The sequence below is a fragment of the Afifella aestuarii genome, assembly GCF_004023665.1.
Taxonomy (GTDB): domain Bacteria; phylum Pseudomonadota; class Alphaproteobacteria; order Rhizobiales; family Afifellaceae; genus Afifella; species Afifella aestuarii.
The window spans coordinates 452,779-510,449 of the sequence record NZ_SAUF01000002.1 but is presented as its reverse complement, the minus strand read 5'-3'; the positions used below and the strand labels follow the sequence as shown (position 1 = coordinate 510,449).

Sequence of the window (57,671 nt, the reverse complement as noted above, 5' to 3'; positions counted from 1 at the left end):
CGTCGCCAATCCAGCGATGACGAGAATCCGGCATGTCCTGTCTGGCCCGATCCAGATCCGGAAGGACGGGAACGGCGCGAACGGCGATGGTCCCGTCGTTCGAAAGCTGCCAGAGAACGGCGGCATCTTCCCGATCTCGCCGAGCTCATTCTCTACATGTCGTTCTTCGGCAACGACCTTGCGGCGGATGTCCAGACATGGGCGGAGCGCGTCTACCCGCTCATCCCGGAGGATGATCGTGAGGACCACACGGCTCTGCGCCACCATCTGACAATCCTCACGGTTTCGGCGAGCCTGGACGATCTCAGAGACACTGCCGAAGCCTTCCGTCGGGCGGGGAAGCTGAAGCGTATCAACAAGGCGGTAGCGGCGCTGCGGCTCGATTACTATTCTGCGTGTCTCGGGGACCGGCATGCGCCGTGGCGCATTGCGGGTGAGGCGATCTCGCGTGCCCATGATCTCCAGACGCCACAGGATCAGGCGCTCGACTATGCGACCGCCGCCGTCGGCTGGCTCATCCATGCGGGTCGCTACGAACCGCTTTCCGCCGACCGGCTCGCCGGCCAACGCTCCCGGCCGCGAATGGATTTCCGCGGCGATACGTCCGACTTCGGCCTCGACGTTCTGGCGCGGATGCTCGACGAGCGGGAACGGCGCATCTATCGGCGTGTCGAGACCTATTTCAAGACACGCACCGAGCCGAACCGGGACGGAGCCTCACCGACCGGGGACGCTGAGGAGGCCGGAGGAGACAAGCTCAGGCCGGAGGATCCGGGCGCCGTCGTGTTCCGCTCGGTCGGCAATGTCGAGACATCGCAGCGCGTGGCGCGGGAGTTCGCGGAACTTCTCAACACGCGCCTGCGGCTCGCTCACAAGCCCGATCTTGCGGTCCTTCAAAAAACTCTCACGGATGAGTTTCCGCAGGCAGCCGAGATCGTCTCGGCGATCCTCTCCGAACTCGTCCCACTCGACATCGTCCGGCTCCGGCCGATCCTGCTGGTCGGCGAGCCCGGCGCGGGAAAGACAAGATTTGCGGAGCGGCTCTGCGACGCACTCGCTCTGCCGCACGAGACGTATTCTTGCGGCGGCGTCTCCGATGCTGCGCTTGGCGGAACGGCAAGGCGGTGGATGTCGGCGGAGCCGTCGCTTCCGGTGAGCCTCATTCGGCAGTTCCGTCATGCCTCGCCCGGGATCATTCTCGATGAGATCGAGAAGGTTGGGACGAGCCGCCACAATGGCAACCCGCTGGACGCCCTGTTGCCGATGTTGGAGCCGCTGTCGGCGACGCACTGGCACGACCCCTATCTCCAGGCGCACGTCGACCTCTCGCATGTCGTCTGGATCGCCACCGCAAACGAGCTCCGAAGTCTCCCGGGGCCGCTGAGAGATCGCTTCCGCGTGTTCCATTTCCCGGAGCCCGGGCCGGAACATCTCCTTCCGCTTGCGGGGCGCCTCATGCAGGACATCGTCACCGAGCGCGGTCTCGATCCCCGTTGGGCGATCCCGCTCGACGGCGAAGAATTGGCGGCCCTGCAGGCGGCATGGCCGGGCGGCTCCGTCCGCATCCTGAGGCGGCTGGTGGAGCGGCTCCTGCTGGCGCGCGACAGGTGGAAGGCGGAGGAGGAGGTGCAGTGACCGGACGCCATGCTGTGGCATCGATGCCGTATCAGCTCGACAGCGTGTTGCGTCGGCTTTTTTCCGGCGGGCGTTTTTGCGCTGTTCGGAAAGCTCGAACTCACCCTCCCGCTGCTCTGCCGATGGCCGGAAGCGGCCCGCTCCGGCCATCGATAACGTGCCTGCACATCATGATGACTTGCGGATTTTTGTGACACGACCCCGAGACAAACGATTCAGATCTCCGCGCATTGGTTTCGAAACCCCGAGACATGCGTTCCGGGTCTTGGCGCGGACGATTCGAGAGGCTGTGCATGTGTTTCGAAAGCCGGAGAGTTTTGTTTCACGATGTGCGCGCAAGGCAGGATAATGTACGGGTACGTTGCCAGCACGTTGCGGAGCGAGGGCAGCCTCCTCGCGGGTAAGGCGCCAGCACCGGCGAATGCCAGGGAACGATATCGGGAAGAGGATGATGCGGGGGGCCACGGCGCGGCATCGTCTCGCGTCACACCCGGCGGCTGGTGCTCGTAAGCTGAGGTCATGAGAAAGCCCAAGCCACGCCGTCCGGAACAGCGAGACAAGCAGCGGGCTTATCGCGCCCGGCAGAAGGCGGAACGGATCCCGTCGCGCGATGACATCGCCCGCATCGTCCTGCATTGGGCCATCACCGGCGCCCTCGCTCCCGGCGAGGAGAAGCAGCTGACCGGCTTACGCAACATGGTCATCGAACGCCTGGTGGAGCAGGAGTTCTCCGAAGAAGGTGCAAGGCGCCGTTTCGACGAAATCGTGGAGCGCTACCAAAACGGCTGGGACTTCCGCGCCAAACCCCATCTGCTGCGGGTCAAAGAAGCCATCCCCGACGACGAAGCGCCCTGATTCCCCCCATTACTCCCCGAAACGGCGTTCCCAAGATTTTTGATTCAGGAGGAACGGGTTGCGCCCATATGAGGGAAGATTGAGCGGCTCTTCCATGCCCATGGGGGCGCAGCTCGCTCCCAACGTCAGCCGTGACAATTTCTGCGGAAATGCTGGTAGTCAACGTCCGTCGAGCGCACCGCTTGCCCGTCGAAAACTGATGTCGCACAGTCCTTCAGATTCGCATCCTTGACGCAGCGCCTTGTAGGCTGCGGATTGGGGAAGCCATTTACACGGCGCGTGCGATCGAGAGGGGGGAACGTGACGAAGCCTTTCTATGAACGGCCGATTCTGAACTCGCCCTACGCTCCTCCAACGCGCCACCATGCCCTTAGCGAAGATGGCCAACCTCTTGAACATGAGCCGCTCCTCGGCCGCCGTCGCTCGCAGTACGTCACCCCCGTACCGAAAGCGCGGCGAAGACGGCCGACATCCTCTGGGCAGGACGAGCTGCGCTTCGGCGCGGATCAGGACCAGGAATACAATCCTTCCCCGATCATCAACGAGATACGCGGGCACCTTGAGAGCTGGCGCAGGCTGTCAAATCCTGCGGATTGGGGCGTGACCGCTGCCACGCAACGGCTCCTTCAGCACTGGCGGCATCATGAGTTTTCGGGCGCACGCCCCTTTTTCTGTCAGGTCGAAGCCGTCGAAACCGCGATCTGGCTGGCAGAGGTGGCGAATCCCCGCGGCCAGCACGCCCATATCTTTCGACACTTGAAAGAATCGAACGCAGAAGCGAATCCGGAGCTCACCCGCATCGCCCTGAAGCTCGCGACCGGGGCGGGCAAGACGACCGTCATGGCGATGTTGATCGCATGGCAGGCAGTAAACGCCGCGCGGCAACCGAACTCCTCGCGCTTCTCACGCGGCTTCCTGATCGTCGCACCCGGAATCACCATCCGGGATCGGTTGCGGGTCCTTCTGCCGTCAGATCCCGACAGCTACTACCAGACAAGGGAGCTCGTTCCGCCGGAGATGATGACGGAGCTCCGCAAGGCGAAGATCGTCATTACAAACTATCATGCCTTTCAGCAGCGAGAGCACCTGGCGACGAACAAGGTCGGCCGCAGCCTCCTCAGCGGGTGGCGCGAGGAGCCGTTGATTACGCGGGAGACGGAGGGCGAGATGCTCGCCCGCGCTTGCGGCGATCTCCTGTCCTTAAAAAATGTCGTCGTCATCAACGACGAGGCCCACCATTGCTACCGCGAGCGGCCGGAAACCGACTCCGAGGCGGAGCTGAAAGGGGAGGAAAAGCAAGAGGCGAAGGAGAACAACGAAGCCGCACGGCTCTGGATTTCGGGACTGGAAGCGCTGAAGCGAAAGGTCGGCGTGCGCAATGTCTACGACCTGTCGGCCACCCCCTTCTTTCTGCGCGGCTCCGGCTACGAGGAAGGAACCTTGTTTCCCTGGGTCGTCTCCGACTTCTCACTCGTCGACGCGATTGAGTGTGGCATCGTCAAATTGCCGCGCGTGCCAGTCTCCGACAATGCGGTGAACGCCGACATGCCCGTCTACCGCAACCTGTGGGAACACATCGGCAAGAAGATGCCGAAGAAGGGCGCGGCGAAATCCGGAGATCTCGACCCGCAGAAGATCCCGCCACAGCTAGAGACGGCGCTCTACGCCCTCTACGGCCACTACGAGAAGGAATTCGAGACATGGAAGCGGGCTGGCATTGGTGTGCCGCCCGTCTTCATCGTCGTGTGCAACAACACTTCCTCCTCCAAGCTCGTCTACGAGTGGATTTCCGGCTGGGACCGGGAGGTCGAAGGCGAGAGCCAAAACATCCATCAAGGGCATCTGGCGCTCCTCCGCAACTATGATGAAAACGGCAACCGCCTGGAGCGGATGAACACGCTCCTCATCGATTCCAACCAGCTTGAATCGGGTGAGGCACTCGATGCGAATTTCCGCAGCGCCGCAGCCGCGGAGATCGAGCAGTTCCGCAAGGAGAAGCTCCAGCGAGAAGGTGCCGCCAGCGGCGACATCTCCGACAGCGAGCTCCTGCGCGAGGTCATGAACACGGTGGGCAAGCCGGGTCGGCTCGGTGAGCAGATCCGCTGCGTCGTTTCCGTCTCCATGCTGACCGAAGGCTGGGATGCGAACACGGTCACCCACATCCTCGGCGTGCGCGCCTTCGGCACGCAGCTTCTGTGTGAGCAGGTGATCGGCCGCGGCCTGCGTCGGCAATCCTATGAGCTTGGCGAGGAGACGGATCTCCTCGGCAACCGCCTGTTCGAGACGGAATATGCCGACATCCTCGGCATCCCCTTCGACTTCGCCACCGAGCCCCAGCCGGTGGTGAAGAACCCACCCAAGCCCATGACGCGCATCCATGCCGTGAAGGGCCGCGAGCGCCTTGCCATCCGCTTCCCGCGCGTCGCAGGCTACCGGACGGAAATCCCGGCCGAGCGGATCGCCGCGCGGTTCACTTCCGATCATCGGCTGGAGCTCACGCCGGAACTCGTCGGCCCCTGCGAGACGCGCATGGAAGGCCTCGTCGGCGAAGGTCACGACCTCACCGCAGAAGCGCTCGACGAGATGCGCCCGAATACGGTCGCCATGCACCTCACCAAGCGGCTCATCCAGACGATGGCCAACGAGGACGGCCAGTCGCCCTTCCACCTCTACAACCAGTTGCAGCCGATCGCGCGCCGCTGGATCCGCGAATGCCTGGTGCTCAAGGGCGGCACAAAGGCCGGGATGCTCACCTATGCGATGATCGCCGACATGGCGGTGAACCTGATCCACAGCGCCATTCTGCGCGAAAGCGGCGCAGCGGGGCAGGAAGTAGTGAAGGCGATGCTCGACCCCTTCAACCCCGCGGGATCGACGGAGCATCTCAGTTTCATCACCACCAAGACCAATCTCTGGACGACCGCCCCGGACAGGAGCCACATCAACTACGTCGTCTGCGACAGCGACTGGGAGGCGGAGTTCGCCCGCGTCGTCGAAGCCCACCCCGCCACCCTCGCCTATGTGAAGAACCAGGCCCTCGGCTTCGAAGTGCCGTATCTGAAGGGCGCGCAGACCCACCGCTACGTACCGGACTTCATCGTGCGACTTGATGACGGACGCGGGGCCGACGATCCGCTTCACCTAATCGTCGAGGTCAAGGGCTTTCGGGGCCTCGATGCGCAAATCAAGGCGAACACGATGCGCGATCTGTGGGTGCCCGGCGTCAACCGGCTCCAGAGTTTCGGACGGTGGGCCTTCCTGGAGCTCACCGACGCTTTTGCGGTTCAGGAGGAATACGCCAAGGCGGTCACCGCACTCACTTCCCGAGAAACGGAAACCGCCTGATGGTATGCAGCGCGGCGAGGCTCAGGCTGCGGATGACCGCCCCGCGGCGACAGGCAGGATCCCCAGCGTTCTGTGAGGATACGCCTAAGGAAGAGCCGAAATGAACTCTGTGCGGCGCCACGCTCCGACGAGCGTCATCAGGTTGCGTCGGGAAGCACGTGAAAGCTTCGAACAGTTCATCCGTTGGACGCACAATAAGTCGCCGCATCGATGGGTCTTCCGGGGCCATGCCAATCATTGGAGTCTGAAGCCGTCGGTCGGCCGTTCCAAGCGTTATCGAATCGAATATGAGCAACAGCTTTTGACAGACTTCAGGCGGGGCGCACGGCCCTTCCTTAAAGAACGGCCAGAAAGCAATTGGGATTGGCTGGCGGTCGCTCAACATCACGGATTGCCGACACGCCTCATTGATTGGACCACAAATCCGCTTGTCGCCTGCTATTTCGCGACCGCACTGGTCGGACGGAGCAAGCAGGCGGGAGAGATCGTTGCTGTCGAAGTCCGGAAGATAGGTTTCTATCATCCGGAGGACCCTGGCGAGGATGATCCATTCGACATTACCGAACCTCGCTTCATTCGTCCGCCGACGATTGCAGCGCGGATCGGCAGTCAGCGTGGCATGTTCTCGATTCATCCGGAGCCAGACAAAGCTTGGTATATCGGAGGCAAATCGGAGAGGTTTGAGATCTCGCACGACCACAAGGACGAGTTTCGCCGCCTGCTTCATGCTATGGGTGTCGACGACGCGTCACTGATGGCTGACCTGGATGGGCTTGCCAAGATGCTGAGATGGCGTTTCGAAAATGGGCTGCTGAGCGAATGAGTGTCCCTGTCCGCATTCAAAACCCCGACCGGAAGATTTGGTTCAAAGAGCTTCCCGACAGGCTTTCGCAGGCAGCGGAAGAATTCGACGTCACGTCCGACTCCAGCTGGAGCGACCTCGGCGCCCTTTCAACGCATACCGAGTTCGAGGGGCTGGAGGTGTTTGCCGAGGCCGGAGCGATCACGGGCGATGAATTGACCGCTCCGGGCGTTGTTCATGTAAAGCTCAATTACGGTAGCGGATCCGATGATGGATTCTCGATGAGCGACAGTTTTCCGGTTATCGTCCATTTCACAGCCGATCCGCAGAAGAAGACGGTCGAGATCACCACTCTGGAAATAGATACGTCCTCCTTCTTTGGCCCCGACGACGGCCCCGACGACGACCCGGACGCGGACGATACTGAATCTGAGTAGAAGACAATCGTTGTTCTAATTCATGCGCCGACGCCCGCCCTCGACCAAGCTAACCACCGCCTCTACTGCTAAAGACAAACATGGCAGGACCGTCGGCGCCGCCGCTCGGCGGGAGACGGAGACCGCCTGATGGCATCAACCGGGCGAGCAGCGGCGCTTGAGCCGGAACGAGCGGATTCCGTCGCACACTTCCTGATAAGTCTGCGCGAGGCACGAGCCGCAGGCAGAAATGGCTCGGCCCTAGAGCAGCGGCTGCGTACCTTGTTCTCGGCGGTCCGAGGCTATCGCCTGGAGCACGCTCCTCAACCTGTCCCGAAACGACGCGAAATCGACCCTGAGGCCACGGCGTCCTTCCTCCAGGCGCTGCGACCGGCCGTCGCCGCTGATCGCAGTCAGGGGCGCCTTATGAATGTCTGGGGCGTCGCTGGCCTCAAGCGAGACGAGGTGCGCACCTCCGCCGTGCTGGAATGGATCCTCGACTGCTCCGGCTCGCACGGTTTCGGCTCCGCGGTGCTGGAAGAGGTCCTGGCTCTCCTCGGCCCTGCGAACCCGGAGCTTTCGGAACTCGACCTGAGACAGGGCTACGTCACGCGACGCGAGCACTGCGTCTTCGCCGACCAGACGAACCGCGTCGATATCACTGCGGTTCTGCCCACGACGATCCTCTTCATAGAGGTCAAAATCGGAGCGCCCGAGGGAAGAAAGCAGCTCACGCGCTACCGGGAACTGGCGCAGAAAATGGCAGCAGCGCTCGGCAAGGAGCGATCTTTCGTCCTCTATCTCACCACAGGGCGCGTCAGCGATGAACAAGACATCATTTCGTTCACATGGCGGGACGTGGCGAAGGCGATCCGCCGCGCAGTCGAAAAGCGCGAAAAGAGAGGGGCGATCGCAGGAGAGGTCTTGCTGCAGTTCGCCGGGCACATCGAGCAATTGAGGTAGCACCATGGAACAGGCATCGCTCGATAGGATGATCGTCGAAAGCCTGGGCGACGTCGACGCTGCAGCAAAGCGGCTGCAGGAGATCGAGAAGCGCGTCTCAGATGCGATCGAGGACGTCTGTGCCCAATGGGCAGACCACAATAACTGGCTCTATAAAAACAACTGGCTTGAGAACGACGACTGCTTTGTCATGCCGAAAGACTGGAGAACAGAGAGCACGGAATGGCCCGCATGGTTTGAGCTCTGGTACGGGGCGGGAGACAATGGGGACCAGGGCGGAGCGCACGACTTCTTCTGGCTCACGCGCTTCTGTCGAGAAGGTTCAGGCCAGATCGGCTTTCGTTTCCAGCAGGATGTCCTTGGAAAGACCCCCTGGAAGAAACTTGTGCGAGAGAACGCACGATGCGTGGAGCACACATCGTTCATCGTCGATGATGAACCAAGCTTCTTCCTGCCCTTCCGCATCGACAAGACGGAGCTCGCAAAAGCGATCGAAGATGGCCGGGAAGAGGCATTCTCCGAAGCTCTTCGGCCGATGACAGAAGCCCTCGACCATATCAAGGCGAGTGTCGATGTCTTCGACACCCTCCTCAACGAGATGCGCAGCCGAGAAGGTGCTTGATGGCTCGCCGCACGACACCGTCCGAAAAATCCGTCACCTCCCTCACCCATGATGCGGCGAAGCGGATCAACAATCCGACCGCCGAGATGGCCTCGCTCTACGAGCAGCAGATGGAGATCCTGGGCGAGGAGCGGGAAGAGCTGAGCCTTGCCCGCGACCGGCCGCTTGAAAAGGGCGAGCACCGCCCGCGCGACCCTGACCGCGACCCGCAGATCGTCTGGAACGGCGCGAAGATCACGCTGACGCCGGAGCAGGTCGAAGAGCTTGCCGCCACCGGCACGGTGGAGATCGGCGATGCGCAGCTCGTCTGGCGCGGCAAGGACCAGCAGGACTGGTCCGACCTCGTCGTCAATGCCCCTCCCCTCTACATCCAGGAGAAGGTGCATCCCAAAGCGCTGATCGACGATCTGAAGCGCCGCTCCGATGCCGCGCGCGAGACCGCCTCGGAGGCGCCCGATCTCTTCGCCGATTTCAACGGCCTTGCCGATCCGGAGGCGCGGGCGGAGTTTTACCAGCATCCGCTCCACTGGCAGAACCGCATGATCCTCGGCGACAGCCTGCAGGTGATGGCGAGCCTTGCCGAGCGCGAGGGGCTGCGCGGCAAGGTGCAGGCGATCTATTTCGACCCGCCCTACGGCATCAAGTTCAATTCCAACTGGCAGGTCTCCACCCTGTCGCGCGACGTCAAGGATGGCAAGCAGGCCGATGTCAGCCGCGAGCCGGAACAGGTGAAGGCTTTTCGGGACACCTGGAAGGACGGCATCCACTCCTACCTCACCTATCTGCGCGACCGGCTCAGCGTGGCGCGGGAGCTCTTGACGGATTCCGGCTCCGTCTTCGTGCAGATAGGTAGTGAAAACGTGCATCGCATCCGGGCAGTGATGGATGAGGTCTTTGGAGAGGAGAACTTTTGCTGCCTGATCCAATTCCAGAAAACAGGGAGCCTGTCAGCAGGGGTCCTCCCAAACACGGTCGACTTCATCTGTTGGTACGCTCGGAAAAGATCTGTTGTTAAGTTCCGGCCTCTCTATGAACAAAGGCGAGCGGGGGACCCTTCATCAGATCGATATGACGTAGTAGATCATGGATTCTTCGACAAGCGTGCATCTGTGGAAGAACGCGCATCCACTGATCCTGCCCTTTTACTCCAACATACCAGTCTTTTGAGTTCTGGCGCAGGCTCGTCAGATCAGGGCTTCGGCTATCGCGGAGCTTCTTATCGTCCCGCTGCTGGCAGTCACTGGAAAGCGACACTCGCAGGCATGCGTCGCCTTGGTAGAGCTGGAAGAGTGCATACCGCGGGTAAAACCCTCAGGTACCGGAGGTACCTAAACGACTTTCCGGTTATCCCAATCAATGACCGATGGGAATCGGTGCAGATCGGCGTCGGTCTCAATTACGTCGTCGAAACGTCTCCGAAGGTGATCGAACGCTGCCTCCTCATGACCACCGATCCCGGCGACCTCGTGCTCGACCCGACCTGCGGCTCCGGCACGACGGCGACCGTCGCCGAGCAATGGGGGCGGCGCTGGATCACCATCGATACCTCGCGCGTGGCGCTGGCGCTTGCCCGCACCCGGCTGATGAGCGCGCGCTACCCCTACTATCTTCTCGCCGACAGCCCGGAAGGCCGCGCCAGAGAACAGGAGGTTTCGGGAAAAATCCAGCCGGACGGGGCGACGGGCGGGGATATCCGCCTCGGCTTCGTCTATGAGCGCGCCCCGCACATCACCCTGAAATCGATCGCCAACAATGCCGAGATCGACATCATCTGGGAAAGATTCCAGGAACGGCTGGAGCCGCTGCGCGAGAGGCTGAACACCGCCCTCGGCAAGGCCTGGGAGGAATGGGAGATCCCGCGCGAGGCGGAAGAGAGCTGGCCGAAGGAAGCGCTTGAGGCGCATGCCGCCTGGTGGGAGGCGCGCATCGCCCGCCAGGGCGAGATCGACGCCTCCATCGCCAAGGCCGCCGATGTGGAGATGCTCTACGACCGGCCCTACGAGGACAGATCGCGCGTGCGCGTCGCCGGGCCTTTCACCGTCGAGAGCCTTTCGCCGCACCGCATCGTCACGGCGCGCGACGACACGCTGAAGGACGAGCTCGACGCCTATGAGGGCGACATGCAGCCCGGCCCGCGCAACATGCCGGAGGCGGATTTCGGCGCCATGGTGCTCGACCATCTGCGCAGCGCCGGCGTGCATGCGCAGGCGAAGGCGGACACCATCCATTTCGCATCGCTCACGCCCTGGCCCGGCCATTTCGTCGCCGCCGAGGGGCGCTTCACCGACGAGGCGGGGGCGGAAAAGCGTGCCGCGATCCTCATCGGCCCGGAATTCGGCACGCTGTCGCGCTCCGCCACCACGGCCGCGGCGCGCGAGGCATCGGATGCCCGCTTCGACATCCTGATCGCCTGCGCCTTCAACTACGAGGCCCAGGCGGCGGGGCTCGACCGGCTCGGGCCGATGCCGATCCTGAAGGCGCGCATGAACCCCGACCTCCACATGGCGGAAGATCTGAAGAACACCGGCAAGGGCAACCTCTTCGTCGTCTTCGGCGAGCCGGACATCGACCTGATCGAGACGGATGAGGGCGAGATCCAGGTGAAGGTGAACGGCATCGACATCTTCGATCCGGCAACCGGCGAGATCCGCTCCGACGACGTTTCCGGCATCGCCTGCTGGTTCATCGACACCGATTATGACGAAGAGAGCTTCTTCGTGCGCCACGCCTATTTTCTCGGCGGCGCGAAGAGCGGCGGAAGCGATCCCTACAAGAGCCTGAAGACGGCGCTGAAGGCGGAGATCGACCGCGACGCCTGGGAGACGCTCTATTCCGACACCTCACGCCCCTTCCCGCGCCCGAAGACGGGCCGGATCGCCGTGAAGGTGATCAATCATTTCGGGGACGAGGTGCTGAAGGTTTTTGGGGTGTAGACTTTTCCGCCAGGACATCACACGCTTCCTTGGGAGAGAAAGGACAGTGCGATGAATGCCGACAATCAACACAACCGCTGGCGCTCCTTTATGACTTACATCAGAGACGCCGCCGAGCTAGCAAAGCTGCTTGCCCTCATTCTTGTAGCTGTCGGGGCATTAGGATTTTACCTTCCAACGGGCAGAAAGAATGGGAAGAGGCAGTTACCAAGGTGGTTCTACTATCATGGGGAGCTCTGTGGGTTATATCCGAGAGCCTGCCCGGAAACTGAATGCAGCTGAGCGTCGCGAGATGGAAAGACGTGCGCGGTCAAAGAGGAAGCGCGAGAAGGCGAAGAAAGAGAAGCTACGCGAGATAGCCAAGGCAAAGGATTTTCGGAAGAAGAAGTGATCTGATCGATGCCCACCATCCTCGCCGACAGTTTCACCGCCGCGCTCGGCAAGCTCCGGAATGACGAGCAGAAGCAGGCGAAGCTGACCGCGTTCGACCTGCAAACCGACCCGGATCGGCCGGGCCTCAATTTCCACCGGATCGACAGCTCGAAAGATCCGAACTTCTGGTCGGTGCGGGTCAATCGCGATCTCAGGATCATCGTCCACAAGAGCGGCGACAGCCTGATGCTCGTCCATGTCGGCCATCACGACGAGGCCTATAGATGGGCGGAGCGGCGGCGGATCGAGACCCATCCGAAGACGGGCGCGATCCAGATCGTGGAAGTGCGCGAGCGCGTCGAAGAGATCGCGCCCCCGCCGGTCCAGGGTGATTTGGGCCTCGATAGGCCGGAGCCACCACGCACGCCAGCGCCGAAAGCCACGCGCCGGCTTTTTGCGAAGCTTGCCGCCGACGAGCTTCTTTCCATCGGCGTGCCGGAAGACTGGCTGGCGGATGTCGCGGCGGCGAGCGAGGACGACTTCTTCGCCCTCGCCCCGCACCTGCCCGCCGAGGCGGCCGAAGCCCTCCTGGAATATGCCGCGACGGGCATCCTGCATCCGGCGGTCGCGCAGATGGCCGATCCGCTGGCGCATCCCGACACGCTGCGCCGCTTCCGCGTGCTGGATGGCGTGGAGGAAATGAAGGCGGCGCTCGACTGGCCCTTCGAGAAATGGGCCGTCTTCCTGCACCCGGCGCAGCGCGGCGTCGTCGATCGTGCCTGGTCCGGTCCGGCCCGCGTCATCGGCTCGGCCGGAACCGGCAAGACCGTCGTCGCGCTCCACCGCGTTGCTCGCCTTCTTCACCAGGAGCCGCAGGCGCGCATCCTCCTGACCACCTTTTCCGATCCTTTGGCCCGCGCCCTTGAAGAGAAGCTCGGCATCCTCCTCGGAGAGCGTGCGGACCTTTTACGGCGCGTCACCATCGCTTCGTTCGAGCGGATCGGCGCAGAGCTCTACTCCCTCCTCACGGGCCGCGAGCCCGCGCTCGCCAAGCCGGAGCAGATCCGCCTCAGCCTGATGAAGGCGGCCGAAGAGGCGGGTGAGACCGGCTTTTCCCAGCAGTTCCTCCTTTCCGAATGGGCACATGTCATCGACGCCTGGCAGATCGACCGCGCCGAAGCCTATGCCGAGGTGCCGCGCATGGGCCGCAAGAACCGGCTCGGGGCCCGGCAGCGCGAGCGGCTGTGGGAGGTTTTTTCGCGCCTGCGGGCCACGCTCGCCCGCCGCGCGCTGATGACGCCCGCTTCGATGTTCGCCGCCGTCGCGGCGGCCTACGAAACGCGCGCGGAAAAACCCTTCGACCATATCGTCGTCGACGAGGCGCAGGATCTCGGCGTGCCGGAGCTGCGCTTCCTGGCGGCGATCGCCCCCGACGCGCCGGACGCCCTCTTCTTTGCTGGTGATATCGGCCAGCGCATCTTCCAGCAGCCTTTTTCCTGGAAGGGGCTCGGCATCGACGTGCGCGGCCGCTCAGCGACGCTGAAGGTGAACTACCGCACCTCCCACCAGATCCGGCGTGCGGCCGACCGGCTTCTGCCGCCGAATGTGCGCGACGTCGACGGGCTGGAGGATGAGCGCGCCGGCACGGTTTCCGTCTTCGAAGGGCCGGAGCCCGTGGTCGTCCTTGCCGCGGACGAGGCCACCGAACGGGCGGCGGTGGCGGCCTTCCTGCAGCGCGCTGTGGCGGACGGGATCTCACCGGCTGAGATCGGCCTCTTCGTGCGTTCCGCGAACGAGCTTCCCCGCGCCCGCGCCGCTGCGGAAGAAGCCGGACTTGCCATCCGCACGCTGTCGGAGTGGCGAAGCGACGACGGCGAGGAGCGGCTGCTGGTCGGCACGATGCATCTTGCCAAGGGGCTGGAGTTCCGGGCTGTCGCCATCGTGGCCTGCGACGAGGGTGTGCTGCCGCTGGCGGAGCGCATCGCCGATGTCGCCGACGAGTTCGAGCTCGACGAGGTGGTGACGACGGAGCGCCAGCTCCTCTACGTCGCCCTGACGCGCGCCCGCGACCGGGCTCTCGTTTCGGGTTTGGAGCCCGGCTCGGAGTTCCTGGAAGACCTGATGGTTGCCTGAGCCTCCGCAGACGGGAACGGAGGCGAGCCCTTAAGCGCCGCCCTTCTCGATCCGCCACCTGATCGTAAAAATCTCCTGCACGGCCGCCTCGGCCTGCAGGTCAGGGGTCTCTTCGGTCTCCGGCAGCCTCAATCCGCGTCCATGCGGACAAGTGGCTGCCACTCACCCTCTGCAAATCCTTGCAGCCACTCGCATTTTAGCCCGGTTTTTCAAGGGCGAAATCATTTTCCCTTTCCGGCCGCCGCCATCGTCGGCTTTTACCCGCCACCTCCGCCTTATTCTCCTTTAAAATCAGCATATTATACATTTTCCAAGGGCGAATTCAGCCCTTCGAACGATCTCAACCAGAAGATATGCACCCGAAAGACCGCCCGGGTGGCGAGAATGCAGGCCTCAATGGGCCTTGTCGAGCGGGAAGTCGGAGACAGATCGCCGCCTTCTGCCCGGGGCGGGCGCGCGCGCTCGCATCCCCACGAACAATCATGCCGCCGGGTTGCGCCATAGGGCGCAGTTGCGCGGCACGAAAATCCCGACAAGGTTGTGCAGGTCATGCAAGAGCGCCCCGCCGACACGCCCCTCACTTCCCTTCGCGCCTATCTTGAGGCGGCGCGGCAGCGGCCGCTCGTGCCCGTCGATCTCCTCGCGACATGGCGCATGGCGCGCATCGAGCTCTTCTGTCCTGGGGCTGCGGCGCTTGCGAAAAATCCGAATGCACCGGCGAGAATGCGCGGCGCCTGGGGCCGCGCTCTGGCCGAGGGTGCCTCCGCGGAGGCGCTTGCGGGCGGCCCCTGCCCCTGGCCCGCCCCTTGCGCCTACGATCTCTTCTTCAACGTCCAGGGCAGGATGACGGCGCGGCTCGAGATCCCAAAGCCTTTCGCCATCGCGCTCGATACGGACGGAAACGACCTCATCGTCTCGCTGACGCTCTTCGGCATTGCGGTCGATTGGGCGGGCGAAGCGGCCGACGCCATGGTCCGGGCTCTGCGAAACGGCCTCGACACCCACGACAGACGCCGCCCGCTGAAAGTGACAGATCGCCGGGTCGGCCTCGCAAGCGGCCTGCCCGCCGCCGAGGCGGGCGCGGGCCTTCTCCTCTCCTTCGTGACGCCGGTGGCGCTGCGCTCCGGCGCGCAGATGCATGTGCGCCCGGAAAGCCTCTTGACCGGCGTCGCCAATCGCGTCGGCGGGCTTGCGCTTTGGCAGGGGCATGCGCTTGCCATCGACCCGGCGGCGTTGAAGGCGGAAGCGGACGCGCTCGGACGCCGGGCCGAATGGCAGGTGGAGACCGCGCCCGGCTGGCGGAATGGGTCAAAGGCCCAAAGGCGTGAAAGAGCGATGGGCGGCGTCCTCGGCACGCTGATGCTGCCGCAGCCCACGCCCGATCTCGCAGCGCTCCTGCGCATCGGCGCGGAAACCCATGTCGGCTCCCACGCCGCACTCGGCATGGGCCGCTACGACCTCCTCACCCTGGCAAGCTAAGGCGCCCCGCTCGTCCGCGTCCATGCGGACATCAAGCTGCAGCATGGGGCAAAATATCGCCGGAGAGTTCGACGGGGTCTCAATCCGCGTCCATGCGGACATCACGCTGCAGCAGAGCGGAAAAAACGCGCGCGAGGCTGAACGCTTGGTCTCAATCCGCGTCCATGCGGACATCACGCTGCAGCCGATCACGGCCACCACCGCGCCCCTTTTCGAGCTTCTCGTCTCAATCCGCGTCCATGCGGACATCACGCTGCAGCTTACCCGCCAGAACTCTTTGACGTCAAACAACAAAAAAGCCCAGTTTCCAAGGGCGAGCATTTTTTGCACGAATCCTGCGGCACAACCCTCCCGAAATCCTCCTAACAGGAAAATTTTTCTTTTTCGAACAGATATTTATCACTTTTCCAAGGGCGATTTCCGGTTTTTGCGCGTTTCGGCTAGCTTTCGTGAGCGCGAAAGCTGTCTCCGCAAAGCTTAGGGCCATGCGTTTCCAGCGCCAGGCAGAGGCAAGACCCCGCATGCTGCCGACCTTGGGGGAGAGAATACGCCGATGGCGCTACGGGACGGGCCGATGCGGCCTGAAGATCTCTTCTTGCGGGTCACCGAACCCGCCACGCTCGATCAGGCCTGGGCGCGGGTGCGCGCCAATGGCGGCTGCGCCGGGGGCGACGGCGAGACGCTTGCCGCCTTTTCGCGCGCGGCCGCAAGGCGCATCCTCTCCCTGTCGAAACAGCTGCGCGAGGGCAGCTATCGCCCGCGCGCCCTGCGCATCGTGGAAATTGCGAAGAAGCGCGGCGGCACCCGGCCCCTCGCCATCCCCTCCATCGTCGACCGCGTCGCGCAGACGGCCTGCGCACAGGAGCTCACGCCCCTGCTCGATCCGATGTTCGAGGACGACAGCTTCGCCTATCGTCCGGGGCGTTCCGTCGCCATGGCCGTCCGTCGCATCGGCTCGTTGCGCCGGAAGGGCTTCGTGCATGTCGTCGAAGCCGACATCGTGCGCTGTTTTGAGCGGATCCCGCAAGCGCCGCTGCTCCAGAGGCTCGAAGAGGCTCTCGCCGGACGCAGCGGTGCGGAGCGCGTGAGCGATCTCGTCGCCCATTGGCTCGAACATGCGGGCGCGTCCCTCTCGACGCCCGGCACAGGGTTGCCGCAGGGTTCGCCACTGTCGCCGCTTCTCGCCAATCTCTATCTCGATTCCGTCGACGAGGAGCTGGCGACGGGCGGAGCGCGGCTCATCCGCTTTGCCGATGATTTCGTCATCCTGTGCCGCCGCCGCGGCTCGGCGCGCATTGGGGCGCGCGCAGGAGGTGCTCGATCGCCACGGCCTGGAAATGCATGGCGAAGGCAGCCGCGTCGTCGATTTCGATCGGGGCTTTGAGTTCCTCGGCCATCTGTTCGTCCGCTCCATGACGCTGAAGCGCGTCGCCGACCCGGAGGAAGAGGCGCTGGAAGCGATGCGCGGCCTCGCGGCGCGCGACGCGGCCAAGGCGGAAGAGGTCCGCGCCGCCGAAGTCCTTGAGGAGGACGAGCTCGCGCGCGGCTATGACCGCGGCCAGCGCATTTTGCATGTGGTCGGTGCCGGGCGCCGCCTCGCCTTGCGCAACCTCAGCTTCACCGTCACGGGCGAAGACAGCCGCGAGCTTCTTGCCATCGCCCACACCCGGGTCGACCGCATCGAGCTCGGTCCGGGCGCCGAGGTCGAGACGGAAGCGATCCGCCATGCCCTGGCGAGCGATACCGACTTCGCCTTCGTCAATGGCGAGGGCGAGACCCTCGGCTGGCTATCGCCGCCCTCTTTCAGACGTGCAGGCCTGCATCTGGCGCAAGCGAAAGTGGCGCTCGACTCGGCACTTGCCGCCGATCTTGCGAGACGCATCGTGGAAGGACGGCTGCGCAACGAGCGCGCCCAGCTGCACCGCTTGAACCGCCGTGTCAGCGATCCGGAAGTGATCGTCGCCACGAAGACGCTCGGCCGGATGATCCGCAAGCTGCCGGAAGCGCGCGACGTGGACGCCTTGCGCGGCGCCGAGGGCGCGGCGGGCGCGATCTATTGGCCGGCGCTCGGCCGCCTTGCCGCGGTGGCGCCGCAACCCTTTCGCCGCCTGCGTCCGGCGGGCGATCCGCTCAACGCCACGATCAATTATCTGACGGCGCTTTTGGCACGCGATATCCGCGCCGCCCTTCTGAGCCGCGGCCTGCATCCGGGCATCGGCGCGCTGCATGCGGCCTCCGATCGGGGCGAGGCCTGCGTCTGGGATCTGATGGAAGGTTTCCGCGCGCCCCTGACGGAAGGGCTCGCCGTCTCGCTCTTCAACCAGGGGCGGCTCGATGCCGACATGTTTTCGGGTCGGGAGGACGGCACGATGTGGATCGGGCCAGAGGCGCGGCGCGCGATCATCGAGGGCTACGAGACGGCCGCGGCGCGGCGGCTGAAAAGCCCCCATTCGGGGCGCAAGCGTAGCTGGCGCGTCCTCATGGAGGAAGAGGCAGGTGCCTATGGCGCACATTGCCGTGCCCCGAAGAGCCAGCCCTTCCAGCCCCAAGTGATCGACCATTAGCAGAGCCGCGAGCGGGCCGGCCCTCAGCCCCCTGCCGGTCGCTCGCCGGAATGGGCACGCCGCCGGGCTTCAGATCCCCAGCAAACCCCGATCTGCGCCCATGCGGACAAGTGGCTGCCACGCAACGAAAAGCGGATTTCGCGCGCCAAGCTTGCGTCTCAATCCGCGTCCATGCGGACAAGTGGCTGCCCCGCGGCGTGAAGTTTGCAACCGCGGCTTAGGCCGCGTCTCAATCCGCGTCCGTGCGGACAAGTGGCTGCCCCGAGGTACGGGAGATTGGCCTGTTCCTCACCCTCCGTCTCAATCCGCGTCCGTGCGGACAAGTGGCTGCCCCTGGGCGGCAGGCGCAGCCACGGCAGCCAAAAGCTGCTGAGTCTCAATCCGCGTCCGTGCGGACAAGTGGCTGCCCCATGGCGGCGCCATGGAGAGCGACGACGAAGTCGGTCTCAATCCGCGTCCGTGCGGACAAGTGGCTGCCCCTCACTCTCTGTAAGCAGCTGCAACCACTTGCATTTTTGACCGGTTTTCCAAGGGCGAGCCATTTTGCGTCTCCTACGCACCTCTCAAACGTCCTTTTTGCCTCCTTTTCTGCCTTTTTCTCAAATTAACTCAGTGACTTGTCCATTTTCCAAGGGCGATTTCAGGCTTTCTGGCCCCCTGCGACCGCCGCGGCGCCTTTCCGGATGGCGCCGACCGGGCGAGAATGCCGCCTCAAACAGGGGTTGTCGAGGCGAAAGGAGAGCGGCGATGGCGCGCGGTGAGATGCTGACGGTGTTCTCCTATGACGTTTCCGAAGACCGGCGCAGGAGGCGTATCGCCCGACTTCTGGAGAACGCCGCGACGCGCGTGCAATATTCCGTCTTCGAGGTGCGCATGAGCCGCGCCAAGGCCGCAGCCCTCGGCCAGAGGCTCGCCGCCCTGCTGGGCCCCGGCGACAGCCTGCGCGTCTATGTCATCGGCGCAGACGGTTTTGAACGCAGCCGCGTCTATGGCGACGGCGCCCCCTTCGAGAGCGAAGAGGGCTACTGGATCATCTGATCAAGACGGGGACGCCCGGGACGCGCCGCGCAACAGCACGGACCGCGCGAGGACACGGTCGACGGCAGCCGCGACGAGCAAACGCCCGCCACCGCGCCGCACCTCCGCGTCCATGCGGACAAGTGGCTGCCACCGACTGTCGGTGTTTATCCAGCCTCTCATCTTGCGGGTCTCAATCCGCGTCCGTGCGGACAAGTGGCTGCCACGGAGGTTTCTACGACGTACTGGTGGTCACCAAGTCTCAATCCGCGTCCATGCGGACAAGTGGCTGCCACTGGTAGCTCCGGGCCCGGCTGAGGCCGGACAGGTCTCAATCCGCGTCCATGCGGACAAGTGGCTGCCACTCACTCTCTGTAAGCATCCGCAGCCATTTGCATTTTTGACCGGTTTTCCAAGGGCGAGCCATTTTGCGTCTCCTGCGCATGTCTCAAACGTCCTTTTTGCCTCCTTTTCTTCCTTTTTCTCAAATTAACTCAGTGACTTGTCCATTTTCCAAGGGCGATTTCATCTCTTTGAGCGCAGTCACCGTAGGTCGCTAGCCACCACCGGCCGTGGGACTCCCGGCCAGGAAGGACGCGACCAGCGCCAGGGCAGCGATCGCGGCGGCGACGGCAAGACCCAGCGTGACGCCGCGCAGACGCGCCGCCTCCTTGCCCTCGTCATGCACGATCAGGCTGAGCGCCGCCCAGCCAAGCCCGTAGAAGACGGAAAGCAGAAGAGCGAATTGCAGAACCTGGGCCCGCCATAGACCGGCCGCGCCATCGTCTGGAATCCACGCGACGTTTGGCGCCTCCGATCCGACGAGAAGGTTCATTCCGCCCGCCCCGACGGCCAGGCCCGCGGGAAGGCCCAGCGTCGCCAAACGCGTCAGGCGCGTGGCGGCCCGGGCGCTCTCACACTGATCGAGAGCGACCGCAAGCTCGGCCGCCGTCTTAATCTCTTCCTTCACATCGTCGTAGAGCTCAGCAAGGCCCAAGGTCTTTCGCATGCGCTCGAACATCTCGCGGGCCTGAACATGATTGGAGACGTTGGTGAAGCGATAGCGATGGGTGAAATCGAGAAAATCCTCCTCGATCGCCAAGAGACCATTGCGGAAGCGATCGGGCTCCTTGTCCTTATGCTTGGAGGTTTCGTCGACCAGCTTGGTGACACGGCTGGAGAGAGCAAGGAGAGATGCAAACTCCAGATGGGCGACGAAGGCCATCTGGCGGTAATGGCGGCGGAAATGCTCTCGCAGGATGTTGTCGAAGAACCATCCTGCGCCGACGGCGAGGAAATGGTAGCCGAGAAAGGCGAAACGTGTGGCCGTGTCGGGATGCATGCCTTCGCCCGGAAAGAAGCGATCGTAAAAAGCTTCCCGGCCAACCGCCTCTTCGAGAAACGCCATATTGGCGGGTGCCAGATCGGAACCGGCTCCATCAGCCTGCGCAAGGCGCATCCAGTCGCCAGGGCTGACGAGGGCAAAATCATCGGCGGCGGAGCCGCCCGACGCACCACTCAGAGAGCTACACGCCTCACTCAGAGAGATATAAGTCATGGTCGGCAACCGCTCGTCGAGCACGTGCCGCCAGCGAGGGCCGACCTTGATCTCGCCATCGAGCTGCAGGGGCGCCACGAGCGCCCGCCACCAGGGAAACACGCGGGCGGTGCTGTTCTTGTGAGCCCAGTCGGTCGCGTGCAGGCGGCCCCGAGACGCATCAGGCAGCGTCACCGCCCGCCCACAGGGGGTGCACAGCGTCACGTCAGAGGGGCAGAACCCTGCCGCGCCGTCTTGCCAGAAGCCAGGAAACGCACGCCGCAATTGATCGGCGGTCGTCTGCGCCTGCGCCAATGAGATTTTTTCGTCCCCTTCCTGCTCGTGCACCAGCTCCAGCGTCAGAACCGCCGTACCCGTCTCGAAGAGATGGAGTGTCAACAGTTCGACGTTGAAGCTGTAAATTTCCCCGTTGATTGTCGCTTTAAGCGTACGAATATCGGTCCGATGAAAAAGTGAAATCGGCCCGTCTTCACGACGATCGTAAAGAAAGCGCTGGACGAAGTCGTGAAAGTAGACGAACTCCTCGTAAGGGCCGCCAAAGTTGTTGTCCGGCTGCACCGTCCACGGATCAGCTGGTTTCCAGGCGGTGTCCTTAAGCGAGGCCCGGACTTTTGCGACGTCCTCGCCCACCCGTTTAACCGGAGGATCGGCAAGCGTCAGCGGCCAGAAGAAGATCTGCCGGAATTGCTTGACCTTGATACTCTCGGCGGGCTGAGGTTTCCAAATAGACATCGGCGGAAATATTCTCAAGAAAAAGGCGTTTCTTCCTATACTGGATAGGAAGCATGATCTTACCGCATACGCAACATGCCAAGGTGCCTCACGCCTTGTGAAACGTTCTGCCCGCGGATATGCAGCCGCTTGGCCAAAACGCTTTCCTCGGCCCCTCTCTCGCCTTCAACACACAGCAGACGATCGTTCATGAGCCAGACATCAGATCTCGTCTTCTTCCTGGGTGGCAGAGACCTCGAAATGCTGGCGATCCGGCACCTCGTCGAAGAGACGCTGGGCGCAGACGCGATCGTCGACAGAGGCCTCTTCTGGGGCGCGCGCGCGTCCGATTACGCCAGCGACATCGACACTGTCCTGAAGGCGGGCAAGCGCCCCGTTCTTGTCGAGCTTGAGATCGACGATGAGATATCTGGCGCGATCGTCGTCGATCACCATGGCGAGACGGCGGGACGGCCAAGCGCGCTGGAACAGGTTTTCCAGCTTCTCGACTTGCCGAAGGAACGATGGACACGTCGTTTTGCGCTCATCGCCGCCAACGATTGCGGGCATCTGCGCGCCATGGCGGAGCTTGGGGCTAGCCCCGAGGAGATGGACAAGATCCGGCGCGACGATCGCGCTGCCCAAGGCATCACCGCGGAGGAAGAGCAAGCAGGCATCGCCGCCCTTGCGGCTGCGGAAGAGGCCTTAGACGGTCGGCTCCTCATCGTACGGAGCCCGCACGATCGCACAGCCGCGATTACAGATCCGCTCCGACTTAGGGAGCTGGAAAGAGGCGACCCAACGCGTGATCTTCTGATCGAAGGGCCGGAGGAGCTTTCCTTTTTCGGACGCGGCGCCTCCATCGCCGCGCTCGATGCGGCCTTCCCTGGCGGCTGGCGCGGCGGTGACCTTCCGGAGCAGGGTTTCTGGGGCATGCGCCGGGACGGCGGCGCTCCAGACGCAGAAGCCGCTCTTGCGGTTCTGAAACAAGAGCCGGAATACCGCGCGGAGATTGCCGCACCTGGGCGACGTTAAACCCTTAAAAACACCAGCGCGGAACGAGCCTGCCGGTACGGCACCATGCCTTACACGTCCTTGTCTGGCGGCGCCTTCAAAAGCCGGTCCGGAGCCCCTTGCGCTCCCAGCCCCGTATGATCACGCAGCTTCTTGAAGCGCCAACCATTATTTTTCTCGCCAACTTTCGGGTCTCTGGCAAAGTTAAGATAATCAAACTCGGGTAGACGCCAATCCTGCGGCAGGGAACAGGCTAGAAAAGACCGAACGGGTCCTGAAGCGCGCCAAGCCCCAGGTCTACCAAGCGCAGAGTCCATCTGCGCCTCGAACTTCTCCAGGAAAGGCCCCAACTCGCCTGCGCCGTCGCCGATTTTCCAGGTAATCTTCTCCGGCTTCTCCGGATCGGCATTGCGGCGAATGGAACCCTCGATGCCTGCAACCGCCGCCCGCCCGGCACCGAATGGCTTGCCGCGCCCCAGCATATGGCGATAGCGGTTCGCTCCGCCGCCACCAAAAGTTAGCACCCAAAGGATGGCGCCGAGTTCCGCCTCGCTCACGTTATGAAGGCGAATTTCGCCTGAGAAGGTTGCATCTGCAGAGATCGGACGCAGGAAGCGCAGTTTGCTGATGGTTTTCTTCGAGATGGCCCCACCTGCCCTTGCGTCATCCATCCGATGCTCCATCAGCCTCTCGACCATAAGGCCTGAGTCTTCAGCCTCCCTAGGCACATAACGCTTGCGCCCGGCAAGCTGAGCGTTATCCGCAGACCAGTCCTTTTCCGGCCCGACCAGATAGAAGGGCGCAAAGCTCGGCTTCGGCGCACCCTGGATCGTCTCTAGCGGGTCTTTCTTGTCCCCCGGCCAGAGTTCGAACGCCTTTCTGTTGACCGGCCGCGCGAAACCGAAGGCGATCCGCCCCTTATGCGCCACCGCCTCGTCCGGCCGTGGTTGCGGAAAGTCCTCCGTCTCGAAGACATATCCGAAGAGGGCCTCGACGAGGTCCGGCTCCAACCGGCCCCTGTCATCGAGCCTTAGCTCATGCGGTTTCGGAACGAGATCGCCGACCGCATGCGCATGCGGCATACGAAAGAGCCGCGTGAGCCCGAAACAAAACTCTTCGTTCTGCTCGTTGAGGTCACCATAGAAGAAGATCGGGATGCGCTGCCCCTCGACGACGTCCCCGCCGAATTCCTTCCAGGCGCCATCCGGCTCGCGATCGCGGTTGCCCTGTTTCGTGTTCGTGACGAGGAAGTTGAGCCATGACCTCTCCGTCAATGCGACCGACTTTGCCTCGGGATCGTCGAAGAAGACGTACTCATATTGCTTCTTTTGCGGATCGGTTGCCGCACCGGAGAAGACGTAAAAGCCTTGAGTTCCAGATTCCCCGATTGGCAAAGGTCGGAAAACCTCCTGCTGATGCCGGTCCCGCTCCGAACGGAAGGCCCGCGGGGTTTTGAAGGCAAGTTTACGGTCCTTCCAATGGGGCTCAAAAACTAGCTTCAAGTCCGGACTCGAAGCCGTATACTTCCTGGTTCTGTCAAATTTGGCCCACGATATGCTTTTTTTTTGCTCTTCTGGACGAATGCGTGCCTTCAACAAATCAATTGGGATGCGCCCCCAGGTTTTACAGGGCCTGATTTTGTATTTGTCACACTCCTTGGTCAGCCAGCCAGCCTTCAGGGCGCCGTCACCGACGCCCCCTTCCTTGATGAAGCGCTTGTATCTCGGATGCTCGAAATCGCGCAGTGCGAACCGATAGCGCCGATTGGTCTGAACCAGCCTCGCATGGGCCACCGCCTCAAGGGCTGCCCGCACCACGCCACGTAACGTAGCGCCAGGAATGACCCAGTCTTTAGGCCCGCCAAGGGCGAAGGGAACATCATTGCTGTCACCCGCCCCAACGAGTAGCGGCGTTTCGATCCGCCAACTGACCTTAAGTGTGGCGCACAGCCCACCCGGCAGGGGCCGATCAAGATCGGGTTGGGACTGAGCGGCGACAACGCTTTCATTCAGTACAGCGAAGCGATATGGAGCGTTCAGGAGAGGCCCAAGTTCAGCCGACGACCATATTTTCGTATCCAACTTCTCCTCAATTGTTTCCGAAAGCCTCTTATTTTTTATCGAGCCACTTTCGGTTTTTCGCACTTCGCTCTTAGCTTTTTCTAGGGCCTCATTGACAACAGGCTCATTATGGATCGACTGCAATATTTTACTTCTTACACTTTCTAGAGAGTACTCTTCTCCTCTCCATTCAATTTGAAATATGGCACTCCTCAAGAAATCGAGATGACGCCTATCAACAGGGAACCCCGCCAGCTTCAATTTTTCTTCGGGTGACTTTTCTTTAAACGACATCGAACCACCCATAGCCTTTGTTCGTGCCATGTCCCAGCCGCAGGCCGTTCCTCTTCAGATCCTCGATGAGGCGCCTCAACAGATCGCCGCGCACTGTATCCTGCTCAGAGGCGCCAAGAGGGCCGACGGGATCGAGGGCCAGCCAAGCTTCGAAGTCTGGCGCACGCGCCGCCTCGATGGAGAACAGCGCCCCATGCATCGGCCCACCGGAGAAACGATCAAGCCGCACGGAACGTATGACGACGCTTCCCTTAGGCTCTCCGCACTGAACAGAGACAATACGCAAGCGACCGCGCCAACCATTGATGCCGAAGAGGAGCTCGGTCGACGACAGCTCTCCGACGGTCTTGCATCGCGCCCGCGGCCGCGTCAGATCCGCATCGGAAGCGGGGATCGTCTTGTCGAGTATCAAATCCCGGTTATCGCGATGATCCGGGTCTCTCAGGCGTTCCAGCCAGACGGCGCGGGCACGCAAGGCCCCCCGCAGGCTGGCGCCCGTCAAGCGCGGTTTATCCGTTCCAGGCTCGCGCAAATAGACGAGCTTGGGCGAGCCGTCCTTGTCGTAGTCCACGCCAGCGTTATCGTTGCTGATGAATGCTTCCTTGCAGGTTAGTAGGAGCTTTGTGAGCCCACCCCCCTCTGGGTGCTCAACTGCGTCGATGGCCTCGCGCCATTCGTCAGTGATGCAGTCTTCTGCCGGGGCCCCGGAGACATCCACGTCGTGACGCACGACCTTTAGCTCATCAAGGCAAAGCTTAAGACTGCCCTGCCCCACGCCCCGCCCCTTGCCCAAGACGAGCCCGTCGCGAGCCATCTGGGCAAGCACGCTCTGCATGAGGCCAATAGCGGCCTTATCTGCGGTCTGAAGCCCGAAGCGCAGCCGGAAGGTCGTGCCCTTCGCCACGGCCTGGACGTGAAACAGCCGCCCCTGCCAGGCCACACCGGAGGCTGGGTCTATAGCCGTGCGCGCGTCGACGAACAGCCCTTTCGCGGCAGCGGCGGTACCGTGGCCGGGAATGTTTTTCTCCCTTATCGAGGAGTCACCCATGTCGGGCGCAGCCTCGAAGCGCCCGGTCCAGCAAATCAGTCGCCCGCTCTTCGCCTTCTTAGGGTCATCGATACGCTCCGGCCCGAATAGAGCCTCCGTGCCCGGACAGCCCCCGGCCACGGCCAGTGCCCTGAGCGCGCCTTTCAGGGTGGAGCCCGGGATGACGGGCTTTCCATCTTCATCGACGGCGACAAGCGCAAGCTCCACCTCCTGCAAATCCTTGCCGTCGTGCCGCCGAATATTCTTGTGGTCGCCGCTGCCGATCATAAGTGGAGTCGCCGCCACGGCGATAACCTCGATTTCAGTCCAGGCCCCGATCACCGCGCGACCTCCTCTGCCCCTACCAGCGTGCCCGGCGCGCCGATACGGATCGCGCCGTAACCGTTGCCCCTCAAGAAGGGACAGGTCGCCGCCTCAAGTCGCACGCCTTCCCATTGCGGATCCGGCAGGCCGTAACGTTCCCATTCGGAAAGCATGTCGGCGGCGTTCGCCTGCACTGGCTCAAGAACGAAGACCGAGCCAGCCTTCATCAGCACGAAAGGTTCAAGCCGATCGCGCCCGAAAGGCCTAAAGCGCGCAGCCTGCAAGTCCCCGCGCAATTCCTGTTGAGCAAAGAGCTGCCGCTCGCCATCCGCTCCGCGGGCAATCTGCCAGGCACCATCGCTTGCCGTCTTGAAATAGTCATCGATCGCAGCGCCGAAGGTCTCTTCGTCGTCCAAAGCGCCGACACGCACCATCAGATGTGGCGTTGTCAGGATCAGAGCGATCTTCCCGGTCAATTCCGCTTGGTTGGCCGCCTGTGGCACTCCTTCCTCCAGCTCTAGCCGCTCACAGCATGTCCCTGCCTTCAGGCGCCCGATCGACCAGAGCCCAGCTTTCAGATGTCCGAGAAGCTTGTAGAATTCGTCCGGCGGCTCTCCCGGCTCCGGCCATTTTATCAGCGCTTTCCAGATGGGCGCCGCCTCGCCCTTAAGGGGTGTCCGCAAGAACTGGTGCGAGAACAACGCGCTCGGCTTGGCAGCGCCGGTCGTCGGCTCGATACTGAGGCGCGTGCGCGTCTCCAGCTCCGATAGAGGATCGGCTTCGCTTGGAGCGGCCCCTTTTTTCCAGTCCTCGTCCTTCCAATCGCTCCGGAACGCTGCGGCTTTGCCGCTTGAGGCCTTCCAAAGATCGTCGGCAATATAACCCGTTGCATCGTCGGGAACGGCTGTATCCTTGTCGAGGTAACGCTGAACGATCGACAGAGGCAAAGCGCCTTGAAAAACATCCGCAAACGAGATGATCGTTTTCTTCAGCGCTTCTCCGAGCAGCCCGGTGACGAAGCCCTCTTCGTTCGCCGCCCCACTATCGGCAAGCCGCCGGGCCAAGGCACCCTTCAAAACAGCACCGGAGATCCGGGTTGAGCTTTGCAGAACGTTCTGCTCCGCGTAATGGGTGTCGACCAGCAACGGCCCATCGAGCTGGAATGAATAGACAAACGAGGAGCCTTTCTTCGGCTCCGGCTTTGCCGCAAATGGCTTCTCTTGCTGGGGGGCCAGAACCGCGCATTCGACGACCCGCCCGAATCCGACGGTCTTGTAAGCTCCGACGGCCACGACCTGCTTCAGCGCCTTGTCGAGGGTAACCGCAATCTGTTTTGCCTCTGCCTGACTGGCAGCAGGAAACCGCACTTCGGCCTTGAAATCGACCTCCTTCCCCACCGGATAGGAGAGCTCGACGACCAAAAGCGCGCCCTCCTTGACCGCCCCCGTCTCTGGCTCAATGGCGATCCGTGTCGCCCTCTCTTTGCCAGAGGACGGCTGGCATGCGCGGGCGTCGCTGATGCGGATGCGACCGGGACGCTCTTTCTCTTCTACGCCCTCATTACGCTTATCATCCTCCGGCTCCTTGTGCGGGAGCTCTCTGCCGAAGAGATCGAGGACATCTTTCACATCTATGTTGCGCGCTAGCAGGTCTTCCAGCGCATGGCGCAACACGCCGCGCAACAGGCCCGCGGGCAGGACCGGATAGCCGCTTCGGTCACGAAGCTGCGCCGCATCGACCCCAAAGGCCTTCGCTTCCAATCCGGCGGACAGAAACGGGCTTTCCAGGCGGATACGCAGATCCGATTTGTAGTATCCGGCACTCATGATCGAGCCTCCGGCTGCACCACCACGTAATCCCAGAGATCAGCGAGCCGTTTCAGCCGGAAGGATATGTCGCCACCGCCCGCTTTGGCGGGCAAGAGATCGAGATCGGGCTCCGCCGCATCATTCGGACACAGGATTTCCCGCAAATCGAGGCTACGCTCGCAGGCGCGCCGAATCTCTTCCTTGGCGTTGGTGTCGCCTTCATCCCCAATCCGCCGGATGAGCGCGTAGAGTTGCGAACGCGGCAGCCGGGACAAATGTCGGAACTTCCGCGCCTCTTTCGTCCAGCTTCCGCCATCGAAGCCAAAGACCTCCGGTTCGACAGCGCCAAAAATGCGCCTGCGCTGCGTTTTAAGAGCGCCATACGGCACGTCGATGCTTTCCATGACATGGATGTCGATTGCAGAGCGAGCCCCAGTCTCGCCCATAAACAACTTGGCGCCGTCGCAGAGATCGTGAGCCACCCCAGTGGCGCGGCGGATCGGCGTCTTTGACGGGCAAATCAGCACCCCGGCGCGCAAGCCAAGCTCGACACCGCCCTTTTCCGAGAACTCCGCTGTGCGCGCGAAGATTCGTTCGAGCACTTCCGAAGCCAGCCAGCTCGGCACCACGAAGCACCAGTCCTCTCCCCCGAACATCAGCGTCTCGAAGCGCAAGAAAGGCTTAGGCGGCGTCTTTCCATCCGACGCCTCATAGTCGAACCGGAACCGAGCATATCGGTCTTTCTCGCGCTTCGACCCGGCATCAAAATCGGCAAGCTGCTCATAGAGCAGCGTGTCAATATAAAGCTCTTGCATCAACTGAGAGAATTCGCGCAGCCCAAGCTTACGGCGTAACGCCCCGAAGCCCGCACCATCCACATAGAACACGGCCATCTTTCCTTTGGCCGACTCGGGCAAGTCTTTTGGCGGATCTTCGACGATATCCTCAAAGCTCTCCGCGACGCGGATGTCGGCAAGGTCTGTTAGCTTTCGCTCTTTGAACCTGCGCTTGTAGAGCTGCCACCGCGCGGTGCGGCCATAGGGGCGCAGATCGCCTACCCGGCGGCAGACAGCGATTCTCTCTGCAACGACGTCGCCCTTTGCGTTTACCTTCGGCTCCAGAGCTTCACCGAAAGGAAACTGGCCGGGTGCGGTCCAGATCCGACTTTCTTCCTCGGCGGCGGCCGGGCGCATCGGATCGATCGGACAAAACGCGCTTCGACGGACTTTCACACCATCGCTGAGGCCGACCCTGACCTCAGCTCGTGGCAGCGAAGGCGCCCGCATCTGTCGGAAACGAGAGCGGGTCATGGCGCGGTCGACAGCGCCCGCCTCATCATCGTTCTCGACCGGGGCGACATCGACAACGAAGCAAAGATGCTGTGTCGGCGGCCTGTTCTGATCTTTACGTTTGCCCTCCGGCCGGAACTCCGGCTTCTCGGCGACAAAATACTGGCCTTCGCGCAGTTCGCGGCGAAGCCTCGCGGCAATTGCCTCCATGCTCTCCGCGTCACAGACCTTGATGCGGAAGGCCGCCTGCGATCCCCCAACATAAATTCGCTCGCAAGTCGCATTCGGCGCGACCTGGAGAACCCTTTCCTCCATTCGCTCCGCGGCATCTTCCATCGCGACCTCATAGGCCAGAGAAGCGCCCCTGATTGTGCTGAGATCGCCCGTATTAAATACGGCAGCGCCAAAATTGACGCCTTCTATGCGCAAAACCCAATCTTCGCCCGCCATACAGAATCTCATTTATGAATAAGAATACTGCACAATTTTCATGTTTTAGGCGTATTCGGCTGCCTCATAATTTTCAATAGGCAAAAATATCCACCCAGGCTTCATCGCAGGAAAATTTACTTTAATTTCAAGGAGAAACGAGCCTGAAGCTCAATATGTCGCAAGGCCTCAGAGAGACATCTAAGCGCGGCAACAATTATCGCCACGAAGAGAGACGGTATATCTCGCCTTTCCGACAGGACCTCAGCGATATCGAAGCTCTCACAACGCCGTATTGCTGCTTTAAGTCGCCCACCCGGCATCGACCTGAGAAGAGCATCGCCTTTGTCGACCTTGCCCAGTTCGGCGCGGCAGCGCGAAAGCCGGAGATCGGCGTCACAGAGCGCTTGGATTTTGGTCTTCTCCGTGAGGGCGCAGTTAGCGTCAGGCTCTAACAATCCGGGATGCAGCCTCCTGCAGACGCGGGAAGATGACGGGTGACATCCTCCGCTCACCCACCCAAGGCACATTCCGCACCCTGGCCAGCGACAACGACCGTAGACATCACGAACCCCGCCAGTTCATCGGGGCTGTCTCACGCCTTCGCCGTTTTCCTTTCCCGCGTCCATGCGGACAAGTGGCTGCCACGCACTACGAATTCCGCCTCGGCGGTCGTCGCTTTGTCTCAATCCGCGTCCATGCGGACAAGTGGCTGCCACTCACTCTCTGCAAACATCTACAACCACTTGCATTTTTGACCGGTTTTCCAAGGGCGAACCTTTTCGACCTCGATTCGCAAATATCGCGCCCGCCTCTCATCTCCTTTTCCGGCTATTTATCAAGCAAGATCAAATGTTTTCAAGTTTTCCAAGGGCGATTTTCCAGATTCGAGCAAAAATGTCCCTTACGACGCCTTCATGAAGCACACCAATCCGGAGAGAATGACCGCCGCAACCAAGATTGTCGACACGAAGTCATAGCGCAAAGCGCGAATGCGCTGGTGACATCGCGCCACACACCCGGGAACTCACTTGCCGCGGAAGTTCTCCGGCAGAGCTCCGCCCCAGAACGCGCGCCAACTTCACTCAGACTGCGACTGGGCGCTCCGGTTGTCGGATGACGACTTCCTTAAGCCGCATTTCCCGCCAAGCGGGATCAACCTGCCTCTCCGCAGCCTCCGCGAAAATTGCGTCGTGGTGATGCTCGTAGGCCTCGAAGACGAGGTCGCACCACCGGCCGATCGCTTCCCGCTTCAACGGCAGCCTCTGGCTTTGGGAGTAGACCGATCGCGTGATCATTGCCACGATGTCTTCCGGATCGACATTCAGATGCCTCTCGCCTTGCGAATGCGAGAGCATGGCGCTGATCGCAGCGCCTCTCACCCCTCGGTCTTCCAGCTCTGTCGTGATGGACCGGCGAAAATCGTGCGGGCTGGTATGCGGCAGGTCGGGCAGGAGGTCGGGGCCGACACGGCGAGTGACCGCTCCGTTCGACCTCTTTTCGGGCTTATACTGCCCGCGCAGGCGAAGCATCAGGTTGAGCACGGCGGACTGATTGACCGGCGTGTCATCGCCGAGCGGGTGACCAGGACCTCTGATGCGGTTCGAGGCGAGAAGATAGCGGCTCTCCTTCCGTCCCCTCTTAAGGGTCTCTTGCGTGATGTCCCAGAGCACCGGCGGGAGCGGCAATGCAAAATCTCGCCGAGACTTCATGACATGCGCCGGGAAGAGCACAATCCCCCAGCCCTCGTTCTCCAGATCGGCCATCAGCCAGGATCGCTCCACCTTTGCGATGGCGCCGGTCCTCTGGCCGGTCAGCACCGCCCACCACAGAGCGCAGAGGACCATGTCGGAGGTGCCTTTCTGAGAGGCCCTTCCCGGCATCACCCGGTAGGCCTCTGCCGTCACAAGAAGAAGCCCAATCTGACCGACCGTCAGATATCGGGTCCGGCGACGCTCCGTGTGAAGCGTGGCGACGTCGGCCCACCATGGCGCCACGCCGCGCAGACCGCTTTCGCCGGAATGGGTCGCCTTCGCCCATCTGAAAGCACGGCGGATATAGGTCACGGCCTTCCGTGCAGCCGAGGGACCGTTCGCCGTCCGGATCTCGTCGCGCAGCGCCTCCAGATGGCCTTCGTGCATTTCCGAGACGAGCTTCTCGGACCGGCTCACGAACGCTTCCCGGCGCATCACCAGGTCGACCTCCGCTATGGTCTTGTCGCTCGGTGCGAGCCGCTCACCACCTCGCATCCGACCGGGTCGGATGTGTTCGTCGAGATACCGCTGCATCATCTGTCGGAGGGTCCAGTGACCTTCCTCGGCCGCCTCCTGCCTCTTCACCACCGCGAGTGCGGCGTCATGGTCGCCGCCCTGCAGACGCTCAGAAATGTAGGTCCGCAGGCGCTCTTCAGACGCTCCTCTCCCGCGCAGTTCGCGGACGGCATCCGCGAGTGCGCGAGCCTCCTGGACGGTGAGCGTGCCACTGTCGGCCAGGGTCAGCGTGCGCCCCGCATGCTTCAGGATCCACCGCGATGTGCGCCCACCGATGCGCAGCTGGAGCCCAGGATTACGGGTGTCGGCAAAGATGCGTGGGTCGGAGGCAGTGGAGCCGCGGCGATCCACGATCCGCTTCGCCTCTTTCCGATGATATTCGCTGAGTTCGACACGCTCCGTCGCCATGCCACCTCCAAAAACCCTACCATATTCCTACCAACCTCAAAAAAGTTGACGGAGCCTTATGGGGCACAATTCTTGTTTCGTTCTGATTTTATCGATTCCGCTAAGCCGCTATCATGAATATGGTATTTCAGGCATTTAGCACAAGGTAGCTGCAAAATATGTTGTCATTCCGTCGGATTGTGGCTCCGAAGGTCGGTGGTTCGAATCCACCCGTTCGTACCAGTTTTCTCTCTCACGACATCGATCGTAAGATGCGCCAGGCGCGGCCTCCGCGCGACCTGGAAGGGCGCGTGCACACAGGCGCGGTGCGTCCTACCGCCGGGCAAAAATCGGCCTAAAGGACCGCCGGCCGCGTGGGGAGAGAACCACGCCCGTGGCGATCCCGAAAAGCAGCGCCCAGAGCGGCGCGCCGATGCCGAGAAAGGTGATGCCCGAGACGGTGGTCATAAACGTCACCAGGGCGGCTTCCCGTTTTTCCGGCTGCGCCAGCGCGGCGCTCAGGCTCGCACCGATCGTGTTCAGCAAGGCGAGACCCGCGACCGTCACCACCAGGGCTTTTGGGGCGATGAGAAACAGACTGATGACGGCCGCGCCCAGAAGCCCCACCACGCAATAGATGACGCCCGTCACGACGACGGCCTTGTAGCGGGTCTTCGGGTTCTCATCGGCCTCCGGCCCGGCGCAGATCGCCGCCGTAATGGCGGCGAGATTGAAGGCGTAGCCTCCGAAGGGTGCCAGAAGGAGCGTCGTCAGACCGGTGACGGTGAGACAGGCGGACACCGGCGGCTCGTATCCGGAGGCTTTCAGCGTGACGATGCCAGGCGTGTTCTGCGAGGCCATGGTGACGATGAAAAGCGGCAGCCCGACGCCGAGCAACACCGGCAGCGAGAAGGCCGGCATGGTGAAGACCGGCTGGGCGACAGAAAAATCGATCCCCTCCCCGGCCTGAAACGCCCCGGTCGCGGCACAGAAGGCGCACCCCGCGAAGAGCACGGCGGGAATGGCAAAGCGCCCAAACCAGCGCCGGCCGGCGAGATAGGTCGCGCACATCACCGCCACGAGGGGCAGATTGTCCTCCATGGAGGAAAAGATCCCGAGGCCAAACTGGAAAAGAATGCCGGCAAGCAGGGCGTTGCCGATGGTGTCGGGAATGAGATGGGACAATCTTTCAAACCAGCCGGTGATGCCGGTCAGGGTCAACAAGAGGCCGCAGAAGAGAAAGGCGCCGATCGCCTCGCTCATCGCCACGCCGTTGAGGCTGATGACGAGAAGGGCCGCGCCGGGCGTGGACCAGGCGGTCAGGATCGGCATCCGGTAGCGCAAGGAGAGGATGAGACCGCTGATCCCCATGCCGAGGCCGAGCGCCAGCATCCAGCTGTTGGCCTCCGCCTGCGAGGCGCCCAGGACGTCGATCGCCTGGAAGATGATTGCAACGCTGCTCGTATAGCCGAGAAGGACGGCAATGCAGCCCGCAACGATGTGCGATAGTTTCAGTCCCGCCAGCATTGTAGCCGTGCCTTTCCAGTTCGTGCGCGCTAGGAATGTGCCCAATCCAGTTCCGGACGTTATAACGTCCGTGCGTTATAGCGCACAACAGGCGATGTGAATGACCGAAGAAAAAATCCGCATCAATCTCAAGGCCGCGCGCAGCCGTGCGGGCCTCAGCCTGGCGCAGGCGGCCGAGCTCACCGGCGTCAGCAAGGCCATGCTCGGCCAGATCGAGCGCGGGGAATCGAGCCCCACGATCGCGACGCTTTGGAAACTCGCCAAAGGCTTCCAGCTGCCGCTGACCGCCTTCATCGAGGATCTGATTGAAACCACGGGCACCTTCGCGCCCGCGCAGGTGCGCCCCGTCCAGTTTCGGGGAAGCATCGGCTTTCACACCGTCTTCCCGTTCGACCCCGTCTTCGGCTCCGAGACGTTTTTGATGACACTCCAACCGGGCCAGGTTCACCAGTCGAACCCGCATGATACGGGCGTCGTCGAAGATGTCTTCGTGACGCGCGGCGCGATGGAGGTCTTGATCGCCGGAGAATGGAAGAGCTGCAGCTACGGGGACGCTTTCCGCTTCCCCGCCGACCAGCCGCACGGCTATCGCAACATGAGCGCCGACATCGCGCACTTCCACAACACCATCCACTACCCGAAGACGGCTCTGTTCGAGACGAAAGACCAGAACGACAGGTCCGACGAGGAGACGTGACGGTTGCGACCAGCTCCGGCTGCGTCGCGTCAGATCGCCTCCAAAAATCCGAGGACGCCGGCTCCGACGATGCCGGCATCATCGGGATGCGGGATCGGCCGGATGGCGAGATGGCGCGTCGAGAGGGCCAGCGAGCGCTGATAGACGCTCTGGCGGATCGAGGCGAGGAAGGCCGGGCCGATGGCGGCGACGCCCCCGCAGATGAAGACATGGCTCGGATTGAAGAAATTGACGAGGGTGGCGAGCATCCGCCCGACATCGGCGCCGGCACCGCGGATGATGGCATTGGCCGCCGGATCGCCCTCGCGGCTCGCGAGACCGACATCCTCCGGGTTCAAGGCGCCATGCGCCTGCAACAACTCCAGGAGACGCGGGCTTTCGCCTGAGCGGGCGGCCGCCGCGCCGGCTCGGGCGATCGCCGGGGCCGCCGCCATCGCCTCCACACAGCCGACATTGCCGCAATGGCAGACGGGGCCGTGCGGATCGATGCAGATATGGCCGACATCGCCTGCCGCGCCGTCGACGCCGCGATAGACCTGGCCGCGGCAAATGATGCCGCAGCCGATCCCGGTCGCGACCTTGACCACGAGGAAATCGTCGGCGCTGCGCGACAGATGCCACAGCGTGCCGAGAGCGAGAATGTTGACGTCGTTGTCGACGAAGATCGGCACGTCGAAATCGGCCGCCAGCGCCTGACGCGGCGAAAAACCCTCCCAGAGCGGCATCAAGGGCGGGGTGGCGAGACGGGCGCTCTCGAAATCGACCGGCCCCGGCACGCCGATGCCGATCATGCGGATGCACTCGCGCTCCTGGCCCATCTGCCGCAAGAGCAGATCGAGCACATCGCGCAGGCGGGCAAACAACGGCTCCGGCTCGCCGCGCACGGAGATCGGTTCGCAGTGCCGGGCCATGATGCTCATGTCCGGCGACAGAAGGGCGACGTCCATATGGGTGGCGCGGATGTCGACGCCGGCGATCAGACCGTCGCGCAGCGTGACGCGCAGACCTTCCGCGCGGCGCCCGCCGGAGGAGGGTTGCGGCCCAATCTCCGTGATCAGCCCGGCGCCGATCAGATCGGTGATCGCCGCATTGATCTTGCTCTTGGAGAAATCGAGCCGGCCGGCCAGATCGCTGCGGGCACTGGTGCGCGCCCAGAAAACCTCGAGCAAGAGCCGGCGCTCGGTCGGCGACAATTGCGAAAAGCCGCGCATGTTTGACCTCATTGAACGCGCTTTGACCGTAAATAGACCGAACTTGACCATTGCTCAATCAAATTGCTGAGCGTAATTTTCGCTGCAATGAGGAAGGCCCCTGGATGTCGACGGCATCCGGAAGCGAGTTTTCCCGAAAATAAAAAAGGGCGTCGAGACAGGGCTCGGCGAGACGATCCGGCCCGCTCCCGCCCCTCAGGCGAAGGGAGGAAGGCCGTTATGGGCCTCGCCGTCGAGTTTCACGGGATCGCCAAGGATTTCGGCTCCGTGCGCGTGCTCCACGACGTCAGCTTCCGGCTGGAGGCGGGGCGCGTCTATGGCCTCATCGGCGAAAACGGCGCCGGCAAATCCACCTTGATGAAGATCCTCGCGGGCTACCACGAGCCGAGCGCCGGGACCGTCGTGATCGACGGCGAACCCGTCTCGTTTGCAAGTTCCCGCGAGGCGGAAGAGCGGGGCATCGTCATGGTGCACCAGGAGCTCAACCTCGCCGATGCGCTCACCGTCGTGCAGAACATGTTTCTCGGCCACGAGATCCGCAAAGGCTTCCTCCTCGACGAGAAGACGATGGCACGCCAGGCCGAGGCGGCGCTCGAAAGCGTCGGGGCGCACAGCCATCCCGACGACCGGGTCGGCGATCTGATCGTGGCGGAAAAGCAGCTCGTGGAGATCGCCAAGGCGCAGGTGCGCCACACGCGCGTCCTCATCCTCGACGAGCCGACGGCGAGCCTCACGCCCAACGAATGCGAGCATCTCTTCAGCCTCATCGCCCAGCTGCGCGAAGAGGGCATCATCGTCCTCTACATCTCCCACAAGCTCGACGAGGTGGAGCGCGTCACCGACGAGGTGATCGTCATGCGCGACGGGCATTTCATCTCACAGGCCAAGACCGCCGAGACCTCGCGCGCCCGCATGGCGGCGCTGATGGTGGGGCGCGAGCTTGCCGACATGTATCCGCCCAAACGTCCCGTCGCCTCGGCCGGCGAACCGCTCCTGCGCGTTGAAGATCTTTCCGTCCCGGGCTGGGCGCAGAACGTCTCTTTCTCCCTGATGCCGGGCGAAATCCTGGGTTTTGCCGGCCTCGTCGGCGCCGGCCGCACCGAGCTTTTCGAAGGTCTCCTCGGCCTTCGCCCCCGCTCCTCGGGGCGCATCTTCATGGGCGGCAAGGAGGTGCGCATGGGCGATCCGCGCGCCGCCGCGCGCCTCGGGCTCACCTATCTCTCCGAGGATCGCAAAGGGAAGGGTTTGCATGTCGGACGCGTCCTGTCCGACAATCTCACTCTCCTCGATCTCAAGACCTACACCCATCCCTTCCTCTCCCCCCGGGAGGAACGGGCAGCCCTCGACCGCGCCGTCGACGAATTCGGCATCCGCGTCGGCGACCGGGAATGCCTTGCCTCGTCTTTATCGGGCGGCAACCAGCAGAAACTCGCGATCGCCAAATATCTCGCCCCGGAGCCGCAGATCTTCGTGCTCGACGAGCCGACCCGGGGTGTCGATGTCGGCGCCAAGCGGGACATCTATTTTCTCATCGACCGCCTCGCCGCCGAAGGGCGGGGCATCATCGTCATATCATCGGAATTGGTGGAGCTGATCGGTCTCTGTCACCGCGTCATCGTCATGCGCGACGGGCGCGTGACGGCCGAAGTGCCCGCAGACCGCCTCAGCGAAGAGGAGCTACTCAGCCATGCCATCGGCACAAGAACCGCAGCCGAATGAGGCTGAGGGCCAGAGCGCCCGCGCCTCGGCGCGCCGCCGGCTCGGAAAATTCGATTTAAGCAGCCAGGGTCCGATCCTCGGCCTCATCCTGCTCGCCATCGTCGGCACCGCGCTCAATTCCGATTTCGCCAGTCTCGCCAACTGGATGAACGTGCTGACGCGGACCTCTTTCATCGGCATCATCGCCGTCGGCATGACCTTCGTCATCATCTCCGGCGGCATCGATCTCTCGGTCGGCTCCATGGTGGCGCTGATCGCCGGCAGCATCATCCTGGTGATGAACAGCCTCGCCATGCATATCGATGCACCGGTCCTGGTGGTCATCGTCGGGATGGCGGTTTCGCTCCTCATGGGTGCCGCCTTCGGCACCATGCACGGCCTCCTCATCACCAAGGGGCGGATCGAACCCTTCATCGTCACGCTCGGCACGCTCGGCACGTTTCGCGCCGTCCTCACCTGGCTTGCCGATGGCGGCGCCATCACCCTCGATTTCGGTCTCTCGCAGACCTATGGCCCGGTCTATTACGGCACGGTTCTGGGCATCCCGATCCCGGTCTGGGTGTTCCTCGGCGTCGCCATCATCGGCACCGTGCTTTTGCGGCGCACCGCCTTCGGCCGCTATGTGCAGGCGATCGGCTCCAACGAGCAGGTGGCGCGCTATGCGGCGGTCGACGTCGATCGCGTCAAAATCCTCACCTACGCGTTTCTCGGTCTCTGCGTCGGCATCGCCACCCTCCTCTACGTGCCGCGACTCGGCTCCGCCTCCCCCACGACCGGGCTCTTGTGGGAGCTCGAAGCGATCGCCGCGGTGATCGTCGGCGGCACCTCCTTCAAGGGCGGGTCCGGCCGCGTCACCGGCACCGTGATCGGCGCCATCCTTCTTTCCGTCATCGGCAATATCCTCAACCTGACGAGCATCATCAGCGTTCACCTCAACGCAGCCGTGCAGGGTATCGTGATCATTTCCGTGGCGTTTTTGCAAAGGCGGCGGCCCTGATACGGGCCGCTCCCCAAGGACAAGACCGCCGGCAAGCGGCATCGACACGAAAGCAACAATTGTTATCGATGGGAGAACTATAGAATGTCCGTCCTTGCGTCTCTAACGCGCCGCTCGGCTCTCGCCCTGGCGCTCGGCACCTCGGCGCTGATCGCCCTGCCCGGCATCTCGGCAGCCCAGGAAAAGGTCAATCTCGGCGTCTCCATTCCCGCCGCGACCCACAGCTTCACCGCCGGCATCGTGTGGTGGGCGAACGAGGCCAAGAAAGACCTCGAATCCGCCCATCCCGACGACCTCCAGATCACCGTCAAGACCTCGAGCGGCGCGCCGGAACAGGCGAACCAGCTTCAGGATCTCGTCACCGTCACCGGCATCAACACCCTCGTCATCTTCCCGTTTGAATCCGCAGCCCTCACCCAGCCTGTCGCCCAGGCGAAGAACAAGGGCGTCTATGTCACCGTGGTCGATCGCGGCCTGACAGATCCGAGCGCGCAGGACGCCTATATGGCCGGCGACAACACGGCCTTCGGCAAGATCCCGGCGGAGTATTTTGCCAAGAAGTATGACGGCAAGGCCAATATCGTGGCGCTGCGCGGCATCCCGACCACGCTCGACAACGAGCGCTGGGAAGCCTTCACCAGCGTCATCGACGAGCATCCCGACATGAAGATCCTCGACGCCCAGTACGGCAACTGGAACCGCGACGACGCCTTCAAGGTCATGCAGGACTTCCTGACCCGCTTCAAAGACATTGATCTCGTCTGGGCGGCCGACGACGACATGGCGATCGGCGTTCTCCAGGCGATCCGTCAGGCGGGCCGCGAAGGCGACATCAAGGAAGTCTTCGGCGGCGCCGGCGCCAAGGGCATGGTCAAGACGATCATGGATGACGACAATCCGCTCATCAAAGCCGACGTCTCCTATTCGCCGAAATTCATCTACGAGGCGATCAAGCGGACGGCCGAGGCGCGCCTCAACGGCGAGGCATTGCCCGAGACGACGATCCTTCCCTCCGAGCTGATCGACAAGTCGAACGCGGAAGACTTCTACTTCCCGGATTCACCGTTCTGATCGTTTGAACGCCGCATCGGGGCGGCCTTGCGACGAGGCCGCCCCACCCTGCCCTTGCCTCCGCTTTCACGGCGGACCGCAACCGACACCAAGACTGGGAGCCCACGATGAAGACCCTGCGAGGACCGGCGATCTTTCTCGCCCAATTCGTCGGCGACAAGCCGCCTTTCGACGACCTTTTCTCGATGGCGCGATGGGCTGCCGATCTCGGCTATCTCGGCCTGCAGCTGCCGACGACGGCGGGCCTCTTCGATCTTGAAAAAGCGGCGACCTCGAAGACCTATGCCGACGAGCTGAAGGGGCGCCTTGCCGAGGAGGGCGTGGAGATCACGGAGCTCTCCACGCATATCCAGGGCCAGCTCATCGCCGTCCATCCGGCCTATGACGAACTCTTCGACGGCTTTGCGCCGGAAGAAGTGCGCGGCAACCCGCAAGCACGCAGGGAATGGGCGGACGAGCAATTGCGCCTGGCCGCAAAGGCCTCCGTCAATCTCGGCCTGACCGCCCACGCCACCTTCTCCGGCGCCCTCGCATGGCCCTTCATCTATCCCTGGCCGCAGCGCCCGGCGGGGCTCATCGACGAGGCTTTTGCCGAACTCGGCCGGCGCTGGAAGCCGATCCTCGACGCCTATGACGAGGCCGGCGTCGATCTCTGCTACGAGCTGCATCCGGGCGAAGATCTCCATGACGGCGCGACCTTCGAGCGCTTCCTCGCCGAAGTCGGCGATCACCCGCGCGCCTCGATCCTCTACGACCCGTCGCATTTCGTGCTGCAGGCGCTCGATTATCTCGATTTCCTCGACATCTATCACGAGCGCGTGCGCGCCTTTCACGTGAAGGATGCCGAGCTTCGCCCGAACGGGCGCTCCGGCGTCTATGGCGGCTATCAGGGCTGGATCGACCGGCCCGGCCGCTTCCGTTCGCTCGGCGACGGCATGGTCGATTTCAAGGCGATCTTCTCCAAGCTCGCCCAGTACGATTTCGACGGCTGGGCGGTTCTGGAATGGGAATGTGCCTTGAAACATCCCGAGGACGGAGCCCGCGAAGGCGCCCCCTTCATCCGCGACCACATCATCCGCGTCACCGAGCACGCCTTCGACGATTTTGCCCAAAGCGGCGCCGACGCGGCCACCAACCGCCGCCTGCTCGGCCTCACATAAGGACGATATTATGAGCCAACCCCGCATCCGTCTCGGCATGGTCGGCGGCGGCCCCACCGCCCTCATCGGGCCGGTCCACCGCATCGCCGCGCGCATGGACGATCGGTTCGAGCTCGTGGCCGGAGCCTTCGACAGCGATCCGGCGCGCGGCCGGGAGTTCGCCGAAACGCTGAGGCTGGCGCCCGAGCGCGCCTACGGCACTTACGAAGAGATGCTCGAAGCCGAAGCGGCGCGCGACGACAAGATCGACGCCGTCGTGATCGTGACGCCGAACTTCCTGCATTTCCCGGTCGCCAAGGCAGCGCTGGAAGCCGGTTTCCACGTCATCTGCGAAAAGCCGATGACGACCACTTTGGAGGAAGCGAGAACGCTCGCCGCGCTCGTAAAGGAGACCGGCAAGAGCTTCGTCCTCACCCACACCTATACCGGCTATCCGATGGTGCGGCAGGCGCGCGAGATGGTGGCGGCGGGCGAAATCGGCACCCTTCGCCGCGTGGAGGTCGAATATCTCCAGGACTGGCTCGCCACTGCCGTCGAAAACACAGGCTCCGAAGGCGCGGTCTGGCGCACCGATCCCGCCAAGGCCGGCCAGGGCGGCGCCATCGGCGATGTCGGCACGCATGCCTACAACCTGGCCGCCTTCGTGGCCGGCGAAGAGCCGACGCATCTCCTTGCCGAGCTTGCCTCCCTCGTTTCCGGCCGCTCCGTCGACGACGATGCGATGATCATGATGCGCTATGCCTCGGGCGCCAAGGGCGCGATCCTGGCCAGCCAGGTCCTGCCCGGCAACGGCAACAATCTCTCGATCCGCATCTATGGCGACAAGGGCGGGCTCGAATGGTGGCAGGAGCGGCCGGAGGAATTGTGGTTCACGCGTCTCGGCGAGCCGCGCCAGCTCCTGCGCCGCAACGGGGCGGGCGCGACCGCGGCCGCGATCGCCGGCAGCCGCGTGCCGGCCGCCCATCCGGAAGGCTATCTGGAGGCTTTCGCCAACATCTACAGCGACGCCGCCGACGCGCTTCGCTCTCCGCCAGGCTCTGAATTCATCCCCAACGCCGATGACGGCGTGCGCGGCCTCGCCTTCGTCGCCGCCTGCCTCGCCTCCGACCGAGACGGCAACGTCTGGACGAAAATCGAAGATTAGGCGTTGAGGCCGGCCCGCTCGATCGGGCCGGCTGTCATTGCGCGGCGGCGCGCCTTTCCGGCAAAGGCGGCAGCACGGCGTCCTTCAGAAGCAGAGACGCCGGATGCGTGAGCGCGGCGAGCGAGCCGGTCGGCACTTCTTCGACGACCCGGCCCTCGTCCATGACGACCACGCGTTCGGCAAATCTCTCCGTCAGCCGCAGATCATGCGTGACGAAGAGATAGGCGATCCCCTCGCTTTCCTGGAGTTTTGCAAGCAGCGCGATCGCCGAGGCCTGAAGATGGACGTCGAGGTCGGAAACGGCCTCGTCGAGGATGATCAGCTTCGGCCGCGGCGCCAGCGCACGCGCGATGCAGACGCGCTGCAACTGCCCGCCGCTCACTTGTGACGGCAGCATGCCGGCGATGGAGGTCGGAAGCTCCACCATCTCCAGCAATTCGCCGATGCGTGCGTCGCGGGCCCGCGCGTCGAGATCCGTCAGATGGCGAAGCGGCTCGGCGATGATGGCGCGCATGTCGAAGCGCGGATCGACGGCACTGACGGAATCCTGAAAGACCATCTGAACGTCGCGGCGAAAGGCGCGCCTTTGCGCCCGCGTGAGATGCCGCAGATCATCGCCGCGGTAGAAGACCTGGCCGCGACCGGGCTGCTCCAGCCCGCACAAGAGACGGGCGAGCGTGCTCTTGCCGCAGCCGCTGCGCCCGAGAAGGCCGACGGTCTCGCCTTCTTCGATCGACAGCGAGACCCCGTCGAGCGCCATGCGCGAGGCACTCGCCCCGACGAGCGAGTAGGTCTGGTAATGCTTTGCGACATTCTCGGCGCGCAGAAGGCTCATTCGGCCAGCTCCATTCCGTAGCGCGCGAGATGCGCCCCGACGAGCATGCGCGTCACGGGATGCTTCGGCCGGTGGAAGATCTCATCGACAGAGGCCGTCTCGACCAGGCGGCCATGGTCGAGAACGGCGACATCGTCGGCAAGCCGGGCGACGACGCCCATATCGTGCGTAACGAGGAGAACGCCGAGATCGTGCTCGCGCACGAGCCCTTCCAGCAGAGCGAGGATGCGCATCTGCACGACCACGTCGAGATCCGTCGTCGGCTCGTCGGCGACGAGAAACGGCGCCTCGCTCAAAAGCGCGATGGCGATCATCATCCGCTGCAGCATCCCGCCGCTCATCTCGAACGGGTATAGGCCGAGAACGGCCTCCGGCTCGTCGAGCCCCACCTCGCGCAAGGCGGCTTCGATCTTTCCCTCCGCATCGCGGCGCGATCGGCCGATCGCCGTCAGCGTCTCCATGACATGCTCGCGCATGGTCTTGACCGGATTGAAGGCGCTGCGCGGGTTCTGCATGATCGTGGCGACCGTTCGCCCCCGCAACCTCTCGGCGGGGCGAACCTCGCCATCGACCAAAATCCGCCCGCCGATCCGTGCGACGCCCGGCGGCAAAACCCCGAGCGCCGCCGAGCAGCTCAGCGACTTTCCGGAACCGCTCGCGCCGACGAGCGCAAGCACACGCCCGCGCGTCATCTCCAAGGAGAGATCGTCGACGAGCAGGTGGAAGTTTTCGGCGCCGGTCGCGATCGTCAGATTTTCGAGCGTGAAATGCTTCGGTGTCAGTGACAATGCTCGGCCCTCAAATGCGGATCGAGACGGTCGCGCAAGACATCGCCCAGAATGTTGAAGGCCATGACGCTGATGAAAAGCGCAAATCCCGGCCAGAAGATCAGCATCGGCGCGGTCCACACGAACTGGCGGGCATCGCTGATCATCACGCCCCATTCGGCGGTGGGTGCCGTCACGCCGAGGCCCAGAAACGACAGGCCCGCGACGTGCAGCATCATGTGGCCGATATCCAAGGTCGCGAGCACGAGGAGCTGCGACAGCGTCGCCGGCAGAAGATGCTCGACGAAGCTGCGCGTGCGGCTCGCCCCGGCGAGGCGCGCGGCCATGAGGAACTCGCGATGGCGCAGCGACAGCACGATGCCGCGGACGATGCGCGCGTACCAGGCCCAATGCGAGAGCGCGATGGCGATGACGACATTGACGAGACCGGTGCCCAGCATGCCGATCATGAACAGCGCCAGGACGAGCGTCGGAAACGTCAGAAAAACGTCGGTGATGCGCATGATCACCTGATCGATGCGGCCGCCGATGAAGCCGGAGGCCCCGCCGATCGTGATGCCGAGGACGAGGATGATGGCAAGCGACACCGCGACCGATCCGAGCGAGACGCGCGTGCCCGCGATCAGCCTGGAAAGAATGTCCCGGCCGAGATGGTCGGTTCCGAGCCAATGGGCCATGTCCGGCGACATCAGCCGGTCGCCCAGCTCCACCTGGTTCGGATCGTAAGGCGAAATCCACGGGCCGAAGACGGCCGCAAAGACAAGCACCACGACGATGGCGAGGGCGAGACGCACCGTTGTCCGTCCGCCCCAGGCGCGCCAGCGCGCGGCCTTCATGGGAAGAGCCATGTCGGTCATTTGACGCCCTCGGAGGACAGCCGGATGCGCGGATCGGCGACGGCATAGACGATGTCGACGATCAGATTGCAGACGACGAAAATCACCACCATCATCAGCGTAAAGCACTGGATGACCGGATAATCCCGGTTGAGGACGGCGGACACGGCATAGCGCCCGACACCCGGCCAGCCGAAAATGCTCTCGATGATCAAGGTGCCGCCGAGCATCTCGCCGATATGCATGCCGATCGCCGTGATGATCGGCAGCCAGGCGTTGCGGAGGATGTGGGAGCGCTCGACCTTTCGCTCAGAAAGCCCCCGCAGCCTTGCGTAGCGCACATGCCTCTGGCCCGCGACTTCCAGCATGCTCGCACGCAGCAAGCGCGCGTTGATCGCGAGCGACATGAAGGAAATGGCGATGGCCGGCATGACGATGTGCGAGACGCCGCCGCGGCCCATGGACGGCAGCCAACCGAGCTCCACCGAAAACAAGAGCACCAGCAGGAAGCCGAGCCAGAAATTCGGCATCGAGACGCCGACGAAGGCGAGAAGCCTCACGGCCTGGTCGGGCCAGCGCTCGCGGTAGCGCGCCGCCCAGACGCCGAGGGGGATCGAGATGACGAGGGTCAGGGCGAGCGCCACGCCGGCAAGCTGAAGCGTCGCCGGCAGGTAGTGCAGAAGGTCCGGCAGAACCGGCCGCTGCGTCGCGAAGGAGACGCCGAAATCGAGGTGCAAGGCGTTGTTCAACCAGTCGAAATACTGAACGAAAATCGGCTGATCGAGACCCAGCATCTGGCGCACGTCTTCGAGCGCCTGGGGCGTCGGCGGCACTTTCGAAAGCCGCAGATAATCCATCGCCGGATCGCTCGGCCCGAGCCTCAAGAGCAGGAAGATGACGAGCGAGGCGCCGAACAGCATCGGGACAAGCAGCAGAACCCGCTTCAGGATGAAACCCGCCATGGAGATCAATTCTCCTGCGGCTTGAGACGATCGAAGGGGATCTCGCTCGACAAGGCGCCGAAAGGCACGTCGCCGACTTCCGGCTTCGCCACGGCAATCGCCGTGACATAGGTCAGGGGCAGATAGACGGCCTCTTCGTGCAGGCGGGTGAAGATGTCGCGATAAAGCTCCTGGCGGGCTTTTTCATCCGTCGAGACGAGGACCTCGCCGATTTCGGCGTCGATCTTCGCCTTATCGGCGAGGCCTTGCTGCGCCTCGTAATCGGCATGCGAGGGGATGCGCATGGAGCTCACGAACGCATGCGGATCGTAGGGCGCGCCCCAGGTCATGTTGAAGATCATCCCGAAGCGGCCGTCGCGCTGGCGCGCATAGATGCTGCTTTCTTCCTCGCCCGTCAGCTTGACGTCGATGCCGACCTTGCGAAGATCGCCCTGGATGATTTCTGCCATGGATTTCGCTACGGCATCCGTTCCCGGAAAGCAGAGCTCGATCGCCAAGGGCTCGCCGTCCTTCTCGCGGATCGCCCTGTCGCTTTCGGCGTGCCAGCCATCCTCTTCGAGCAGCCTTTTCGCCTCTTCCGGATCGAAGAGGTACGGCTTCAGGCCGATATCGGCATAGGGAACGTTGGGAGCGAAGAGCGTGTCGGCGCGGAGCTGCGTATCGTACAGCACCGTGGAGATCATCTTGTCCTTGTCGACGGCGTGATTGATCGCCTTGCGTACGGCGAGGTCGCGCGTCGCGCCGCGATTGGTGTTGAGCGCCAGCATCTTGGTTTCGTAGGGCTCGGAGAGCTCCGTCGTGTAGATGCCCATCTGCCGAAAGCGCTCGAAGGTATCGGGGGTGATCGGCCCATCGACGCCGTAAATCAGATCGATCTCGCCGGTCTCGAAGGCGATCGCCCGCGTGTTCGGATCGGAGATCACCTTCACGACGATTTTCTCGTAAGCCGGTTTTTCACCCCAATAGCTGTCGTTTCGCACGAACACGTCCCGCTCGCCGAGGCGGGTTTCCTGAAGCTTCCAGGGGCCGGTTCCGATAGGCTCGAGAATGCCGTCCTTCGTGCCGCCGTCCTTGAACATGGAAGGTGCGATGAAACGGAAGGGACGCGGCAGCGCGAGCTCCTGCAGCAGCGGGTAATAGCTGTCCTTCAGCGTCAGTTTGAGCGTGTCGCTGTCGACGGCCTCGACGGAAACGATCTGGTTGGCGAGCTCGAGCCAGGCGTGGCGCGATCGATTGGCCAGAATGGCGTCGAAATTGGCCTTGGCCGCCGCCGCATCGAACACCTCTCCGTCGGAGAAGGTCACGCCTTTGCGCAGCTTGAACGTATAGGTCTTGCCGTCGTCCGAAGATTGCCAGGATTGCGCCAGGCACGGCTCCAGCGTGCCGTCGGCGCGGTAGCGCACCAGCGGCTCGTAGACCATGTTCTGCGCGAACATCTGGTTCGGGGAATAAAGATGCGGGTTGAGCCAGCCGACATTGACCGGCCACGAAAAGGTGAGGGTCGCACCGGCTGAGGCCGACGCATGCGGCACGAGTGAAAGGGCTGCGCCCACACAGAACGCGATCACGCGGAGAGTTTTAAACATCGGCCTTGGGGGAGAAAGGACGGAGTATGAACTATTTCAGTACCCTCATACTTCCCCTACGTGTCAACCCCGCCGGCAGGGACCCTGCCCTGCGGGTCCCCGAAAAAAAGCATGGCGTTTCGCAGGGTCAAACGACCGCCCATGCGGCTTCCCCCCTCCGCCGTTTCGATCTCAGTCTTCACGTGGGCGGAATGGTGTTAGCGGCGAAAAGGCCGCTCAATGCTCGTGGTCATCGTGAGACCCGCCGGAATGCGGGGAAGCGTCCCCTCCAGCCGCCAAGGCTCCCGTCAGGGGGCCGCTCAGCCGTCCGATCAGCGGGATGATGTGGAGTTTGCCGTAGCGCACGCCCCGCTGGCTGCTGACACTGTCGGCAAATTTGCGCAAATCCCCCGCAGTGCCGGCGAGAAGCGACACCTCGAGGCAGTTCTGTGCATTGATGTGCACATGCGTCGTGGCGATCGACAGCGCATGATGCGCGTGATGATTGTCCGTAAGCCGGTTCGGCAGGTCGCGGATCGCGTGATCGTACACATAGGTGAGTGAGCCGTAGCAGAGCTGGTCGTTGCCGAGTGGCTCTCCCGATTCGGTCGCCTCGCGCGCCAGAACCTCGCGGGCCATGTCGCGCAACGCCTCGGAGCGGCTTTGATAGCCGCGCTCTTCGCTCAAAGCGTCGATCTCCTTGAGGAGGTCTTCTTCGAGAGTGATGGTGATCCGTTCCATACCGCCCGCCATTGGCGCCGTCTGTCCGACACTATGGCCCAGGAATAGCCGCGACCCGATCGAAAAACGAGCCCGCAACCGTTTGCCGTCAACCGATCGCATTGGGGGCGGATGAAAGGCCTCGCCAAGTGATGCGGACCCGCCGCGCCCCGAAAGGCCCAGGACCGCAGCGCCAGATCTGCGCCCGGATCGCGGGCTGAAGAACGAGAATCCCCCTCGTGGTCGCCTATTGACGGCAGGGTGCGCTCGTGGATCGGGCGCCGTGAAACGACTGAGGCTCGCGCCCGCCTCGCTTCATCCGACCGACGGCCCCCCATTAAATCCCAAAAAGCGCTCAGGCGATCGCAACCGGGCGGTGGGCCTCGTCGACGGCGACCATCACGAACGTCCCCTTGCCGCACAGCCGGCGGTTTTCCGACAGGAGCGCCTCGGCAATCATCGTCACCTCGACGGTCATCGAGGAGCGCCCGGTCGCCACGATCGAGGGGTTGAGCTCGATCATCTCGCCGGCGACGACCTGATCCATGAAATCGACGCGTTGCGAGGCGGCCATGACGACGATTTTTCGGCAATGTCGGGTCGCTGCGACGAACGCGGATTTGCCCATCGCGGCAAGGACGTGGCCGCCATAGAGGCTGCCGTAATGGCTCGTCTGATCGGGAAAGACGATTTCGCAGGAGCCGCTTTCAGACACCGGCATCTCGGGTTCGTCCGACAGGGGTGGCAGCGCGCCGCCATATCGCTCCAGCGTATCAGCAGCCACCATATTGAAGATGCCCCGCGTCGACAGGCGCCGTTCGCCGGACAGCGGCGCCTCGGCGAAGAGATCGACCTCGACGCCGAGCGAACGGCGGCCGACGCGAACGACCTTTCCCGTCAGCTCGACGATTTCCCCGACATGCGCTGGGACGTGAAAATCGATGCGCTCGCAGGACGCGGTGACGAAGTCGACATGCGCGTAACGCGAGGCGACGAGGAAGGCGACCTTGTCCATATGCGCAAGGCCGATGCCGCCGAAGAGCGTGCCATGGTGATTGGCGTCGCCGGGAAAGACGAAGTCGATCAGTCGGGTAAAGCCGTTGGCGGGACGCCCCAACACGTTCTCCGGGCTTTTCTCCGGCGCGTTCATTGCGCGCTCCCCGCCGTTTCAGCACGCAAATGTTCTGCTGCGATGACCATGTCGAGACCTCCCCATCCCAAGCGCTTAAGCTGCCCTGCCTCGCCGGCGCCGCAGAAGGCGCGCAAACCTCGCCCAAGGGGCGCAGGGCCTGAGCACCTTCCCGCCTCAAGCGCACCGCAGCGCACACCGTCAAGGCGGACTTTCTGCCGATCGCTCAGGCGCAACCTCTGAGGCCCAATCTATCCGCCCGACCTATGGGAAGCCCCACGAAACCCGGCGAAGGCCCCGTGTGCGCCCCGCCTCTGCGGCCTTTTGCCCCTCTCCCAGAGCCATCCATTCTCGCAGGAGGCCGCGCCGCTGGGCGCCATCGGCAAGCTTCATCCGCCGCCGCCAAAAGCGAAAGCGACTTCCAATCAAGCCCATGCGCCTGCGATTCATCTTGACGCGACGGTCGCGATCGTGGTCCCGTCCTTTCGACGGTGCCTCTTTGGAGGCTCAAAAGGGAACGCGGTGCGGGCGATGCTCAAATCCGCGACTGTCCCCGCAACTGTGAGCGGTGAATCGCTCGTCACAATGCCACTGGCCCCGAGGGTACCGGGAAGGCGGCGACGCGATCATGACCCGCAAGTCAGGAGACCTGCCGTCAACCGTGGTCACGCGCGGTCACGTCGGTCGGGGTGTGCCGATGGGGTAGACTTCATGCGCACGCGCCCATGAAGCGTCCTCGATCGCGGTGATGTGCCAACCGGCCGTGCGCCGCCCTTGAGGTCGTCCCGTGTTTTTCTCCCGCCCCTCGCGTGAAGGCGTTCCGCCGCAACGCTTCGTCGCCGTTTGTGCCGGCTTTTTCGTCGCCGCCGGCATCTCTCCGGCCGCCGCGCAGGACGATGACGTCATCGAACTCCCCGAACTCTCCGTCACGGCGAACCTGACGGCGACGCCGCTCACGGAGGTCGGCAGCGCCGTGACCGTCATCACCGGCGAGGAGCTGAAACAGCAGAACATCCACGACGCGACGGAAGCACTGCGCCAGGTGCCGGGTGTGATCGTCAACGCGGCCGGCCCACGCGGCCAGTTCACGCAGCTTCGGATCCGCGGCTCTGAAGGCAACCAGACCAAGATCTTCGTCGACGGCATCCCCGTCAACGACCCGGCGCGCGGTTCGGAATTCGATTTCGCGCATCTTCTTGCGGACAACATAGAGCGCATCGAGGTGCTGCGCGGGCCGCAGAGCGCGCTCTACGGCTCCGATGCGATCGGCGGCGTCGTCAACATCATTACCCGGCGCGCCGAACCCGGCACGCATCTGACGGGCCGCCTCGAAGCCGGTTCGCACAAGACGCTGAGCGGCAACGCCACCATTGGCACGGCCGGCGCCAATTACGATTTTCTCGCCGGCGCCTCCGGCGTACGCACCGACGGCGTCTCGGTCGCCGATGAACGCCTCGGCAACAGGGAAGACGACGGCTACGAAAACGGCACCCTCTTCGCCAAGGGCGGCGTCGACGTCACCGACTGGCTGAACCTTTCAGGCGTTGCACGCTACACGCGCCTGCGCACCGATCTCGATTCGGAAGGGTTTCTGCCCTCCGTCGGCCATACCGGCCCGCTCGATTCCAATCAGGACATGAAGGGCGACCAGCTTTTCACCCGCGCCCAGGCGAAGGTGACGCTCCTCGACGGTCATTGGGAACAGCTCGCCGGCATCTCCTATACCGATCAGAACCGCGATTATCGCGATCTCGACCCGACCACGGTGACCAGCACTTACGAAGGCGAGCGGCTGCAGTTCGATTACCGCTCGACCTTCATGTTCGATACGCCCGCCATCGCCAATGCCGGGCATACGCTCACCTTTGGGGTCGAGCGGGGTGAAGACAGCGCCGTCTCCGACAGCGCCTGGTCGTCCTTCGATCGTTCCATCACCTCGACGGGTTTCATCGGCCAGTATCAGCTGAGCCTGTTTGAGGACCTGTCGCTGACGGCGGGCCTCCGCCACGACCTGAACGACGTCTTCGAGGATGCCACCACCTACCGGCTGACCGGCGCCTACAATTTCCGCCAGACCGGCACCAAGCTCCACGCCTCCTACGGCACCGGCGTGAAGAACCCGACGCTCTTCGAACTCTACGGCTACACCAACACCTATCGCGGCAATCCGGATCTCGAGCCGGAAGAGGCGAAGGGTTTCGACGTCGGCGTCACGCAGGCCTTCTGGGCGAACCGCGCCTCGCTCGACGTCACCTATTTCAATCAGGAGATCTCCGACCTCATCACCGGCTCGGGCCAGTCCTCGATCAACCAGCCGGGAGAATCCAAGATCGATGGCGTGGAAGTCGCCCTGACGGTGGAGCCGATCGACAATCTGACGGTGACAGGCTCCTACACCTATACGGACGGCGAGGACCCGACCGGCGACGAATTGATCCGCCGGCCGCAGAACGTCGCCAGTCTCGTCGTCAATTACGCCTTCCTTCAGGGCCGCGCCAACGTCAACGTGTCGGTCGATTACAACGGCGAGCAGAAGGACTGGGTGTGGACCGACGCCCTTTACGTGAACCGCGAGACGCTCACCCTCGATCCCTACACGCTCGTAGATGTCGCCGCCTCCTACGACATCACCGACAACACCCAGATCTACGGGCGCGTGGAGAACCTCCTCGACGAAAAGGCCTATGATCAGTGGGGTTATGACCGGGAAGGCGTCAGCGCCTATGCCGGAGTTCGGCTGACATTCTAATGCCTGGGCCTTGGCTCACGTATTGTCTGGCAGCCGTTGCGGTCCTCGCCGTCGCCGATGCTCCTCCGGCGGCGGCGAGGCCGCAGCACATCGTCTCGATCAATCTGTGTGCCGATCAGCTTCTGATGCGGCTTGCAGATCCCGATCAGATCGCCTCACTCAGCTATTTCTCGCGCGACGCCTCCATGTCGAACCTCGCCGAGGAGGCCCGCGCGTTTCCGCGCAATCGCGGCCTCGCCGAGGAGGTGATGCGCTACAAACCCGACATGGTCTTTGCCGGGCGCTATACGAAGCGCGTCACCGTCGATCTGTTGAAGCGGATCGGCGTCGATGTCGTGGAACTCGACGTGCCGCGCTCGCTTCCCGACATCGAGGCCCAGATCCGCCGCGTCGGCGCCGAGCTCGGCCAGGAGGCGCGGGCGGAGGCGTTGGTGCGGGAGATGGAGGCGCGGCTTGCGACCGAAGAGGTTCCGGCCTCCGAGCGCCCGTCGGCGATCGTCTACGAACCGAACGGCTATACGGTCGGCGCCGGCTCGATCATCAACGTCCTCATCTCGCTCGCCGGCCTTGAAAATCTCGCCGCCGAAAAAGGGCTTGAAAGCTACAGCCGGTTGCCGCTCGAAAAACTCGTGGCCCTGTCGCCCGACGTGCTCGTCGTCGGCGATTATCGTGACGCGCCGGCCGTCGCCAACGAGATCCTGCACCATCCGGTCCTCTCGCGCATGCCGCGGCCGATGGAGATCGTTTCCGTCCCGCAGCGTCTGTGGATGTGCGGAGGACCGGACATCTTCAAGGCGGTCGAGGTCTTGCGCCAGGCGGCCGACAAAGCGAGGGCGCGGCAATGAGTGAGATCGCGCTTCAAGCCACCAGGTCGGCGGCCGGCTACCGCAGGCTCCTCGGCGTCCTGTCGCTCATGCTTCTCGTCGCCTTCGTCCTGTCGCTTGCCATCGGCTACGGCCCCTTCGATTTCGGCGCCGCGCTCAACAGCGCGCTCTCCGGAAAGGACGATCTCGGCGCCCTCGTCCTTATAGAAATCCGGCTGCCGCGGGCCCTTCTCGGGCTCTTCGTCGGCTTCGCGCTCGGTCTTGCCGGCGCCGTGATGCAGGCGTTCTTGCGCAATCCGCTCGCCGAGCCCGGCATCATCGGCATTTCAGGGGCCGCCGCCTTCGGCGCCGTCGTCATCTTCTATTCCGGGCTTTCCGCCGTCTCCTCGCTGCTTCTGCCCATCGGCGGGATCGTGGCGGCCCTTGCCGCCGGCCTTCTCCTCTTCGCCGTCGCCGGGCGGAACGCCAACACGGCGACGCTCATCCTCGCCGGCATTGCGGTCAACAGTCTCGCCGGCGCCCTCGTCTCGCTCGTTCTCAACCTGTCGCCCAATCCCTTCGCGGCCACCGAAATCATGTTCTGGCTGATGGGCTCCTTCGCCGATCGCAGCCTGACGCATGTCGCCATCGCGCTCCCGCCGATCCTCGCCGGCTGCATCGCGCTCTTCTTGACGTCGCGGGCGCTCGATGCCCTGGCGCTCGGCGAGGATACGGCCACGAGCCTCGGCTTCGATCTGCGCATCACGCGGGCCCTCCTCGTCGGCGGGGTGGCCCTCGCCGTCGGCGGCGCCGTCGCCGTCAGCGGCACGATCGGCTTCGTCGGTCTCGTCGTGCCACATCTCTTGCGCCCCTTCGTCGCCTACCGCCCGAGCCTGCTTCTGCCGGCAAGCGCGCTCGGCGGCGCGATCCTGACGCTTTCCGCCGACATCGCCGTGCGTCTCATCCCGACGCAGCCGGAACTGAAACTCGGCGTCGTCACGGCCGTTATCGGAGCACCCTTCCTGTTCTCGCTCGTCTGGCGCATGCGTGGAGACCTCAGATGATCATCTCAGCCTCCGGCATCGGCGTGAAAAGAGGCGAGGCGACGATCCTGCAGAGTGTCGACTTCGTCGCGCGCGCCGGCGAAGTGGTCGGGCTCATCGGCCCGAACGGCGCCGGCAAATCGACCTTGCTCGAGGTCATCGCCGGTCTGCGCAAACCGGAACTCGGTCAGGTCTTCTACGACGGCAAGCCCGCCGCATCCGTGCCGCGACGCAGCCTGGCGCGCCGCCTCGCCTATCTGAAGCAGGATGCCACCGTCGACTGGCCTCTCTCCGTCGAAAAGGTCGTCGCTCTCGGCCGCCTGCCCTATTCCGGCCTCTTCGCCGCGCACGACAAGCACGCCGATGACAGAGCCATCCGCGCCGCAATGGAGACGGCCGGCATCGCCCAGTTCGCGGAGCGCAACGTGCAGACGCTCTCCGGCGGCGAACGCGCCCGGGTTCTCCTCGCCCGCGCGCTCGCCGTCGAGGCGGAGACGCTTCTCGCCGACGAACCCGTCGATGCGCTCGACCCCCTGCATCAGCTCAATGTCATGGAACTCCTGCGCAGGACCCGAGACCGCGGCACCGGCATCGTCGTCGTGCTGCACGACCTCACCCTCGCCTCGCGGTTCTGCGACCGTCTCGTGCTCCTCGATCGCGGCCGGGTCGCGGCCGAAGGCGCGCCGCAGGATGTTCTCACCGACGACATCCTCGCCCAATGCTACGGTGTGCGCGCCTTGACCGGCATCCATGCGGGTGGGCGTTTCATCGTGCCCTGGCAGAAAGCCTCACACCCATCGCATGATTTGAAGACGGACCGCCTCGCCCCGCCCCTGATCGCCAACGGGCACGGCCGTATCGTGCCTCTCAATGGCGCGCAGCAACGGCGGACCCTCGATTCCTGAAGGCCCGTTCCCCCCAGGGCCGTTTGACGAAGGATAAGAATGAACAACCCTCAAGGAACTCCCGACCTTTCACCCAGCGCCTCCTCGCGCCGCCCGGTCAGTCCGTGCACCGGGGTCTGCGAGATCGATTCAGACAGCGGCTTTTGTCGTGGCTGCGCGCGGACGAGCGACGAGATCGCCATCTGGAGCCGCGCGCCCGACGATCTCTTGCGCAAGATCACCGCGGTTCTGCCAGCGCGTCGCGCCGATCTCGGCATCAAGATCGCCCGCCTCGACTGGGACGAGGAGGAGATCGCACGGTTCATGCGCGACACGCTGCGTCCGGGAAAAGGTCGATGGGTCTTCGGCATCGATGGTGCCTTCGGCGAATTCGCGATCGGAGCCGGCGAACAGCCCGAGGTCAAGAACGCCCTCACTGTCGCCACACAGGCGGGCGCGATGCGCCTGCGGCTGCCGGAGAAACTGCGCGCCTTCGCCTTTGAGGAAGGCAAAGCCATCGTGATGGCGCTGCCCCGCGGCAGGCTGCAACCGCCCGCGGGCGTGACGCTCAATGCCGCCGGACCCGACCAGGGCGCCATTCGCGAAGGCGATCGCGACGCGCTCGCTTTCGAGCTCGGTTTCGGCAGCCCCGTCGCCCGCGTCTTCGTCCGCACGAAGGATCAGGCACTGCAAAAGCGGCTTCAGGAGCTGGAAGGAGAGCCGTGGCAGCGGGTCCTCGCCGAGGCCGGCCAAGAAATCCGGGAAGGCTCCGCCGACCGCATCATCCTGATATCGGTCGGCCGCATGGAAGTCTATGCTCGCTCCACCGCATCGACCATGCGCGAGCCGGAAGGCGTCCGCACGGAGCTTCAGGCGGAGGCGATCACAGGCGGGCGGGAGATGCCGGGAGAGATCGAGCTTCCGAAAGCCTATGCGCCCTGCGCCATCTTCTATCCGGCCCGCTAGGCGACACGGTCAGCGCCGATTGTCTCGACGCTGCCATCGCCGGCAATTTGCCGCGCCCCGACTGATCGCTTCCTGACAGTCTCCGCCTGCCTCCGTCAGCTCATCGTAAGGCAGGGGGCGCATCGCTCCTGACAGACGCCCGCGCGGGACACCGCAGCGCGGCGCCGAAGCGAAGACACCCAAACGAGAGACATGGGCCCAAGCCGGCCCGGTCCTGTCAGGAGATTTCAATGCCCTCCCTCATCAACCGTTATGCGACGCCCTTCATCACGGGGCTTTTCATCGTTTCCCTGGTGTCAGGCATCGCCCTCTTCTTCCATGTCGGCCCGAGCGGCTTTCACGGGATGCACGAATGGCTGAGCATGGTGCTCATCCTGCCCTTCGTCCTGCACCTCTGGAAAAACTGGCGGCCGCTGACGAATTACTTCAAGCGCTCGCCCATGGTGATCGCCCTTGCCGTCTCGCTGCTCATTTCTCTGCCCTTCCTCATGCCGACGAGCGGCGAGACGCGCAAAGGCCCTCCGCCCTTCGCCTTTTCGCATCAGATCCTGACGAATTCGGCCGATGCCGTCGCGCCGCTTCTTGGCATGACGGGCGAGGACGTGGCGGCCCGGTTGCGCGCAGCCGGCGTCGAGATCTCAGATCCCAACCAGCCGATTGCCGAGGCGATTTCCAAGAGCGGGGCCAACGAGATGCGGGCGATCGGCGCCCTTCTGACGCCGGCGAGCTGACGCCGCTTTCGCCTCACCCCCCAAACGATGAGGGCCCGACGCGATCTGCGCCGGGCCCTTTTTCAATCCGCCTTCAGTGAAGCGGATCAGATCTTGCCGAAATAGCTGCTCGGCGATGCGCCACCGTTCGGGGCCTGCGGAGCGGACGGCCGGCGGTCGTCCCAGCGCTCGAAACGGCGATCATCGCGGCGGTCGTAGCCCGGCCGCCGGTCGCCGCGGCGGTCATCACGGCGATCGAAGCGGGGCCGCTGGTCATTGTTGCGACCGTTCATGCCCTGCTGAGAATTGCCCGGCCTCGCGCGATCGAAATTGCGGCTGCAGACGCTGCCGTCGCACATGCCATTGCGGGCATCGTTGCGTGGGCGGGCCTGGCCGCCGTGCTTTCCGTGCTTCTGATAGGCGTGGGAGCGATATTGCTGGTTGGAGCGGCCCCAATCGGAACGCGGGCTGCAATCGCCATTGCGGTTGGCCGTCTGCTGCATCGCGACCGGCGAAGCGCCGTCTGGCGATGCAGCCATGCTTGCCGCGGGGACGAACAAGGTGGCGGCCGCAAGCACGCCGGCGAGAAGGGTCTTTCTGGATGTCATTTCTTTCTCCATGACGTTGTTGATGTCATGAAGATCGGCGCGCCGTCTGATCACGCGCTGACGGCGCAGAGAAAATGCCGTCAGCTTCCTGTCAGGCAGATCACGCAGAACGTCGGAAGCAAAACAAAAGGTGGATTGGAATGCGCGTCCTTCTCATCGAGGACGACACGGTTCTCGGGGCCGCGGTGCGAGATCAGATCAAGGCCGACGGCCATTCCGTCGACTGGGTCACACGCCTCGACGACGCCCGCGACACGCTTTCCGCCGGAATCTTCGATCTCATCCTCCTCGACCTCATGCTGCCGGACGGGCGCGGCGTGCCATTTCTCAAGAACCTGCGCACGAGCGGGGCCGTCACGCCCGTCATCATCCTGACTGCGCTCGACCAGATTTCCGACCGCATCGACGGGCTCAATGCCGGCGCCGACGATTACATCGTCAAGCCGTTCGATCTCGACGAACTTTCCGCGCGGATCGGCTCCGTCGCTCGGCGCTATTCGGGAAATCCCAATCCCATCGTGACGCTCGGGCCGCTCGACATCGACCTCGCCGCCCGCAGCATCCACCGCGACGGCAAGGCCGTGGCGCTGACGGCCCGCGAATGGGCGCTGTTTGAAGCTTTTGTGCAGCGTCCGGGCCAGCTCCTGTCCAAGGCCCAGCTGGAAGAGCGGCTTTATTCCTTCGACGATACGGTCGACAGCAACGCCATCGAGGTGCATGTCAGCCGCCTGCGCAAGAAGCTCGGCCGCGACATCATCGAGACCGAACGCGGCCTCGGCTACCGTCTCGGCCATCCATGACCGCGCCGCGCTCCCTTCAGCTTCGCCTCGCGCTCGCGCTCGGTCTCGCCGTCACGATCCTGTGGCTCGCGGCGGCAAGCTTCACGGCCGAAAAGCTCCGTCACGAAATGGACGGGCTCTTCGACGCGGCGCTGAAGGACGCGGCCCAGCGCATTCTGCCGCTCGCCATGCACAGCCGCCGCGAACATCGGCGTGACGAGGAATCCCGAGACGACGAGCGTCGTGATCGCCGTGGCGGACCGGCACGAGCGGAGCGCATCGCCCGGCTGCACAAGGACGACCGCTTCTTCACCTGGGTTGTGCGCGACCGGAAGGGCGAGACGGTGCTGCGCTCGGCCAATGCCGACAAGGAGGCCTTTCCTCCCTTCACCCGCGAGGGGTTCCGACAGACGGCGACGCACCGCCTTTACTACGATGCGGCCGGTCGCGACGGGCTGACG

Annotated in this window: 45 protein-coding genes and 1 riboswitch (2 of these 46 only partly in view); of the genes, 29 read left to right on the top strand and 16 right to left on the bottom strand. The window is 63.5% G+C overall.

Annotation, left to right across the window (positions count from 1 at the left end; translation table 11 throughout):
- The 14 genes from EO094_RS10740 to cas2 all read left to right on the top strand — a co-directional run.
- Positions 1–1,635, top strand: the 3' portion of a protein-coding gene (locus tag EO094_RS10740) for an AAA family ATPase (RefSeq protein WP_128292296.1). 45 nt of this gene lie to the left of the window's left edge; only the last 1,635 of its 1,680 coding nucleotides appear in the window; the start codon falls outside the window, past its left edge; its stop codon occupies positions 1,633–1,635.
- Between the two features lie 519 nt (positions 1,636–2,154).
- On the top strand, positions 2,155–2,490 hold the full coding sequence (locus EO094_RS10735) for a hypothetical protein (protein ID WP_128292295.1): 336 nt from the start codon (positions 2,155–2,157) through the stop codon (positions 2,488–2,490).
- 300 nt (positions 2,491–2,790) lie between these two features.
- Positions 2,791–5,835, top strand: a complete 3,045-nt coding sequence (locus EO094_RS10730; protein WP_128292294.1) for a BPTD_3080 family restriction endonuclease — start codon at positions 2,791–2,793, stop codon at positions 5,833–5,835.
- Positions 5,836–5,935: 100 nt separating this feature from the next.
- Positions 5,936–6,658 (top strand): FRG domain-containing protein, encoded by a 723-nt coding sequence (locus tag EO094_RS10725; protein WP_128292293.1) that lies wholly within the window; start codon positions 5,936–5,938, stop codon positions 6,656–6,658.
- Entirely contained in the window at positions 6,625–7,074 is a 450-nt protein-coding gene (locus tag EO094_RS10720) for a pPIWI-associating nuclease domain-containing protein (RefSeq protein WP_128292292.1), read from the top strand. The genes EO094_RS10725 and EO094_RS10720 overlap by 34 nt, the downstream gene beginning before the upstream one ends.
- 405 nt (positions 7,075–7,479) lie before the next feature.
- Positions 7,480–8,016 carry a PD-(D/E)XK nuclease family protein gene (locus EO094_RS10715; protein WP_164879627.1) on the top strand — a complete coding sequence of 179 codons (537 nt, stop codon included), beginning with the start codon at positions 7,480–7,482 and terminating at the stop codon, positions 8,014–8,016.
- Between the two features lie 4 nt (positions 8,017–8,020).
- Complete coding sequence (locus EO094_RS10710; RefSeq protein ID WP_128292290.1) at positions 8,021–8,638, top strand: hypothetical protein; 618 nt, start codon at positions 8,021–8,023, stop codon at positions 8,636–8,638.
- The gene (locus tag EO094_RS10705) at positions 8,638–11,571 is read left to right on the top strand and encodes a site-specific DNA-methyltransferase (RefSeq protein ID WP_128292289.1); all 2,934 of its coding nucleotides are present in this window, start codon (positions 8,638–8,640) and stop codon (positions 11,569–11,571) included. The genes EO094_RS10710 and EO094_RS10705 overlap by 1 nt, the downstream gene beginning before the upstream one ends.
- A gap of 399 nt (positions 11,572–11,970) precedes the next feature.
- On the top strand, positions 11,971–14,076 hold the full coding sequence (locus EO094_RS10700; RefSeq protein ID WP_128292288.1) for a UvrD-helicase domain-containing protein: 2,106 nt from the start codon (positions 11,971–11,973) through the stop codon (positions 14,074–14,076).
- A gap of 549 nt (positions 14,077–14,625) precedes the next feature.
- Positions 14,626–15,555, top strand: a complete 930-nt coding sequence (cas6, locus tag EO094_RS10695; RefSeq protein WP_128292287.1) for a CRISPR system precrRNA processing endoribonuclease RAMP protein Cas6 — start codon at positions 14,626–14,628, stop codon at positions 15,553–15,555.
- 43 nt (positions 15,556–15,598) lie between these two features.
- Positions 15,599–16,036 (top strand): hypothetical protein, encoded by a 438-nt coding sequence (locus tag EO094_RS18965; protein WP_425455873.1) that lies wholly within the window; start codon positions 15,599–15,601, stop codon positions 16,034–16,036.
- Between the two features lie 72 nt (positions 16,037–16,108).
- Positions 16,109–16,939: a reverse transcriptase domain-containing protein gene (locus EO094_RS18560; protein WP_205649889.1), complete on the top strand. Its 831-nt coding sequence runs from the start codon at positions 16,109–16,111 to the stop codon at positions 16,937–16,939.
- A complete protein-coding gene (gene cas1 / locus EO094_RS18555) occupies positions 16,869–18,119 on the top strand; it encodes a CRISPR-associated endonuclease Cas1 (protein WP_205649888.1) in 1,251 nt (416 codons plus the stop codon). The genes EO094_RS18560 and cas1 overlap by 71 nt, the downstream gene beginning before the upstream one ends.
- Before the next feature lie 747 nt (positions 18,120–18,866).
- Positions 18,867–19,157: a CRISPR-associated endonuclease Cas2 gene (cas2, locus tag EO094_RS10685; protein WP_128292286.1), complete on the top strand. Its 291-nt coding sequence runs from the start codon at positions 18,867–18,869 to the stop codon at positions 19,155–19,157.
- A 535-nt stretch (positions 19,158–19,692) separates the two neighbouring features.
- Here the strand turns inward: cas2 and EO094_RS10680 are convergent.
- The gene (locus EO094_RS10680; RefSeq protein WP_128292285.1) at positions 19,693–21,426 is read right to left on the bottom strand and encodes a hypothetical protein; all 1,734 of its coding nucleotides are present in this window, start codon (positions 21,424–21,426) and stop codon (positions 19,693–19,695) included.
- 189 nt (positions 21,427–21,615) lie between these two features.
- Between EO094_RS10680 and EO094_RS10675 the strand changes: the two genes are divergently transcribed.
- Positions 21,616–22,440 (top strand): hypothetical protein, encoded by an 825-nt coding sequence (locus tag EO094_RS10675; RefSeq protein ID WP_128292284.1) that lies wholly within the window; start codon positions 21,616–21,618, stop codon positions 22,438–22,440.
- 50 nt (positions 22,441–22,490) lie between these two features.
- Here EO094_RS10675 and EO094_RS10670 read toward each other — a convergent pair whose 3' ends face one another.
- From EO094_RS10670 to EO094_RS10645, 6 genes are all read right to left on the bottom strand, one after another.
- The gene (locus tag EO094_RS10670) at positions 22,491–24,785 is read right to left on the bottom strand and encodes a TIGR03986 family type III CRISPR-associated RAMP protein (RefSeq protein WP_164879626.1); all 2,295 of its coding nucleotides are present in this window, start codon (positions 24,783–24,785) and stop codon (positions 22,491–22,493) included.
- Positions 24,763–26,142, bottom strand: coding sequence for an RAMP superfamily CRISPR-associated protein (locus tag EO094_RS10665; RefSeq protein ID WP_128292282.1), 1,380 nt, complete (start codon positions 26,140–26,142; stop codon positions 24,763–24,765). Before EO094_RS10665 ends, EO094_RS10670 begins: the two co-directional genes overlap by 23 nt.
- Positions 26,139–27,950 (bottom strand): RAMP superfamily CRISPR-associated protein, encoded by a 1,812-nt coding sequence (locus EO094_RS10660; RefSeq protein ID WP_128292281.1) that lies wholly within the window; start codon positions 27,948–27,950, stop codon positions 26,139–26,141. The genes EO094_RS10665 and EO094_RS10660 overlap by 4 nt, the downstream gene beginning before the upstream one ends.
- Positions 27,947–29,671 (bottom strand): hypothetical protein, encoded by a 1,725-nt coding sequence (locus EO094_RS10655; RefSeq protein ID WP_128292280.1) that lies wholly within the window; start codon positions 29,669–29,671, stop codon positions 27,947–27,949. Before EO094_RS10655 ends, EO094_RS10660 begins: the two co-directional genes overlap by 4 nt.
- Positions 29,672–30,735: 1,064 nt before the next feature.
- Positions 30,736–32,328 (bottom strand): tyrosine-type recombinase/integrase, encoded by a 1,593-nt coding sequence (locus EO094_RS10650; protein WP_128292279.1) that lies wholly within the window; start codon positions 32,326–32,328, stop codon positions 30,736–30,738.
- 312 nt (positions 32,329–32,640) lie between these two features.
- Positions 32,641–33,879 carry a benzoate/H(+) symporter BenE family transporter gene (locus EO094_RS10645; protein WP_205649887.1) on the bottom strand — a complete coding sequence of 413 codons (1,239 nt, stop codon included), beginning with the start codon at positions 33,877–33,879 and terminating at the stop codon, positions 32,641–32,643.
- Between the two features lie 55 nt (positions 33,880–33,934).
- Here EO094_RS10645 and EO094_RS10640 point away from each other — a divergent pair, with 55 nt between their 5' ends.
- Complete coding sequence (locus tag EO094_RS10640; protein WP_128292278.1) at positions 33,935–34,531, top strand: helix-turn-helix domain-containing protein; 597 nt, start codon at positions 33,935–33,937, stop codon at positions 34,529–34,531.
- A 29-nt stretch (positions 34,532–34,560) separates the two neighbouring features.
- Here EO094_RS10640 and EO094_RS10635 read toward each other — a convergent pair whose 3' ends face one another.
- Positions 34,561–35,742 carry an ROK family transcriptional regulator gene (locus tag EO094_RS10635; protein ID WP_128292277.1) on the bottom strand — a complete coding sequence of 394 codons (1,182 nt, stop codon included), beginning with the start codon at positions 35,740–35,742 and terminating at the stop codon, positions 34,561–34,563.
- Between the two features lie 219 nt (positions 35,743–35,961).
- On the opposite strand from EO094_RS10635, the gene EO094_RS10630 reads away from it, so the two are divergent.
- The 5 genes from EO094_RS10630 to EO094_RS10610 all read left to right on the top strand — a co-directional run bounded on the left by EO094_RS10630 (position 35,962) and on the right by EO094_RS10610 (position 41,833).
- The gene (locus EO094_RS10630; RefSeq protein ID WP_128292276.1) at positions 35,962–37,461 is read left to right on the top strand and encodes a sugar ABC transporter ATP-binding protein; all 1,500 of its coding nucleotides are present in this window, start codon (positions 35,962–35,964) and stop codon (positions 37,459–37,461) included.
- Complete coding sequence (locus tag EO094_RS10625) at positions 37,430–38,458, top strand: ABC transporter permease (protein ID WP_128292275.1); 1,029 nt, start codon at positions 37,430–37,432, stop codon at positions 38,456–38,458. The genes EO094_RS10630 and EO094_RS10625 overlap by 32 nt, the downstream gene beginning before the upstream one ends.
- Positions 38,459–38,542: 84 nt before the next feature.
- Positions 38,543–39,529, top strand: coding sequence for a substrate-binding domain-containing protein (locus tag EO094_RS10620; protein ID WP_128292274.1), 987 nt, complete (start codon positions 38,543–38,545; stop codon positions 39,527–39,529).
- Between the two features lie 107 nt (positions 39,530–39,636).
- On the top strand, positions 39,637–40,689 hold the full coding sequence (locus EO094_RS10615; RefSeq protein WP_128292273.1) for a sugar phosphate isomerase/epimerase family protein: 1,053 nt from the start codon (positions 39,637–39,639) through the stop codon (positions 40,687–40,689).
- A gap of 10 nt (positions 40,690–40,699) precedes the next feature.
- Positions 40,700–41,833, top strand: a complete 1,134-nt coding sequence (locus EO094_RS10610) for a Gfo/Idh/MocA family protein (RefSeq protein ID WP_128292272.1) — start codon at positions 40,700–40,702, stop codon at positions 41,831–41,833.
- Positions 41,834–41,867: 34 nt separating this feature from the next.
- On the opposite strand, the gene nikE is transcribed toward EO094_RS10610, so the two are convergent.
- The 7 genes from nikE to EO094_RS10575 all read right to left on the bottom strand — a co-directional run bounded on the left by nikE (position 41,868) and on the right by EO094_RS10575 (position 48,689).
- Entirely contained in the window at positions 41,868–42,668 is an 801-nt protein-coding gene (nikE, locus tag EO094_RS10605; protein WP_128292271.1) for a nickel import ATP-binding protein NikE, read from the bottom strand.
- Positions 42,665–43,450 carry a nickel import ATP-binding protein NikD gene (gene nikD / locus EO094_RS10600; RefSeq protein WP_128293287.1) on the bottom strand — a complete coding sequence of 262 codons (786 nt, stop codon included), beginning with the start codon at positions 43,448–43,450 and terminating at the stop codon, positions 42,665–42,667. The genes nikE and nikD overlap by 4 nt, the downstream gene beginning before the upstream one ends.
- Positions 43,447–44,304, bottom strand: a complete 858-nt coding sequence (gene nikC / locus EO094_RS10595) for a nickel ABC transporter permease subunit NikC (RefSeq protein WP_246008521.1) — start codon at positions 44,302–44,304, stop codon at positions 43,447–43,449. Before nikC ends, nikD begins: the two co-directional genes overlap by 4 nt.
- A 5-nt stretch (positions 44,305–44,309) precedes the next feature.
- The gene (nikB, locus tag EO094_RS10590; RefSeq protein WP_128292269.1) at positions 44,310–45,254 is read right to left on the bottom strand and encodes a nickel ABC transporter permease subunit NikB; all 945 of its coding nucleotides are present in this window, start codon (positions 45,252–45,254) and stop codon (positions 44,310–44,312) included.
- A 5-nt stretch (positions 45,255–45,259) separates the two neighbouring features.
- Complete coding sequence (gene nikA, locus EO094_RS10585) at positions 45,260–46,840, bottom strand: nickel ABC transporter substrate-binding protein (RefSeq protein WP_128292268.1); 1,581 nt, start codon at positions 46,838–46,840, stop codon at positions 45,260–45,262.
- 216 nt (positions 46,841–47,056) lie between these two features.
- Positions 47,057–47,560, bottom strand: a complete 504-nt coding sequence (gene nikR / locus EO094_RS10580) for a nickel-responsive transcriptional regulator NikR (RefSeq protein WP_128292267.1) — start codon at positions 47,558–47,560, stop codon at positions 47,057–47,059.
- 334 nt (positions 47,561–47,894) lie between these two features.
- Positions 47,895–48,689, bottom strand: a complete 795-nt coding sequence (locus tag EO094_RS10575; RefSeq protein WP_128292266.1) for an acyl-CoA thioesterase — start codon at positions 48,687–48,689, stop codon at positions 47,895–47,897.
- A gap of 451 nt (positions 48,690–49,140) precedes the next feature.
- A riboswitch (cobalamin riboswitch) is annotated at positions 49,141–49,339 on the top strand.
- A gap of 116 nt (positions 49,340–49,455) precedes the next feature.
- Here EO094_RS10575 and EO094_RS10570 point away from each other — a divergent pair.
- The 6 genes from EO094_RS10570 to EO094_RS10545 all read left to right on the top strand — a co-directional run bounded on the left by EO094_RS10570 (position 49,456) and on the right by EO094_RS10545 (position 55,844).
- The gene (locus EO094_RS10570; RefSeq protein WP_128292265.1) at positions 49,456–51,417 is read left to right on the top strand and encodes a TonB-dependent receptor plug domain-containing protein; all 1,962 of its coding nucleotides are present in this window, start codon (positions 49,456–49,458) and stop codon (positions 51,415–51,417) included.
- Positions 51,417–52,262: an ABC transporter substrate-binding protein gene (locus EO094_RS10565; protein ID WP_128292264.1), complete on the top strand. Its 846-nt coding sequence runs from the start codon at positions 51,417–51,419 to the stop codon at positions 52,260–52,262. Before EO094_RS10570 ends, EO094_RS10565 begins: the two co-directional genes overlap by 1 nt.
- Complete coding sequence (locus tag EO094_RS10560; protein WP_128292263.1) at positions 52,259–53,284, top strand: FecCD family ABC transporter permease; 1,026 nt, start codon at positions 52,259–52,261, stop codon at positions 53,282–53,284. Before EO094_RS10565 ends, EO094_RS10560 begins: the two co-directional genes overlap by 4 nt.
- A complete protein-coding gene (locus tag EO094_RS10555) occupies positions 53,281–54,168 on the top strand; it encodes an ABC transporter ATP-binding protein (protein ID WP_128292262.1) in 888 nt (295 codons plus the stop codon). The genes EO094_RS10560 and EO094_RS10555 overlap by 4 nt, the downstream gene beginning before the upstream one ends.
- 39 nt (positions 54,169–54,207) lie before the next feature.
- Positions 54,208–55,113 (top strand): DUF1289 domain-containing protein, encoded by a 906-nt coding sequence (locus tag EO094_RS10550; RefSeq protein ID WP_128292261.1) that lies wholly within the window; start codon positions 54,208–54,210, stop codon positions 55,111–55,113.
- A gap of 230 nt (positions 55,114–55,343) precedes the next feature.
- Positions 55,344–55,844 (top strand): DUF4405 domain-containing protein, encoded by a 501-nt coding sequence (locus tag EO094_RS10545; RefSeq protein WP_128292260.1) that lies wholly within the window; start codon positions 55,344–55,346, stop codon positions 55,842–55,844.
- Positions 55,845–55,930: 86 nt separating this feature from the next.
- Here EO094_RS10545 and EO094_RS10540 read toward each other — a convergent pair whose 3' ends face one another.
- The gene (locus tag EO094_RS10540) at positions 55,931–56,431 is read right to left on the bottom strand and encodes a hypothetical protein (protein WP_128292259.1); all 501 of its coding nucleotides are present in this window, start codon (positions 56,429–56,431) and stop codon (positions 55,931–55,933) included.
- A 140-nt stretch (positions 56,432–56,571) separates the two neighbouring features.
- Here EO094_RS10540 and EO094_RS10535 point away from each other — a divergent pair, with 140 nt between their 5' ends.
- Together EO094_RS10535 and EO094_RS10530 are read left to right on the top strand one after the other, a co-directional pair.
- A complete protein-coding gene (locus EO094_RS10535) occupies positions 56,572–57,231 on the top strand; it encodes a response regulator transcription factor (protein ID WP_128292258.1) in 660 nt (219 codons plus the stop codon).
- On the top strand, positions 57,228–57,671 hold the 5' end (the start) of the coding sequence (locus tag EO094_RS10530; RefSeq protein WP_128292257.1) for a sensor histidine kinase. 945 nt of this gene lie beyond the right edge of the window; only the first 444 of its 1,389 coding nucleotides appear in the window; it begins with the start codon at positions 57,228–57,230; its stop codon lies beyond the right edge, outside the window. Before EO094_RS10535 ends, EO094_RS10530 begins: the two co-directional genes overlap by 4 nt.

Excerpts from the sequence above, each read along its gene's own strand:
- EO094_RS10735 (WP_128292295.1), top strand. The coding sequence starts at position 2,155 with ATGAGAAAGCCCAAGCCACGCCGTCCGGAACAGCGAGACAAGCAGCGG.
- EO094_RS10725 (WP_128292293.1), top strand. The coding sequence starts at position 5,936 with ATGAACTCTGTGCGGCGCCACGCTCCGACGAGCGTCATCAGGTTGCGT.
- EO094_RS10720 (WP_128292292.1), top strand. The coding sequence starts at position 6,625 with ATGGCGTTTCGAAAATGGGCTGCTGAGCGAATGAGTGTCCCTGTCCGC.
- EO094_RS10715 (WP_164879627.1), top strand. The coding sequence starts at position 7,480 with ATGAATGTCTGGGGCGTCGCTGGCCTCAAGCGAGACGAGGTGCGCACC.
- EO094_RS10710 (WP_128292290.1), top strand. The coding sequence starts at position 8,021 with ATGGAACAGGCATCGCTCGATAGGATGATCGTCGAAAGCCTGGGCGAC.
- EO094_RS10705 (WP_128292289.1), top strand. The coding sequence starts at position 8,638 with ATGGCTCGCCGCACGACACCGTCCGAAAAATCCGTCACCTCCCTCACC.
- EO094_RS10700 (WP_128292288.1), top strand. The coding sequence starts at position 11,971 with ATGCCCACCATCCTCGCCGACAGTTTCACCGCCGCGCTCGGCAAGCTC.
- cas6 (WP_128292287.1), top strand. The coding sequence starts at position 14,626 with ATGCAAGAGCGCCCCGCCGACACGCCCCTCACTTCCCTTCGCGCCTAT.
- EO094_RS18965 (WP_425455873.1), top strand. The coding sequence starts at position 15,599 with ATGGGGCAAAATATCGCCGGAGAGTTCGACGGGGTCTCAATCCGCGTC.
- EO094_RS18560 (WP_205649889.1), top strand. The coding sequence starts at position 16,109 with ATGGCGCTACGGGACGGGCCGATGCGGCCTGAAGATCTCTTCTTGCGG.
- cas2 (WP_128292286.1), top strand. The coding sequence starts at position 18,867 with ATGGCGCGCGGTGAGATGCTGACGGTGTTCTCCTATGACGTTTCCGAA.
- EO094_RS10680 (WP_128292285.1), bottom strand. The coding sequence starts at position 21,426 with ATGTCTATTTGGAAACCTCAGCCCGCCGAGAGTATCAAGGTCAAGCAA.
- EO094_RS10675 (WP_128292284.1), top strand. The coding sequence starts at position 21,616 with ATGAGCCAGACATCAGATCTCGTCTTCTTCCTGGGTGGCAGAGACCTC.
- EO094_RS10670 (WP_164879626.1), bottom strand. The coding sequence starts at position 24,785 with ATGGGTGGTTCGATGTCGTTTAAAGAAAAGTCACCCGAAGAAAAATTG.
- EO094_RS10660 (WP_128292281.1), bottom strand. The coding sequence starts at position 27,950 with ATGAGTGCCGGATACTACAAATCGGATCTGCGTATCCGCCTGGAAAGC.
- EO094_RS10655 (WP_128292280.1), bottom strand. The coding sequence starts at position 29,671 with ATGGCGGGCGAAGATTGGGTTTTGCGCATAGAAGGCGTCAATTTTGGC.
- EO094_RS10650 (WP_128292279.1), bottom strand. The coding sequence starts at position 32,328 with ATGGCGACGGAGCGTGTCGAACTCAGCGAATATCATCGGAAAGAGGCG.
- EO094_RS10640 (WP_128292278.1), top strand. The coding sequence starts at position 33,935 with ATGACCGAAGAAAAAATCCGCATCAATCTCAAGGCCGCGCGCAGCCGT.
- EO094_RS10635 (WP_128292277.1), bottom strand. The coding sequence starts at position 35,742 with ATGCGCGGCTTTTCGCAATTGTCGCCGACCGAGCGCCGGCTCTTGCTC.
- EO094_RS10630 (WP_128292276.1), top strand. The coding sequence starts at position 35,962 with ATGGGCCTCGCCGTCGAGTTTCACGGGATCGCCAAGGATTTCGGCTCC.
- EO094_RS10625 (WP_128292275.1), top strand. The coding sequence starts at position 37,430 with ATGCCATCGGCACAAGAACCGCAGCCGAATGAGGCTGAGGGCCAGAGC.
- EO094_RS10620 (WP_128292274.1), top strand. The coding sequence starts at position 38,543 with ATGTCCGTCCTTGCGTCTCTAACGCGCCGCTCGGCTCTCGCCCTGGCG.
- EO094_RS10615 (WP_128292273.1), top strand. The coding sequence starts at position 39,637 with ATGAAGACCCTGCGAGGACCGGCGATCTTTCTCGCCCAATTCGTCGGC.
- EO094_RS10610 (WP_128292272.1), top strand. The coding sequence starts at position 40,700 with ATGAGCCAACCCCGCATCCGTCTCGGCATGGTCGGCGGCGGCCCCACC.
- nikE (WP_128292271.1), bottom strand. The coding sequence starts at position 42,668 with ATGAGCCTTCTGCGCGCCGAGAATGTCGCAAAGCATTACCAGACCTAC.
- nikC (WP_246008521.1), bottom strand. The coding sequence starts at position 44,304 with ATGGCTCTTCCCATGAAGGCCGCGCGCTGGCGCGCCTGGGGCGGACGG.
- nikB (WP_128292269.1), bottom strand. The coding sequence starts at position 45,254 with ATGGCGGGTTTCATCCTGAAGCGGGTTCTGCTGCTTGTCCCGATGCTG.
- nikA (WP_128292268.1), bottom strand. The coding sequence starts at position 46,840 with ATGTTTAAAACTCTCCGCGTGATCGCGTTCTGTGTGGGCGCAGCCCTT.
- nikR (WP_128292267.1), bottom strand. The coding sequence starts at position 47,560 with ATGGAACGGATCACCATCACTCTCGAAGAAGACCTCCTCAAGGAGATC.
- EO094_RS10575 (WP_128292266.1), bottom strand. The coding sequence starts at position 48,689 with ATGAACGCGCCGGAGAAAAGCCCGGAGAACGTGTTGGGGCGTCCCGCC.
- EO094_RS10565 (WP_128292264.1), top strand. The coding sequence starts at position 51,417 with ATGCCTGGGCCTTGGCTCACGTATTGTCTGGCAGCCGTTGCGGTCCTC.
- EO094_RS10560 (WP_128292263.1), top strand. The coding sequence starts at position 52,259 with ATGAGTGAGATCGCGCTTCAAGCCACCAGGTCGGCGGCCGGCTACCGC.
- EO094_RS10555 (WP_128292262.1), top strand. The coding sequence starts at position 53,281 with ATGATCATCTCAGCCTCCGGCATCGGCGTGAAAAGAGGCGAGGCGACG.
- EO094_RS10550 (WP_128292261.1), top strand. The coding sequence starts at position 54,208 with ATGAACAACCCTCAAGGAACTCCCGACCTTTCACCCAGCGCCTCCTCG.
- EO094_RS10545 (WP_128292260.1), top strand. The coding sequence starts at position 55,344 with ATGCCCTCCCTCATCAACCGTTATGCGACGCCCTTCATCACGGGGCTT.
- EO094_RS10540 (WP_128292259.1), bottom strand. The coding sequence starts at position 56,431 with ATGACATCCAGAAAGACCCTTCTCGCCGGCGTGCTTGCGGCCGCCACC.
- EO094_RS10535 (WP_128292258.1), top strand. The coding sequence starts at position 56,572 with ATGCGCGTCCTTCTCATCGAGGACGACACGGTTCTCGGGGCCGCGGTG.